Origin of the sequence: Pseudomonas sp. PDM27 (assembly GCF_019219205.1) — a bacterium.
Classification (GTDB): domain Bacteria; phylum Pseudomonadota; class Gammaproteobacteria; order Pseudomonadales; family Pseudomonadaceae; genus Aquipseudomonas; species Aquipseudomonas laurylsulfatiphila.
This window is the reverse complement of record NZ_JAHUWF010000002.1, coordinates 1-57,671: the sequence shown is the minus strand read 5'-3', so window position 1 is coordinate 57,671 and position 57,671 is coordinate 1. Positions and strand designations below refer to the sequence as shown.

The window sequence follows — 57,671 nt, the reverse complement described above, 5'->3', positions numbered from 1 at the left end:
CTGACCAGTTTCTACGTGCAGCGCGATCTGGTGGGTTCGCCGTGGTCGGAACTCAACTCCCGTGGCCGCTTGCTGTTCGTGGCCAGCCATCCGGAGCGTTTTGCCGATTCAGTGGTGACCGAGATCGTCGGTTACAGCGATGAAAACGGCGACTCGCCATTCTGGGATGCCATCGGGCGCAACTTTTTCGACCTCAACTACGCTGAAGCCGAGCGTCTGTGCGGCCTGAAGAGCCGTACGTTCCTCGCCGAACTGATGCCGCATTACCCGATCTACGTGCCCCTGCTGCCGGACTCCGCGCAAGAAGCGATGGGCCAGGTGCACCCGCGGGCGCAGATCACCTTCGACATCCTGATGCGCGAAGGCTTCGAGACCGATCACTACATCGACATTTTCGACGGCGGCCCGACCCTGCATGCCCGCGTCTCGGGGATCCGTTCGATCGCCCAGAGCCGCGTAGTGCCGGTGAAGATCGGCGAGCCGGTCAAAGGTGTCGGTCGCCAGTACCTGGTGGCCAACGCTCAGTTGCAGGACTACCGCGCAGTCATGCTCGAGCTTGACTACGCGCCGGGTAAACCGGTGACCCTGGATCTGGAAGCGGCCGAAGCCCTGGGTGTCGGTGAAGGTGCCAGCGTGCGCCTGGTGGCGGTTTAACACCTGCTGCTATGCCTATAAAGAGTGAATGCTTAGTAAAGCAGCGAGTTTCACGGGTGGCGCAAGCGGCCCGTTTGAGGAGATAGCATGATCGTTCGTCCCGTACGCAGCAGCGATTTACCCGCTCTGATCGACCTGGCCCGCAGCACCGGCACCGGCCTGACCACCTTGCCGGCCAATGAAGAACGTCTGGCCCATCGGGTCGGCTGGGCCGAGAAGACCTTTCGCGGCGAAGCCGGGCGGGGCGACGCGGACTACCTGTTCGTGCTCGAAGACGATGACGGTCGCGTGGTGGGCATTTCCGCCATTGCCGGCGCCGTCGGCCTGCGTGAGCCCTGGTACAACTTCCGGGTCGGCCTGACGGTCAGCGCTTCCCAGGAGCTGAACATCTATCGCGAAATCCCGACGCTGTTCCTGGCCAACGACCTGACCGGCAACTCCGAGCTGTGCTCGCTGTTCCTGCACGCCGATTACCGCAGCGGCCTCAATGGCCGCATGCTGTCCAAGGCGCGGATGCTGTTCATCGCCGAATTCCCGCAACTGTTCGGCAACAAGATCATCGCCGAAATGCGCGGTGTTTCCGACGAAGCCGGGCGTTCGCCGTTCTGGGAAAGCCTGGGGCGTCACTTCTTCAAGATGGAATTCAGCCAGGCCGATTACCTGACCGGCGTGGGCAACAAGGCGTTCATCGCCGAACTGATGCCGAAATTCCCGCTGTACACCTGCTTCCTGTCGCCGGATGCGCGCAACGTGATCGGTCAGGTGCACCCGGACACCGAGCCGGCGCTGGCCATGCTCAAGAGCGAAGGTTTCAGCTACCAGGGCTACGTCGACATTTTCGACGCAGGCCCGGCCATCGAATGCGAAACCGGCAAGATCCGTGCGGTACGCGACAGCCAGGCGCTGGTGCTGGCCGTCGGCACGCCGGGTGACGACGCCACGCCATTCATCATTCACAACCGCAAGCGCGAAGACTGCCGCATCACTGCTGCGCCGGCACGTCTGGCCGCCGGCACCCTGGTGGTCGATCCGCAGACCGCCAAACGTCTTCAACTCAACGCTGGCGATCAAGTGCGCGCCGTGGCGTTGTCCGCAGCTCGGGAGTCGAAATAATGAAGTCGCTTTACATTGCAGGTGAATGGCTGACCGGTCAGGGTGAAGCCTTCGAGTCGTTGAACCCGGTGACCCAGCAGGTGCTGTGGTCCGGCGTCGGTGCCACCGCCGCTCAGGTCGAGTCGGCTGTGCAGGCGGCGCGTCAGGCGTTCCCGGGCTGGGCGCGGCGTACCCTGGAAGAGCGTATCTCGGTGCTGGAAGCCTTTGCTGCCGCGCTGAAGAATCATGCGGACGAACTGGCCCGCACCATCGGCGAAGAAACCGGCAAACCCCTGTGGGAAGCGGCGACCGAAGTCACCAGCATGGTCAACAAGATCGCCATCTCGGTGCAGAGCTACCGCGAGCGTACCGGCGAGAAGAGCGGCCCGCTGGGCGACGCCACTGCTGTGCTGCGCCACAAGCCTCACGGTGTAGTCGCGGTATTCGGTCCTTACAACTTCCCGGGCCACTTGCCGAACGGCCACATCGTGCCGGCATTGCTGGCGGGTAACAGCGTGCTGTTCAAGCCCAGCGAGCTGACACCGAAAGTGGCCGAACTGACGGTCAAGTGCTGGATCGAGGCCGGTCTGCCAGCGGGCGTGTTGAACCTGCTGCAAGGCGCTCGCGAAACCGGTATCGCCCTGGCGGCGAACCCGGGCATCGACGGCCTGTTCTTCACCGGCTCCAGCCGTACCGGCAACCACCTGCACCAGCAATTCGCCGGTCGTCCGGACAAGATCCTCGCGCTGGAAATGGGCGGTAACAACCCGCTGGTGGTCGATCAGGTCGCCGACCTCGATGCCGCGGTGTACACCATCATTCAGTCGGCGTTCATCTCCGCCGGCCAGCGTTGCACCTGTGCCCGCCGCTTGCTGGTGCCGCAGGGCGCCTGGGGCGACTCGCTGCTGGCGCGCCTTGTTGCCGTCAGCGCGACTATTGAAGTCGGTGCCTTCGATCAACAACCGGCACCGTTCATGGGCTCGGTGGTTTCCCTCGGTGCGGCAAAAGCGCTGATGGATGCCCAGCAACACCTGCTGGCCAATGGCGCCGTGGCGCTGCTTGAAATGACCCAGCCTCAGGCTCAGTCGGCCTTGCTGACCCCCGGCATTCTGGATGTGACCGCCGTCGCCGATCGTCCTGACGAAGAGCTGTTCGGCCCGTTGCTGCAAGTGATCCGCTACGCTGATTTTGAAGCGGCGATCGCTGAAGCCAACGACACCGCCTACGGTCTGGCCGCCGGTCTGCTGTCGGACTCCGAAGCGCGTTACCAGCAGTTCTGGCTGGAAAGCCGTGCCGGTATCGTCAACTGGAACAAGCAACTGACCGGTGCCGCGAGCAGCGCGCCATTCGGTGGCGTCGGCGCCTCGGGCAACCATCGCGCCAGCGCCTACTACGCAGCGGATTACTGCGCGTACCCGGTGGCCTCGCTGGAAACGCCGAGCCTGGTGATGCCTGCGGCCCTGACGCCAGGCGTGAAGATGGCGTGATGCCCATTCGCGAGCAGGCTCGCTCCCACATTGGAATGCATTTCCCTGTGGGAGCGAGCCTGCTCGCGAAGGCCGCGCCTCGGTCTCAAATCTAGTTACTGAAGCCTATAACAACAGATTCTCGTGGAGCCTCGCTGATGAAATCCTATGAAGTCAATTTTGACGGTCTAGTGGGGCCGACCCATAACTACGGCGGCCTGTCCTACGGCAACGTCGCGTCCCAGAGCAACAGCCAGCAGTCTTCCAACCCCAAGGAAGCGGCGCTGCAGGGCCTGGCGAAGATGAAAGCGCTGATGGAAATGGGTTTCCAGCAAGGCGTGCTGGCACCGCAAGAGCGCCCGGATGTGGCCGCACTGCGTCGCCTGGGCTTTGGCGGCACCGACGCTCAAGTGATCGAGCGCGCTGCCAAGGACGCGATGCCGCTGCTGGTGGCCAGTTGCTCGGCCTCGAGCATGTGGGTGGCCAACGCCGCCACCGTCAGCCCGAGCGCTGACACCGCTGACGGCCGCGTGCATTTCACCGCTGCCAACCTCAACTGCAAATATCACCGCAGCATCGAACACCCGACCACCAGCCGCGTGCTGGGTGCGATGTTCGCTGACCAGAAACACTTCGCCCACCATGCCGCCTTGCCGGCCGTGGCGCAGTTCGGTGACGAAGGGGCGGCCAACCACACGCGTTTCTGCCGTGAATACGGCGAAGCCGGTGTCGAGTTTTTCGTGTTCGGCCGCAGCGCGTTCGACACCCGCTATCCGGCTCCGCAGAAGTACCCGGCGCGCCAGACCCTCGAAGCGTCCCAGGCCGTTGCCCGTCTGCACGGCTTGAGTGATGACGGCGTGGTCTACGCCCAGCAGAATCCTTCGGTGATCGACCAGGGCGTGTTCCACAACGACGTGATCGCCGTAGGCAACGGCGAAGTGCTGTTCTATCACGAGGACGCGTTCCTCGAGACCGAGAAGATGCTCGCTGAATTGCAGAGCAAACTCGCCAAGGCCGGTGGGAAATTTCAGTCAGTCTGCGTACCGCGTTCCGCAGTCAGTGTGGAAGATGCCGTTCGTTCCTACCTGTTCAATAGCCAGCTGCTGTCGCGTCCTGACGGCTCCATGCTGTTGATCGTGCCGGAAGAATGCCGTGGCAACGAGCGTGTCTGGCAATACTTGCAGGGTTTGACCAGCTCCGGCGGGCTGATCCGCGAAGTGAAAGTCTTCGATCTCAAGCAGAGCATGCAGAACGGCGGTGGCCCGGCTTGCCTGCGGTTGCGCGTCGCACTCAACGAAACTGAACTGGCGGCCGTCAACCCAGGGGTTATCATGACGGCACCGTTGTACGGCACACTGACCGAATGGGTCGAGAAGCACTACCGCGACCGCATGACCGAAAACGATCTGGCGGACCCGCAATTGTTGCTTGAGTGCCGGACGGCACTGGATGAACTGACGCAAATCCTTAAACTGGGCGCGGTTTATCCATTCCAGATCAATTGATCGACGACGCGCTGCCCCGGATGGCAGCGCGTCGCTTCATCTCAAACGAGAGCGTAAACACATGAGCGATACCCTGCAGCTGATCCTTGAAGACACCGACGGCACGCAACTGGAGACGTCCTGCACCCGCGTCGCGGTCCTGTGGCAAGGCAAAGAGCTGTGGATCCAGCAGGACGGCCGTGGCCAGTTGCTGATCGGCGTGGACGTCGAAGAAGGCGATGCCGAATACGCCAACCTGCTGCTGCGCCCATTGGCGACTAATCTGGTAAGTCTGCAACTGGAGATGGAACCGGCTGACCTCACCGACGATGAGGACCACGTTCACGGCCCGGATTGCAACCACGATCACTAAGGAAACCGCTCTATGCTCGCCCTCGGCAAACTGCTTGAACTGACCCTCGCCGGCCGCGAACCGGCGGAGAAGACTCAACTGACTGTCGAAGGCGTGCGCATGCGCTGGTTGAGCGAAGGTGCGCTGGAAGTCCGGCCACCTGAAGCGCGTGACAATGGCCTGGACCTGCTGCTGTCGGCTGGGATCCACGGCAACGAAACAGCGCCGATCGAGTTGCTCGATCGCCTGTTGCACGACATTGCCCGCGGCGACCTGAAGCCGCGCGCACGTATTCTGTTCCTGTTTGGCAACCCCGAAGCGATTCGCAAAGGCGAGCGCTTCGTCGAGCAGGACGTCAATCGGCTGTTCAACGGCCGTCACGAACAAAGCAGCGGCTCCGAAGCCCTGCGCGCCTGTGAGCTGGAGCGTTTGGCGGCCAGCTTCTTCAGCCTGCCGGACCGTCAGCGGTTGCATTACGACCTGCACACGGCGATTCGAGGCTCGAAAATCGAGCAGTTCGCCTTGTACCCGTGGAAAGAAGATCGCCAGCATTCCCGCCAGGAACTGGCGCGCCTGCGTGCCGCCGGCATGGAAGCGGTGTTGCTGCAGAACAAGCCGTCCATCGTGTTCAGCGCCTACACCTACGACAAGCTCGGTGCCGAGGCCTTTACCCTGGAATTGGGCAAGGCGCGGCCGTTCGGGCAGAACGCCGGGGTCAACGTCTCGCTGCTGGAGGCGCGCCTCAAGCAGATCATCGAAGGCACCGAGCCGGAACTGACTGAAGCGGCACTGGACGGTTTGCAGCTGTACAGCGTGGCGCGGGAAATCATCAAGCACAGCGATAGCTTTCGCCTGAACCTGCCGGCGGACGTCGAGAACTTCTCGGAGCTGGAAGTGGGTTACCTGCTGGCGGAAGACATCGCCAACACCCGCTGGATCATCGAGGAAGAGGGCGCCCGGATCATCTTCCCGAACCCCAGGGTGAAGAATGGCTTGCGTGCCGGCATCCTGGTCGTGCCGACCACCGACGAAAACCTGGCCTGACCCGACCTGGATCCCTGTAGGAGCGAGCTTGCTCGCGATGGACTTGAGAACGCCGCGGGGTATCAGATACCCAGCGTTATCGTTGACGACCATCGCGAGCAAGCTCGCTCCTACAGGGGATAGCGGTGTTAGACCGCTACCGCACGCGGTTCAGTGCGGCGCAGCGCGCGGATTTTCATCAGCGTATCCGCACAGGTCTTCGCCGCTTCCTGGCCTTTATGCACGAAATGCTCGAAGAAGAACTTCTGGTGCTCTTCGCCGGCATGGAAGTGGTGCGGGGTCAGGGACACCGAGAGCACTGGCACTTCGGTTTCCAGTTGAACCTGCATCAGGCCGCTGACCACCGACTGGGCGACGAACTCGTGACGGTAGATCCCGCCGTCCACCACCAGGGCGGCCGCGACGATGCCGGCATAACGACCGGTCTTGGCCAGCAACTTGGCGTGCAGGGGCATTTCGAAGGCGCCGCCGACTTCGAAGAAGTCGATGTCGGATTCCTGATAACCCTGGGCAATCATTTCGGCGAGGAAACCTTTACGGCTCTGATCGACGATTTCCTTGTGCCAGCAGGCCTGGATGAACGCAACGCGCTCGCCGTGATGGTGTTTGCTTTTGCTGTCAATTGCGGTGGGTTGCATGTTCTGACTCCTGTTTGTGTGAAAAACAGGGCGTTATGAATCGAAGGGGATCTGAGGGTACGCACGCTCGCACGAATGCCGGCGGTCGGCCCTCTAGTGTCAATCCCGTTCTCTCTTCATCCGGACTATGACCGTCGGCCCCGGGATCACACCGGGTCTGCTGACCTTGCTTTCAGGCACCGCCGAAGCCGTGCTGTCATCAAGCGCTCGCGGGCTATGCGCATTGCGCGCAATTACCGCCGGTGGGGAGTTGCACCCCGCCCTGAGAACGTTTTTTGCCGCCGGAATGTTTGGCGGCGCAGCGTTTTTATCACATATTTCCGATATGCGCATGGCCAATACCGGTCAGTTAAGGTGTGGAACCTGTGGGAGCGGGCTTGCTCGCGAAGACGGTTTAACATCCAGCGCAAATGTCGACTGTCAGTCCGCCTTCGCGAGCAAGCCCGCTCCCACATGGGCGCATTTCGTCTTTTACTCGTTCAAGGGTTGATTAATCGTCGCCATGCCCGCAGTAATTCTTTCCTGAAAGGGATTTCCCCTGCTTACCGAGGCCAGATTCATGAGCGTTATCGATCTTCGCAGCGACACCGTCACCCAACCCTGCGCCGGCATGCTGGACGCGATGGCCAAAGCCGCCACCGGCGACGACGTGTATGGCGAAGATCCGACGGTCAATCAGCTGGAGGCCGAACTGGCCAAGCGCCTGGGGTTTGCCGCGGCGCTGTTCGTGCCGACCGGGACCATGAGCAATCTGCTGGGGTTGATGGCCCACTGCGAGCGCGGTGACGAGTACATCGTCGGCCAGCAGGCCCACACCTATAAGTACGAAGGTGGCGGCGCAGCGGTGCTCGGTTCGATCCAGCCACAGCCGCTGGAAGTGCAGGCCGATGGTTCGCTGGACCTGGCACAGGTCGCGGCGGCGATCAAACCGGACGACTTCCACTTCGCCCGCACCCGCTTGCTGGCGCTGGAAAACACCATGCAGGGCAAGGTCCTGCCGCTGGAGTACCTGGCTCGGGCGCGCAGTTTTACCCGCGAACAGGGTTTGCAGCTGCATCTGGACGGCGCACGCTTGTACAACGCGGCAGTGAAGCTGGGTGTGGATGCCCGGGAAATCACCCGGTATTTCGATTCGGTCTCGGTGTGCCTGTCCAAAGGCCTGGGTGCCCCGGTCGGTTCGGTGCTGTGCGGCTCGGTCGAGCTGATCGGCAAGGCCCGGCGGCTGCGCAAGATGGTCGGTGGCGGCATGCGTCAGGCCGGTATTCTCGCGGCGGCCGGCCTGTATGCGCTGGATCACAACGTTCAGCGCCTGGCCGATGACCATGCCAACGCGTTAGTGCTGGCCGAAGGCCTGCGTGCGGCGGGCTTCGAGGTCGAGCCGGTGCAGACCAATATGGTATATGTGCAGATGGGCGACCAGGCCGAAGCGCTCAAGGCCTTTGCCGCCGAGCGCGGGATCAAGCTCAGTGCGGCCGCGCGTCTGCGCATGGTCACGCACATGGATGTCAGCCGTGCGCAAATCGAGCAAGTCGTCGCGACATTCGTCGACTTTTCGCGCAAGTGATAGCGTTAGCGCTCCAATTGACTGTTTCTATCGTATAAACACGCTGCACCCCGCGCGCAGGGCCGATATAATGCGGCCCTTTGCCGTCGCTTCGTCTGTTGACGTTTCGAACAGGCCTTTGGCCGCAGCCTCCGTGGAAGAACCTAATGAAAAGCGCAGAAATCCGTGAAGCCTTCCTTCGCTTCTTCGAAGAGCAAGGCCACACCCGTGTAGCCTCCAGCTCTTTGATTCCGGGCAACGACCCAACCCTGCTGTTCACCAACGCGGGGATGAACCAGTTCAAGGACTGCTTCCTGGGCCAGGAAAAACGTGCGTACACCCGCGCGGTCAGCAGCCAGAAATGCGTGCGCGCCGGCGGCAAGCACAACGACCTGGAAAACGTCGGTTATACCGCTCGTCACCACACCTTCTTCGAAATGCTGGGTAACTTCAGCTTTGGCGATTATTTCAAGCGTGATGCCATCAGCTACGCCTGGAACTTCCTGACTTCCGACAAGTGGCTGAACCTGCCGAAGGAAAAGCTCTGGGTCACCGTCTACGCCAGCGATGACGAGGCGTACGACATCTGGACCAAGGAAATCGGCGTTCCGGCCGAGCGCATGGTGCGCATCGGCGACAACAAGGGCGCGCCGTACGCTTCCGACAACTTCTGGACCATGGGCGATACCGGTCCGTGCGGTCCTTGCACCGAGATTTTCTACGATCACGGCGCCGACATCTGGGGCGGCCCACCGGGCTCGCCGGAAGAAGACGGTGACCGTTACATCGAGATCTGGAACAACGTGTTCATGCAGTTCAACCGCACCGCCGACGGCGTGTTGCACCCGCTGCCAGCGCCGTCGGTGGACACCGGCATGGGCCTGGAGCGGATCAGTGCCGTGCTGCAGCACGTTCACTCGAACTATGAAATCGACCTGTTCCAGAGCCTGCTGAGCGCTTCGGCCAAGGCCATCGGCTGCACCAACGACGCCCAGGCTTCGCTGAAAGTCGTGGCTGACCACATCCGTTCCTGCGGTTTCCTGATCGCCGACGGCGTGCTGCCGTCCAACGAAGGCCGTGGCTACGTGCTGCGCCGGATCATCCGTCGCGCCTGCCGTCACGGCAACAAGCTGGGCGCCAAGGGCAGCTTCTTCTACCAGATCGTCGCGGCCCTGGTTGCCGAGATGGGCGAGGCCTTCCCTGAACTGAAAGCCCAGCAGGCGCACATCGAGCGCGTGCTGAAGGCCGAAGAAGAGCAATTCGCCAAGACCCTGGAGCAGGGCCTGAAGATCCTCGAGCAGGACCTGGCTGAACTCAAAGGCGACGTGGTGCCGGGCGACGTGGTGTTCAAACTCTACGACACCTACGGTTTCCCGATGGACCTGACCGGCGACATCGCTCGCGAGCGCAGCCTGACCATCGACGAAGCAGGTTTCGAGCGTGAAATGGAAGCCCAGCGCGTCCGTGCCCGTTCCGCCAGTTCCTTCGGCATGGACTACAACAGCCTGGTCAAGGTCGATGTGGACACCGAGTTCACCGGTTACACCGCTCACAGCGGTTCCGCCAAAATCGTTGCTCTCTATAAGGACGGGCAATCGGTTGACGTGCTGAGCGAAGGCGAAGAGGGCGTGATCGTCCTCGATCAGACGCCGTTCTATGCGGAGTCCGGTGGTCAGATCGGTGATTGCGGTTTCCTGCAGGCCGGTGCTGCGCGCTTCGACGTGCGCGACACCACCAAGACCGGTGGCGCGTTCCTGCACCACGGCGTGCTGGATTCGGGCAGTCTGATCGTAGGTACGCCGGTGGAGACTCATGTCGACGCCGAAGTGCGTCACGCGACTTCGCTGAATCACTCGGCGACTCACTTGCTGCACGCCGCGTTGCGCCAGGTACTGGGCGACCACGTCCAGCAGAAAGGTTCGTTGGTCGACAGTCAGCGCCTGCGCTTTGACTTCAGCCACTTCGAAGCGATCAAGCCTGAGCAACTGAAAGCGCTGGAAGACATCGTCAACGCCGAGATTCGCAAGAATTCCGAGGTTGAAACCGAAGAAACCGATATCGAAACCGCCAAGCAGAAAGGCGCCATGGCGCTGTTCGGCGAGAAATACGGCGACAACGTGCGCGTACTGAGCATGGGGGACTTCTCCGTCGAGCTGTGCGGCGGTATCCACGCCAACCGTACCGGCGACATCGGCCTGCTGAAAATCATCAGCGAAGGCGGTGTGGCATCGGGTGTGCGTCGTATTGAAGCCCTCACCGGTGCAGCAGCACTGGCCTACTTGAATGCGGCGGAAGAACAACTCAAGGAAGCGGCGAGCCTGGTCAAGGGCAGCCGCGACAACCTGATCGACAAGCTGTCGGCTGTGCTGGAGCGCAACCGTCTGCTGGAGAAGCAACTCGAGCAGTTGCAAGCCAAGGCTGCCAGTGCCGCGGGCGACGATCTGTCGGCCCAGGCGCAGGACGTCAAGGGTGTGAAAGTGCTGGCCGTGCGTCTGGACGGTCAGGATGGCAAGGCGCTGCTGGCGCTGGTCGATCAACTGAAAAACAAACTCGGCCGCGCAGTGATCCTGCTCGGCAGTGTCCATGAGGAAAAGGTCGTTCTGGTTGCAGGCGTAACCAAAGACCTGACTGGCCAACTCAAAGCCGGTGATTTGATGAAGCAAGCCGCTGCGGCAGTGGGCGGGAAGGGCGGTGGTCGTCCAGACATGGCGCAAGGCGGCGGTACCGACGCTGGCGCACTGGATGCGGCACTGGCACTGACCGTTCCGTTTGTAGAGCAGGGTCTATAAGGCAGTGCTTGCGGCTCGTAGTCTAGTGGCGGGCCGCAACGCTGTTTGAGTGATTATTTGGGCGCCCTTCATGGGCAGAGGCGGCTTTGAAATGGCTTTGATCGTACAGAAATTTGGAGGCACCTCGGTCGGCACTGTCGAGAGAATCGAGCAGGTCGCCGACAAGGTTAAGAAATTCCGCGATGCCGGCGATGACCTGGTGGTTGTGCTGTCTGCAATGAGCGGCGAAACCAACCGTCTGATCGATCTGGCCAAGCAAATCAGTGGCGACGGCCAACCGGTTCCGCGCGAGCTGGACGTGATCGTCTCCACCGGTGAGCAGGTGACGATTGCCCTGTTGGCCATGGCGCTGATCAAGCGCGGCGTACCGGCGGTGTCGTACACCGGTAACCAGGTGCGGATTCTGACGGATAGCGCGCACAATAAAGCGCGTATCTTGCAGATTGATGACCAGAAGATTCGCGGTGACCTGAAGGCAGGTCGTGTGGTGGTTGTCGCCGGTTTCCAGGGCGTCGACGAGCACGGCAACATCACCACCCTCGGTCGTGGCGGTTCCGACACCACGGGCGTGGCGCTGGCGGCGGCCCTGAAGGCTGACGAATGCCAGATCTACACCGACGTCGACGGCGTCTACACCACCGACCCGCGCGTGGTGTCCGTGGCCCAGCGCCTGGACAAGATCACCTTCGAAGAGATGCTGGAAATGGCCAGCCTCGGTTCCAAGGTGTTGCAGATCCGCGCGGTCGAGTTCGCCGGCAAGTACAACGTTCCGCTGCGCGTACTGCACAGCTTCAAGGAGGGTCCGGGCACCCTCATTACTATTGATGAAGAGGAAACCATGGAACAGCCGATCATTTCCGGTATCGCTTTCAACCGCGATGAAGCCAAGCTGACCATCCGTGGCGTGCCAGACATCCCGGGCGTTGCCTTCAAGATTCTCGGCCCGATCAGTGCCGCGAACATCGAAGTCGACATGATCGTGCAGAACGTCGCGCACGATAACACCACCGACTTCACCTTCACCGTGCACCGTAACGACTACCAGGCGGCGCAAGCCGTGCTGGAAAAAACCGCTGGCGAGCTGGGTGCCCGTGAAGTCGTGGGCGACACCAAGATCGCCAAGGTCTCGATCGTCGGCGTCGGCATGCGCTCTCACGCAGGCGTGGCCAGCCGCATGTTCGAATCCCTGGCCAAGGAAAGCATCAACATCCAGATGATCTCGACCTCGGAAATCAAAGTCTCCGTAGTGATCGAAGAGAAGTACCTGGAACTGGCTGTGCGCGCTCTGCACACGGCTTTCGAACTGGACGCACCGGCCCGCCAGGGCGAGTGATGCGTTTGCCAGAAGGCGCGGTCTGACCGCGCCTTTTGTTTTTTTGAATGGCGTGACCCCCGAGACTGTTCTTTTGCTCGCGCTAGTCAATACTCAGGCATGTAGGGCTGCGACCGCTCCGGTTGTGGGTCGAGTGCCTTTTTTTTGCAGACTGTTGTCCCTGAAATGAAATGCGTGAGGAGAAAGGTATGCTGATTCTGACTCGTCGGTGTGCAGAAAGCCTGATTATCGGTGATGGCGAAATCACCGTGACCGTACTCGGCGTCAAAGGAAATCAAGTGCGCATCGGTGTTAATGCCCCTAAAGAGGTAGCGGTTCACCGGGAAGAAATTTACCTGCGTATCAAGAAAGAGAAGGACGAAGAACCAAGCCATTAATTTTTATCGTTTTTTATGTTTGCAAACGGGGAAGAAGCTGGTTAATATACGCCCCGTGTTGCGGAGAGCTGGCCGAGTGGCCGAAGGCGCTCCCCTGCTAAGGGAGTACACCTCAAAAGGGTGTCGGGGGTTCGAATCCCCCGTTCTCCGCCATTATTTGCTTAGTACGTTGTAATCTGGCTTTTTCGGTAAGTTGTTGAAATTACTAGAAAAAGTGTTTGACATAGAGATTAGACGGCCTATAATGCGCGGCAACAAATGCACTCGTAGCTCAGCTGGATAGAGTACTCGGCTACGAACCGAGCGGTCACAGGTTCGAATCCTGTCGAGTGCACCATTTAAGAGTCATCTGCAGTAATGTGAATGACTTGGCTTCAACCAGTTGTGATCTGGTCTAAAAACACAAATTGCACTCGTAGCTCAGCTGGATAGAGTACTCGGCTACGAACCGAGCGGTCACAGGTTCGAATCCTGTCGAGTGCACCATACAACAGAAAGCCCGCATTTAATGCGGGCTTTTTGCCGTCCGGGATTTGGCTTTTCCTTTCGTGCATCCCTTCTCATCGAACTCTACGTTTGCGCTACGACCTCGCAGGGTGTCGTAGCGGTAGCTCGTGGCTGAATTGCGAATACTGATCCTGTCCGGCTTGCCGAGGGCGCTTTCGACGTCTTGCTGGGTCATGCCGGCGATCACTCGCTGATGCATGATCGCCTCCCGGCGCTGCTTGGCAGTGATCAGGTTTCCGCACTTGTCCTGCGCCTGACCGACCACGGTCGGCTCTTTCCTTTGGATTTTCATTCCTGATGTTTCACGAGGTTCGGCTGGCGGCATAAGCGCCATCGTGCTGCCGGGTGTAAACGCGCGGACATCCTGAAGTGAAACGCTTTCTCCTGCGGCACAACTCAGTGTGGTGAAGGTGATGCGCCCATTGGCCGCCTCACAGCGGTGAACGCTGGTGGCGAGTGCCAGGGGCAGGGGGCTGAGCAGGCTGAGCAGTAAGAAGAATTGTGAAGATGATGGCATCAGGCGTCCTCCATGACGTTCCTTTTCAAGGGTAGCGGCTACAATTTTCGAAGCGGCGTGTGTTTTCTTTTCAGAATACGTCGTCGCACTTTCACGGATCAGGACGATGCTCAGGTTTGTTATGCAAGCGCTTGTTTCAGCCAAGATTTTTTAACGTTTAAAACCGTCAGGCGGTGTATCATTGCGCCCGTCAGCCCCGCCGGGGCTTGTGGAATACCTCCATGGACTTACCCAGTAGTTACTCAGTACCCCGTTTTACCAATCATGAATTGACTGATTGATCCTTCCGGCGTGCCCCGCTGCTGGGAGTGGAGTTCGCCTATGTCCGAAGTTGAAGTAAAGAAAACGCAGGAAAGCTTGCAGGATCGCCTGGCTCAGGTGGTTGAGTTGCTGCAGCGCCAGCGAGTGGTAGAAGACCTGACTCACCGCCAGGAAGGCCCGCATCATGACCGGGTCGAGAACCTGGTCCACCGGCAGAACCTCGTCGAGTTGCAACGCAAGCTCGATGACCTGCACTCCGCCGACGTCGCCTACATCCTTGAAGCCTTGCCGCTGGACGATCGTCTGACGCTCTGGCAATTGGTCAAGGCCGATCGCGACGGCGACATCCTCCTTGAAGTATCCGATTCGGTCCGTGAATCGCTGATCGCCGACATGGATGATCACGAGCTCCTGGCAGCCGCCAAGGACATGGATGCCGACGAACTCGCTGACCTGGCCTCCGAGCTGCCGCGAGACGTCGTCCATGAGCTCATGGAGACCCTCGACCAGCAACAACGCGAACGTGTGCGTTCGGCACTGTCCTACGACGAGGAGCAGGTCGGTGCGCTGATGGACTTCGAGATGGTGACCATCCGCGAGGATGTCAGTCTTGAAGTGGTCCTGCGTTATCTGCGTCGTCTGAAAGAGCTGCCGGGCCACACCGACAAGCTGTTCGTGGTTGATTACGACGGCGTCCTCAAGGGTGTGTTGCCGATCAAGCGTTTGCTGGTCAACGATCCGGACAAACAGGTTTCCGAGGTGATGGCCAGCGATCCGGTGAGCTTTCACCCGGACGAAGACGCCTATGATGCCGCCCAGGCGTTCGAGCGTTACGACTTGATCTCCGCGCCCGTGGTCGACAAGAACGGCAAGCTGATCGGCCGTCTGACCATCGATGAAATGGTTGACCTGATCCGTGAAGAGAGCGAAAGCGAAGTTCTCAACATGGCGGGTCTGCGTGAAGAAGAAGACATTTTTGCGTCGGTCTGGAAATCCCTGCGTAACCGCTGGGCCTGGCTGGCGATCAACCTGATTACCGCGTTCGTGGCTTCCCGGGTCATCGGTTTGTTCGAGGGTTCGATCGAGAAGCTCGTGGCGCTGGCGGCGTTGATGCCGATCGTGGCGGGGATCGGTGGTAACTCGGGCAACCAGACCATCACCATGATTGTTCGGGCCATGGCGCTGGACCAGGTGAGCACCGGCAATACCTCGCGCCTGATGCGCAAGGAGTTGGCAGTCGCCTTGATCAACGGTGTGATATGGGGCGGGGTGATCGGTGTGGTCGCCTATCTGCTGTATGGCAGCTGGTCGCTCGGCGTGGTGATGACCGCCGCGATGACGCTCAACCTGTTGCTGGCGGCATTGATGGGGGTCTTGATTCCGATGACCCTGGCGAAGATGGGCCGTGATCCTGCGATGGGAGCCAGTGTGATGATTACGGCCATGACCGACAGCGGAGGCTTTTTCATCTTCCTCGGGTTGGCGACAATTTTCCTGCTTTGACGTCCTGTTCACTGAAAACCCGCCTTCTGGCGGGTTTTTTGTGCCCGGGTTTCAGGCAAAAAAATTCTTCACACAGCCTGGGAAACTGTAGGAGCCAGCTTGCTGGCGATGGACTCAAGGGCGCTGCGTTTATCCAGTTTGCCCGCGTCATCGTTAACGATCATCGCAGGCAAGCCAGCTCCCACAGGGGGCCATGCCCACGCTGAAACTGTAGGAGCCAGCCTGCTGGCGATGGACTCAAGGGCGCTGCGTTTATCCAGTTTGCCCGCGTCATCGTTAGCGACCATCGCTGGCAAGCCAGCTCCCACAGGGGCTCCTGCACGGGGTGGTGCCCACGCTCAAGCCTGTGAAAAAACCAAAAAAAAGCCAGCGATCAGGCTGGCTTGAGCTTTCTGGCTGAATCAGGACGCGTCGGCGGCCATTTCAGCGTCATGAGCGATCAGTGACACCAGGGCGTTCTGCTGTCGATGGGACAGTTGGCGGAAGCGTTGCAGCAGCTCCCGTTCGTGCAAGGAAAGCTCCGGGCTGTCCAGGCGCATGCTCAACTCTTCTCCCAGTGCGCCTTCCTGAATAAGACTCTGCTCAAGGCGCGCAATGATTTCGGAGTTCATGCTGCGATGATGATTGCGAGCCACCTCGGCAATGCGTTCACGCATTCCGTCTGGCAGACGTACGACGAACTTGTCAGCCGTACGGCTGGAATAAATTGCCTGTTTCAATGGGCGCATATATTTAACCGGTTAGTTCAGGGGAGCGGTTTTCGGGATTGGCCGCAGGATGTCTGGTAGGACAAGCTCTCTGACCAAATGTTCAACCTGAATTGATAGAGGCGCGCATCATGCCTCAAACCAGCCAGATCCTTGGCGTCAATTCTGTGACAAATATTGAACTGGATAAAGGCGTTCTGCCAGCACCAATTATCAGAAATGCGCACTGGTTTGAAAAGTTTGACCGGGTCGTTTCGCTTGGTGCTTTCTCCGACCGACGAAAGGTCTCTGGCGGGAGGAAAAAAGCGGACTCGATCCCTGTTCCTTACCCTTACAGAATAGTGGCAAATGGCCGATTTACTAGGGGAGGTCGTATTGAGGGGCTGAATTCAGGATGGATGGCAGGCACTGAATCTGCCAAGCCAGGGTCAACGCAGTACCGGATCAAACTTGATCTTGCGTCCGACAATCAATGCGAGCACGAACAGAGCGGTGAATACACCACAGGCGATCAGGGGGAGGGTGACGACCATGTCCTGGGTCAATGACAGATGAAAAATGCCGCTCAACAAGGCGAGGATGAAGAAACTCGCGGCTGATCTGGACATGCGGTGCTCCTGATGGGGGATTCAAAATACCAAACGTTCGGCAGGCGGGTTCGGCACCGGGATGTTTTCCTGGCTGACAAAACCGTGCTGGTCGCTTATCGCTGCCAGCTGCGGAGCCTTCTGCAACTGAAGGTAATGCGGGATGCGTTGGGCAACCTGCGTCGCGCTGCTCTCGGGAAAAAAATGAAATCCCAGTAAAACTGCCAGTGCGATTGCATTCGAGAGTAAAAGGGCGCATTTCATGGCGCGGACCTCGGTTGTTCTGTGAGAACAGCAGAAGCAGCTCGCATGCCAGAGTTTATCGACAATTAAATTCTTTAAAAACAATGAATTAAGTTATTTTTGGTAAAGCTCCATATTGCATTTTGCAATGATGGCTTTTTGCATTGATGCAATTTGCACGGTCAACAAGTCCGCGCTCGGCCGAGGCGTCTGCCTACACTTAAAAAGCCTACGGACGACATGACAAAAGCCAGCCCGGCCGTTAACATGCACGCCGTCCATCGCACCGCGTTTCTTCGCGGCCGACTTGTGTCTCAGTAGCTCAATTGGATAGAGCATCCCCCTCCTAAGGGGAAGGTTGGCAGTTCGAACCTGCCCTGGGACACCATATTCTGCAGCTCCCCGCCTGTTCCAACGCCTCCTTATCACGACGTGTAGATCACGTTCGACAAACTCAGATGCCCGGGGTTTATCGAAGCCATCAACCCTGCCTTCGCGACTATCCGTCTCCTCTCCCACGTAGTCTGAATCTCCCATTCCGTCTGGGAGTATCCGCCGATGTGCGGCCTGTAGTGCTTGTTCATAGTTGAGACCTGTAGATCAGAAAATGGTCCAAGGTCGATCTCCGATGACTGGACCCCCGCTCAGGAGAAAGTCATGGCTATGCGCAAGAGAACCTCATCGCTAACGAATGACCTGGCCAGTAACGCCGGTGAGCATCCTTCACCCGTCAGCCACGACTGGACTTTTACCTACATTCCGACCGTTACCACTAACCTTAAAGACTACGCACCGGGCAGCACTGCCATCATCACGGCCAGCGGTTTCGCCGCTGGCAGCACAGTGACGCTCGAAGTGGACCACGCCGTCGGTGCTGGCGCGGATGGCGTGTGGGGCACGTCCGACGATGTGCTCAATACCAACACCGGCGCGGGTCACGAGCCCTGGTCCGTGACCGACGGCGGTGCCGGCGATCTCGACGGCCAGGTCAACGGCAGCGTTACCACGTCCTGGTACGTGAATCCCGACGACTCGGCGGGCGCAACGTTTCTGCTCACCGCGGCCTCTGCGGGCGTCGATGGCGTCGTCGGCAGCGGTGACGACGCCGTGGCGACAACTTCGTTTACGGACAGCGTTTTGGGCGTCGTGGCGACTGGCGAGGACGTGACTCTGGACGAAACGGCCGGGTTACAGAACGCCACTGCCACGCCAACCCCGGCGGGGGACGTTGACGACAACGACATTCTGGTGGCGTCCCTGCCTTCGACCTTCACTACCCGTTTAGCCGCACTGGGGGCAGGTACTGCCACGGGCGCGGCCTTGAGTGGCTATACCGGTGCCGCGGGCAACACGGGCAGCAATGCATTCACCATCACCGCTGACCCCGGCGCAAGCATTACCGATATCAGCTTCGTCGGCAGCTCCGGCGCACCGCTCAATGGCGTGGACAGCGGACTGGATACCCTCGATGGCACCAGCATCCTTCTCTATACGGATACGAACAACAACATCGTCGTGGGCCGAGCCGGTAGCGCAACCGGCGCGATCGTGTTCGCCGCCTATATAGAAGAAACCGGATCGCCGGTCACGGGCGGCAAGATCTGGACCGTGGAGTACCAACCGCTCAAACATCCTGACATGACGAATGCCGATGATTCGCTCAATCTGGCGGATAAGGTTTTCATCGGGGCCAGCCAGGACCTGGAATTCAGCCTGGCCAACGCGCCCTCCGGTCAGAACCTCTTCCTGATGTTCACGAAGGCGAACCCGAACGTTGTCGATGTCGCAGGTGTGTTGCGGATCACGGATCCCACCATCATCGCCACCGGCAAGGACCCCGCAGACCAGTCAAGCGGCTTCAATATAACGACTGGCGACACGATCAATACCAGCCAGGCGGGGGGGCCGACCACATTCGGTACCAACAATCAGATGATTGTGGAGCAAGAGGGCATCCGCTTTTCGTTCGTCACGGGTGCCAGGCAGAATGTGACCATTCCCAACCTGGACCAGAACGAAGCCGATGTTGAATCCAACGTCGACTTTACCGGCGTCTTCAATGCGAAGTCGGCCAGTTTCGACGTTGTGCAGTTGCAAAGCGGCAAGAGTGCCGTGGTAAGGGTCAGCGCATTCAGCACCGCGGCTGAACCCGGCACGAATTTCATCAATGGGTACGGGAATGATGCGTCGGTGGCCATCACCAATGTTCGCGTCTTCAACAGTACCGGGCAGGTGATCGAGAACTCAAACGGCTTGGTGAATGATCCGGCCATCACCATCAGCTTTGCAACAGGGGTTGCAACCATCACCGGCGTTAAAGCCGGCTACCAGATTGAATACACCACGACGTCGGACCACAACCGCGTGCTCGTCGAGAACGGTGCGGCCGTCAATGCCAAGGGCAATGAGCACGCCGATTTTGATATCGGTGGTTTCACGCTGGTCCAGGCCTCTATTTCGAAAGCCGAAATCGGCTCCAAGATCATCTTCGACGACGATGGGCCGAGCCTCAGCACCACTGGCACGGAACCGACGCTGACGGTGGACGAGACGGTGCTGGCGACCAACGATACCCAGAGCTTCGCCGCCAACTTCAACTCGGCGTTTGGTGCTGATGGTGCCGGGACGCTGACCTATGCGCTGGGCATGGTGGCCGGGGCTTCCGGGCTGACGGACACGGCCTCGGGCGAGGCGGTCAACCTGTCACTCAACGGCACCGTAGTGGAAGGCCGCACCGCCACGGGCAACCTGCTGGTGTTCACCGTCAGTGTGGCCGCCGATGGCAGCGTCACGCTCGACCAGCTCCGCGCCGTGGTGCATTCCAACACAACCAATCCCGATGATTCGACGAGCCTGGCCTCGGACAACCTGGTGACGCTGACCGCGACCAAGACCGACAGGGACGGCGACAGCGCCCAAGCGACCCTGAACATCGGGCAGAACCTGGTGTTCAAGGACGACGGGCCGAGCATCAGCACCACCGGCACGGAACCGACGCTGACGGTGGACGAAACGCTACTGGCGACCGACGCCACCCAGAGCTTTGCCGCCAACTTCAACTCGGCGTTTGGCGCCGATGGGGCAGGCACCATGACCTATGCGCTGGGCATGGTGGCCGGAGCCTCCGGGTTGACGGACACGGCCTCGGGCCAGGCGGTCAACCTGTCGCTCAATGGTGCAGTGGTCGAAGGGCGTACAGCCCTCAGCAACCTGCTGGTGTTCACCGTCAGTGTGGCCGCCGATGGCAGCGTCACGCTCGACCAGCTCCGCGCCGTGGTGCATTCCAACACAACCAATCCCGATGATTCGACGAGCCTAGCCTCGGACAACCTGGTGACGCTGACCGCGACCAAGACCGACAGGGACGGCGACAGCGCCCAGGCGACCCTGAACATCGGGCAGAGCCTGTTGTTCAAGGACGACGGTCCGACCATCAGCACCACCGGCGCGGAGCCAACGCTGACAGTGGACGAGACGCTACTGGCGACCAACGCCACCCAGAGCTTTGCCGCCAACTTCAACTCGGCGTTTGGCGCTGATGGTGCCGGGACGCTGACTTATGCGCTGGGCATGGTGGCTGGAGCCTCCGGGTTGACAGACACAGCCTCGGGCCAGGCGGTGAACCTGTCGCTCAATGGCGCCGTGGTCGAAGGGCGTACAGCCCTCAGCAACCTGCTGGTATTCACGGTCAGTGTGGCCGCCGATGGCAGCGTCACGCTCGACCAGCTCCGCGCCGTGGTGCATACCGACCCAACCAATCCCGATGATTCGACGAGCCTGGCCTCGGACAACCTGGTGACGCTGACGGCGACCAAGACCGACGGAGATGGCGATAGCGCCCAGGCGACCCTCAACATCGGGCAGAACCTGGTGTTCAAGGACGATGGGCCGAGCATCAGCACCACCGGCACGGAGCCGACGCTGACGGTGGACGAAACGCTGCTGGCGACCAACGATACCCAGAGTTTTGCCGCCAACTTCGACTCGGCGTTTGGCGCGGATGGGGCAGGCACCCTGACCTATGCGCTGGGCGTTGTGGCCGGGGCTTCCGGACTGACGGATACGGCCTCGGGCCAAACGGTGAACCTGTCGCTCAATGGCGCCGTGGTCGAAGGGCGTACGGCCCTCGGCAATCTGCTGGTATTCACGGTCAGCGTCGCCGCCGACGGCAGCGTCACGCTCGACCAACTCCGGGCCGTGGTCCATCCCGACCCAACCAATCCGGATGATTCGACGAGCCTGACCTCGGATAACCTGGTGACGCTGACGGCGACCAAGACCGACGGGGATGGCGATAGCGCCCAGGCGACCCTCAACATCGGGCAGAACCTGGTGTTCAAGGACGACGGGCCGAGCATCAGCACCGCTGGCACGGAGCCGACGCTGACGGTGGACGAAACGCTGCTGGCGAACAACGATACCCAGAGCTTCGCCGCCAATTTCAACTCGGCGTTTGGCGCGGATGGGGCAGGCACCATGACCTATGCGCTGGGCATGGTGGCCGGAGCTTCCGGACTGACGGATACGGCCTCGGGCGAGGCGGTGAACCTGTCGCTCAATGGCGCCGTGGTCGAAGGGCGTACAGCCCTCAGCAACCTGCTGGTATTCACGGTCAGTGTCGCCGCCGATGGCAGCGTCACGCTCGACCAGCTTCGCGCCGTGGTCCATCCCGACCCAACCAATCCGGATGATTCGACGAGCCTGACCGCGGACAACCTGGTGACGCTGACCGCGACCAAGACCGACGGGGACGGCGACAGCGCCCAGGCGACCCTGAACATCGGGCAGAACCTGGTGTTCAAGGACGACGGGCCGAGCATCAGCACCACTGGCACGGAGCCGACGCTGACGGTGGACGAAACGCTGCTGGCGAACAACGATACCCAGAGCTTCGCCGCCAATTTCAACTCGGCGTTTGGCGCCGATGGGGCCGGGACGCTGACCTATGCGCTGGGCATGGTGGCGGGAGCCTCCGGGCTGACGGACACAGCCTCGGGCCAGGCGGTGAACCTGTCGCTCAATGGCACCGTGGTGGAAGGGCGTACAGCCCTCAGCAACCAACTGGTGTTCACCGTCAGTGTCGCCGCCGATGGCAGCGTCACCCTTGACCAGCTCCGCGCCGTGGTCCATCCCAACACAACCAATCCTGATGATTCGAAGACGCTGACCTCGGACAACCTGGTGACGCTGACGGCGACCATTACCGACAAGGAGGGCGACAGCGCCCAGGCGACCCTGAACATCGGGCAGAACCTGGTGTTCAAGGATGACGGGCCGAGCATCAGCACCACCGGCACGGAGCCAACGCTGACGGTGGACGAGACACTGCTGGCGACCAACGACACCCAGAGCTTCGCCGCCAACTTCAACTCGGCATTTGGCGCCGATGGGGCGGGCACGCTGAGCTATGCGCTGGGCGTGGTGGCCGGGGCCTCCGGGCTGACGGACACGGCCTCGGGCCAGGCGGTGAACCTGTCGCTCAATGGCGCCGTGGTCGAAGGGCGTACGGCCACGAGCAACCTGCTGGTGTTCACGGTCGGTGTCGCCGCCAATGGCAGCGTCACGCTTGACCAACTCCGCGCCGTGGTGCATTCCGATCCAAACAATCCGGATGATTCGAGGACGTTGACCGCGGACAACCTGGTGACGCTGACGGCGATCAAGACCGACGGGGACGGCGACAGCGCCCAGGCGACCCTCAACATCGGGCAGAACCTGGTGTTCAAGGACGACGGGCCGGCACTCAGTTTCGGCAACCTGATCGGGACCGGTAGCGTTCTGGCGCAATCCGGGTTCTGGAATATGGCGACCGGAGCCGACGGGCTGGGTGCGGCCGGTCTGGATATCTCGCTGGTCAACAACCTGTTCACCCTCGTCAGGCCAGACAACACGACCACGACCGGGACCGGCACGCTCACCGAGCTGGCGCAGTCACCGGATGTCAATGGCGCGTACCAGTTCGCGGGAACCTTGACCGGTGATTTCGACAACAACAGTGCAACGACGAATACCACCGTCGACTACACGTTGACCGCCTATGCCGATGGTCGCTATGCACTGGATCTGGTGCAGGGCTTCAGTTCGACGATCGTGCTCAGCAGTGCCGACGGCTCGCTCGCTGCCGGTGGCCCGGATTCGGTACGCACGTTGTTGATTCCGCAGACCAGTAACCCGGCTATTCCTTCGACATCCGAGGAGATCGTGTTCTTTTCCGCGAAGGCGCTTGCTTCGACGGCGGACATCCTGACCGGCATCGGGCTCGGAGCATCCGACCCCACCGAAGCCACGCTGCAGACCAACCCCCTGCCGTCGTACATCGACCCGGCGGCGATGAACGTCAGCACGTCCGGCATCGGCGTCGCCAACAACGTTTTCCAGGGCGATAACCTGGCGGCAATCAGCGCTGCCGATGAAAGTTTCGTCATCAATCCAGAGAGCCTGCTGACGGGCATGAAGGTCTTCATCGACAACTCCGTGGCGGGCTACAACACGGCGACCGAGGACCTGTACTACAGGATCTACTACGCCGATGGCTCGAATTCCAGCCTCGTCGAGGTGAACACCCTGACGCCGGAGGCTGGCGGGCAGGTGTCCTTCCTCGTCCAGAAGGAGGGCGCGACACTGATCGACGCTGTCCAGCTGACGATGGGCCGGGGCGATGTCAAGATCCCGGTGATCCAGTTCATTCAGCAGAGCGAGAGTCTGGCCAGCGATGTCCAGCTGGCGTTCAGTGCGACGCTGACGGACAAGGATGGGGACTCGGCGACGAGTACGTTTGCCGCCAACCTGTTCGCCAACGACCCGGTCAACGCAGCCTTCGACTTCTCGCTGGTTGGCACCATCGGTCTGCAGGATGCGTTCAACATCGATCTGTCAGTCAATGAGAACCTGTACCAGGTCAGCGGCTTCGATGTGGGCTCAGGCACGCAAGACAAGCTGGTGCTCAACGGAGACCCGAGCGCTGTTGTTCAATCGATCAACAACGTCGGCGCAGACAGCGTCGTGACGGTTGCCGAGACGGGCGGACAAACAACGACCATCACCTTGGTCGGGGCCCATGTTCAGAGTACCGACATCTTTTTTGGCAGCGCCTGAGGCTTTGCGCGCGTGACGGATGCGAGGGTGGCGCAGGAAACCACCCTCGCATTCTTTTTGCAGCTCTGATGCGAGATCCCCATGTGCCCATGCGCTGTGGACTGGCGAGCAGCACAAGGCTTGAAGAGCGCAGAGGGTAGGTGCAAGTGGGCGAGGCAGGATTTACCGAGAACGACATCAATCTTGCGGGGGCACTCTGTCCCGGGCCAGCGACAAGGAGGGGGGAACAGTGACGGCCTGGCTCCTGAAAGTGAGGGGCAGACCGCCTTCTATCGACTTGAAACTCAATCCAGTTCCACCCAGACGGACTCGGTCGGAGCTTCGTTGGTGAGCCCGTGTTTCAGCGCATACATCAGCAAGTCGATGCGGTTGATCAGATTAAGCTTTTGATAGATGTTGCTGAGGTGGTTGTGCACAGTGTGCTCGCTGATCCCCAGGCGCCCGGCGATGCTTACATATTTGGCGGACGGCTCACCCACGATGGCGCGAATCAGCTCTCTCTCGCGCAGCGTCAACCGCGCCTGTTTTGCCTGCTCCAGATTGCACTTCATGGGGATATGCCCGTTCGCGGCATAGCCGGAAAGGCCGCCGGCCCAGGCTCTATCCATTGCGCAGTCGCTATGGTGGACCTTGAGGATGGCCTGGATAATCGATTCCGTCGGGTCTTCCGCCAACACGATGCCGCGAGCGCCGGCCTCTATCGCTTGGGCAGCGGGGACAACTTCGTACAGGCCCTTGAGCAGCAGCACTTTCATTGCGGCGCTACGGGTGAGTCCGGCGACGACATCCAGGGGATTCAGCGCATCCGGAAAGAAACTGAAAAAAATGACATCGGGCTGCAACTGATCGGCAAGATCCAGCGCCTGGGTATAGGTGGTGGCCTGTCCTGTCACTTCCATCCGGGGCTTTCTGGCATTGATCAAGTCGTGAAGGCCCATGAGTACGAGGGGGCGACAATCGATCAGCATCACGCCAATGGGCTCTTTTGGGTCAGTCATGATCTTCCTGACCTCCTTGAAAAACCAATGATGGCCTCCACCGGCAGGCGGCGCGAACGTTTCCAGAAGGCAGCCAAAGCCCGGGAGAACAGATAAATACGAATAATTATCAGTGGTTTGCGCATGATGATCTGCTCCCTCCCGCCTCTCAACTGATTCTAGGTCAACCCGGAGCGCTACCTGCCTGCCCGCCCATCAGTCCTCGATCCAGATCCGGCGCGGACAGGCCAGTCCGATGCTCTCGAGAAGGGAGAGTAACCCTAGAAAATCAAGGTATTAGGTCTGCCATAGATGGCCAATGGCCAAGGTCGGATCCACATCATGGTCGTCAATTAATCGACGAGTGGCGTTAACTTAGGAGCGCTAATATCAGTCCAGTCAATTTATCGGCGAAATCTGCCTGGCCAGCCTCTGGCAATTGCGGGTGCTCATGTATTGCCGGTGTTCATGAATCAGCACTTTTTTGTGCGCGATGTCTCGTTTCCAGAAACGCCGTCACCTATTCCGAGTGAGCGTTGGGGCAGGTTCTCAAGGGAATGCCATGGCTGGCCGATAACCCGGACAGTTACGAGCGTCTTCACCTCTGGCGGTCAGCGCATGTGCTGATTGGCGATGGGAAGCTGTTTGATGGCTAAGGGCTACCAGCTATCATCTGCGCGCCAAAACAGGGGCTGCGAAGCTGAGTCCGTCCGTGTATTTGCCTTTGGGTTCTTCTTCTTAAATTGCCTGGAAATCTTCGATGCTGTCGTATCACCAAAAGCGTTTTCTGATCGTCGATGATTTCTCGGACTTCCGCAGTTCGGTTCGCTCGATGCTGCGCGAACTGGGCGTCAAGGACGTGGACACTGCCGATACCGGCGAACAGGCGCTGAAAATGTGTTCGCAGAAGGCCTACGATTTCATCCTGCAGGACTTTCACCTGGGCGACGGCAAGAAGAACGGCCAGCAGGTGCTCGAAGACCTGATGGAAGAAAAGTTGATCAGCCATGAAGCGGTGTTCGTGATGGTCACCGCCGAAACCAGCCAGGCCATGGTGCTCAGTGCGTTGGAGCATGAGCCCGATGCCTACCTGACCAAACCGTTCAACCGTTCCAGCCTGGCCCAGCGCCTGGAGCGCCTGGAGCAGCGCAAGACGTTGCTCAAGCCGATCCTGCAGGCCCTCGACCGAGGCAAGCCGATGGAGGTGCTCAACGCCTGCATCGCCCTGTGCAAGCAAGACATCCGTTACTCGCCGTTGTGCCTGCGCTATCGCGCCGATGCCTTGCGCGACCTCAATCAGAACGAAGCGCTGGAGCGGCTGTACGACGGCATCATCGCCGACCGTCCGTTGCCCTGGGCATTTGCCGGGCTGGGCAAGTTGCTATTCAAGCGCGGTCAGGTCGGACAGGCCAAAGGTATCTACGAAAAAGCCCTGAAAGTGTTCCCGATGATGCCGTCGCTGTACGACGGCATGGCTGACGTGCTGGTCGCCGAAGGGGACACCAAGGGGGCACAGCGCGTTCTCGAAGAAGCGATTCGCCTGTCGCCGCTGGCGGTGCGCCGACAAGCGTTGCTGGGCAAGCTGGCGATGACCAACGAGGACTTCGATACCGCTTCCAAAGCCTATCGTCAGGCTGTGGCCCAAGGCGCGCAGTCACGTTTCAAGGACCCTGAAAGTAACCTCGGCCTGGCTCACGCCTTGATCAGCAAGGGCAGCGACAGGGGGCTGGATACCCGCACCCGGCTGGAAATCAACACCACGTTGAGCGCCGTGGCCAAGGACAACCCTGGCGACCCTGGCCTGCAAATTCGTGCACGCTTGATGAAGGCCACCAGTCTGCTGATCAACGATGCGGAAACGGCCGACAAGCTCACCGAGCAGGCCCTGTTGCGCCTCGATGGCATGGAGCAGTTCATGAGCGCGGAAGCTGCGTTGCTGGTGGCCAAGCAACTGAAAATGCTCGGGCAGTCCGAGGCCGGCACCGCGATGCTGAAAAACTGCGTGGAAATCTACGGCGACGATCCGGCGGTGATGAAGGACATCGCCAAGCAGACCGACGACCCGAGCATCCTCAATGCCGGCAACGCCGCCGCTGAACTCAACCGTCAGGGCGTGCGCGTCTACAAGACCGGCAATCTGGTGGAGGCCCGGCAGGTCTTTCGCAAAGCCCTGGCCATGCAACCGAAGAACATCAGTATCGCCCTGAACATGGCGCAGTCGTTGTTGCACGGCACCGATACCAGCATTGCTTCGGCGGAGCTGGAGGAATGCCGGACCTGTCTGAAAATGGTCGGCTTGATGCCCGATACCGACGCGCGTTTTCCACGTTACCAAAAGCTCAAAAGCAAGGCGTTTGGCCAATGAACGACAACGAACAGGCACTGGACTTCTCCACGGTGATCGCCTCCACCGTGCACGACATGAAGAACTCGCTGGCCATGCTGATGCAGGCCCACAGCCAGTGGCTGGCGCGATTGCCGGAATCGGCGCAGCAGACACCGGAGCAGGGCGTGATCGACTTCGAGTTCGCCCACCTCAACGGCATGCTGGTGCAGTTGCTGGGGCTGTATAAGCTCGGCGTCAACCAGATGCCGTTGCAACCGGCCTACCATGAGCTGGACGACTTCATCGAAGCGCAACTGGCGTGTCATCAAGAGGTGTTCGCCAGCCGCGGCATCATGGCCACCTATGAAGTGGACCCGCTGAGCCCGCTGGGTTTCTTCGACCGCGAGTTGATCGCGTCGGTATTGGCCAACTGCATCAACAACGCCATTCGTTTTGCACGGCATGCCGTTCTGATCAGTGTCAGTGACGAAGCCGGGCAACTGGTGTTGACCATCAATGACGATGGCGAGGGGTATCCGGCGCAGATGATCGAGCGTCAGGCCGATTACGCGCAGGGCATCAATCAAAGCACCGGCAGCACCGGCCTGGGCCTGTACTTTGCCGGACGAATTGCCGCACTGCATCAACGCAATGGCGTGGGCGGGCACACCGAAATCAGCAATGGCGGTCCGTTGGGCGGTGGGGTGTTCCGTCTTTACCTGCCCTGACAGACAGCATATTTATCGACGCTGCTTGAAATTCCGAACACGCGGAGCCTATTTTGTACGGTCGCCGTTCGCGGCCCGCACAATAACAAGGATAGCGTCATGACGACCGTTGGCCTGAGTTCACTCGCGCAGCGATTGACGGGCATTGATGAAGTTGAATGTGTCACGCCGGATTTGAATGGCGTACCACGGGGCAAAGTGATGACCTCCGAGGGTTTTCTCGACGGTCGACGTTTGCAGCTGGCGCGGGGTGTGCTGCTGCAATGCATCATGGGCGGGTATCCGCCGGCGCGGTTTTACGGCAGCGATGATGGCGACCTGGCGCTGATTCCGGACCCTGCACAAATCCACCGCTTGCCCTGGAGCAACCCGCCGCGTGCTTTCGCCATTTGCGACGCGGATGAACTGGGCACTACCACCAGCTCCAACCTGTCGACCCGTGGCCAGCTCAAGGCGGTGATTGCCCGTTACGCGGCCCTCGGCCTGGCGCCCGTGGTGGCGACCGAGCTGGAGTTCTTCGTTTTTGCGCCTAACACCGACCCGACTCAGCCGTTCCAGCCACCGGTGGGGCAGGACGGTCGTCGCGAGGACGGTCAGTCGGCGTTCAGCGTCAGTTCCAACAACGGCTTGCGGCCGTTCTTCAATGAAGTCTACGCGTGCATGGCGGCGCTGGGATTGCCCCGCGATACCTTCATGCACGAGATGGGCGTCAGCCAGTTCGAGATCAACCTGCTGCATGGCGATCCATTGCTGCTGGCCGACCAGACGTTCCTGTTCAAGCACTTGCTCAAGGAAGTGGCTCTCAAGCACGGCCTGAGCGTGGTCTGCATGGCCAAGCCGTTGGCGCATACGCCGGGCAGTTCGATGCATATTCACCAGAGCGTGGTCGAGATCGACTCGGGGCGTAACGTGTTCAGTGACGAGGCGGGGCAGGAGACGGCCACCTTCCGCCATTTCATTGCCGGTCAGCAAGTGTGCATGGCCGACTTCACCGCGTTGTTTGCGCCGAACGTGAACTCCTATCAGCGCTTGTGCCACCCTTACGCCTCACCGAACAATGCCTGCTGGTCCCACGACAACCGGGCGGCCGGCCTGCGTATCCCGGCCAGTTTGCCGGTGGCCCGTCGGGTCGAGAACCGTTTGCCCGGGGCCGATGCCAACCCGTATCTGGCGATTGCCGCAAGCCTGGCGGCAGGGTTGCATGGCATCGAGAACGCATTGGAGCCGAGCGCACCGATCCAGGGTGAATTCGAAGTGCCGGACAATCTTTCATTGCCGTGTACCTTGCATGCAGCACTTGAGCGTCTGAAACGTAGCCGGTTGGCCAAGGAACTGTTCGGCACGGAATTCATCGAAGGCTACATCGCTTCGAAGACCCTGGAGCTGAGCAGTTTCCATGATGAAATTACGCCCTGGGAACGACGTGTTTTAGCCGCCCAGGCCTGACGATCTGTCGACATCCGGCTATCGTTTAGCGATAGCCGATTCTCACTGCAAGGAGCCGCTCGGAACGCCGATGCGCCAAATCTGGAAATCCTTTCGAGCACTGTATTTCGCCTCGCTGATGATGTTGATCGGCTCGGGCCTGTTGAGTACTTACCTGGGCTTGCGCCTGGCGGCCGACCATGTCGACAGCCTGTGGGTCGGTGCGTTGATGGCCGCCAACTATTTCGGCCTGGTGCTGGGGGGCAAGATCGGTCACCGCTTGATTGCCCGGGTCGGGCATATCCGGGCCTACTCGGCTTGTGCGGGGATCGTCGGTGCGGCGGTGCTCGGCCATGGCCTGGTCGATTGGCTGCCGGCCTGGCTGTTCCTGCGGGTCATCGTGGGTCTGGGCATGATGTGTCAGTACATGGTGATCGAGAGCTGGCTCAATGAGCAGGCCGATGCCAATCAGCGCGGCATGGTATTCAGCGGTTACATGATCGCTTCGTACCTGGGCCTGGTGCTGGGGCAGCTGATTCTGGTCATGCACCCGGCGCTGGGGCTGGAGCTGCTGATGCTGGTCGCCCTGTGTTTTGCCCTGTGCCTGGTGCCTGTGGCCCTGACCCGGCGGATTCACCCTGCACCCTTGCATCCTGCACCGATGGAGCCACGGTTCTTTATCAAGCGTGTCCCGCAATCATTGAGTACGGTGCTCGGGGCGGGCCTGATTGTCGGTTCGTTCTACGGTCTGGCGCCGCTGTATGCCTCGCAGCAAGGGTTGTCCACGGAGCAGGTCGGTCTGTTCATGGGTAGCTGCATTTTTGCCGGGCTGCTGGTGCAGTGGCCGTTGGGCTGGCTGTCCGACCGCTACGACCGGGCCGTGCTGATCCGCAGTTTCGCGTTCAGCCTGGCACTGGCCGCACTGCCGCTGGCGATCATGCCGCAGGTGCCGCTGGAGGTATTGTTCATCGCCGGCTTCCTCTGCTCGCTGGTGCAGTTCTGCCTGTATCCGTTGGCGGTGGCGTTCTCCAATGACCACGTCGAAGGTGATCGCCGGGTGTCCCTGACGGCGATGTTGCTGGTGACCTACGGTGTGGGTGCGAGTATCGGGCCGCTGGTGGCAGGTGTGCTGATGAAGCTGTTCGGCAGCCAGATGCTTTATGCCTTCTTCAGTTTCTTCGCCTTGGTGCTGGTGTGGCGGATTCGCCCGAAAGCGGTAACCAACCTGCATCAGGTCGACGACGCACCGCTGCATCACGTGGCCATGCCGGACAATATGACGAGTTCGCCACTGGTGGCCTGCCTCGACCCTCGTGTTGATGAACAGGTGGTGCAGGATCAGATGCACACTCCGGTGAGTACCGGGCCAGAGCCTGAGCCAGAACCAGAAGCCGTCACCGGAACTGAAACCGATCAGCCGCCGCAAGACCCTGATACAGGGCGGGACCCTAACTTCAGCGAGGCCAGGCCTTAAAGACGGGGCACAAAAAACGGGCAGTCACCGCAAGGGACTGCCCGTTTTTTGTGGAGGCTCTATCAGATGTCGTCTTTGTCGAAGCGGCGCGCTTCACGTTGCAACTGGTAGACGAAGCGTTCGACCTGGCGCTGCACCAGTCCGCTCATGTTGTGGAAGCGAACGCCGGCGAAGGTGGTGGAGATCTTTTCTTCGAAGTGCAGATAACGCAACTCGACTGGAGCGGTCATCTTGCCAAAGGGCAGGTCGGCGTTGAAGCGGTCGTACACCTGGCCCAGTTGCAGGCTGCCCGTGATGTCGCCGTCGAAACGCAGTTTGCAGCCGGTAGCGGAAATATCCAGCAGCTTGCCGCTGATGGGGGCCTTGAGCTTTTCGCCGTCGAGATTGACGTTGACCAGTTGTGCCAGCTTCAGTGCCGCGCGGAACGCATTGCGGCGCTGGTGGTACACCACTTCATCGGGCAGGGCGCCGCGATAGCAGCGGCTGCCACCGGATTCGTCGATCTTCAATTGGCCGTTGCTTTCCCAGGCAATGCGCACACCTTCGTGGAAGCCTTCGACCCTGAAAGGTTCGCCCGCCATCAGGTAGCGCTCGCCATCACGAGGGATCATTTCGTCCAGGGCAATCATGTTGCTGTCACGGTCCAGATCCACCAGATAGCTCTGGAAGCGCTGGCTGCGCTCGTGGAACGTGATGATCAGCGGGTCATGGCTTTCGAGCAGCTGGCGCAGGTTGCTGGAGATTTCCAAGGGCGTGGAGAGCACCTTGGGTGGCTGCGGAGCATCATCCACGGATAAGGCATTGGACACGGTTAATCAATCTCCAGGCAAAATTTGACTACGGCTGGCCAGCATTCTGCCAGCATCTTTCGCGTCTTGGATAGAGCGGGCTCATTGAGCGGCCTAAGCCTGACTGAGGGGGCGCGGCTTAGCAAGCTTGGAGAATGTTCCGCTGGCGTCGTAAAGCGCCGGAGTTTCACCACCGGTGAGGATTTTCAGCTGGGTGGCCGTAGCGGCCTGCTGAGTGAGGATCGACTGGCCGTTGTTGGCATTGATGGCCTGGCACTGGGCCAGGAGATCGGTCAGCACGTCACTTTGCGCCAGCAACTGGTCGCCAATGCTCGACTGGCTGGCCAGTTGCTCCAGCCCGCCGCGGTTGGTCGGCAGGTTGAGGCTGGCGAGGATTTCACTGCGCTTGCGGCCATGCTGTTCGAGCAGGACGACCAATGCCTGTTTCTGCGCCAGGATGCCCTCGAGCAATGGCATGTCACGGCCATGCAAGGCGAGGGATTCGGTCTGCAGTAATTCCAGCAGGTGTTGCGCTGGAGCAAAGTCGTCGGTGATCAGTTGCAGTAAATGAGTGTCGTGCATGGCTGGCCTTGGGTTTTAAGCGTCCAAAAGCCTGGCGCCGGCGGTGGCCTAGCGCTGGGCTTCGAAGTTGAGCAGTTTGCTGGCTACACGGTTGCTGTCGACTTTATAGCTGCCATCGGCAATCGCTGCTTTCAACTCGGCCACGCGGGCTTTGTCGACGGCAGGCTGATCGCGCAGCTTGTCAGTGACCTTCTGCAACTGTTGAGCCTCATTGCTGAGATGTACCGATTCCCCGCTGTTGACGGTACCGGCCTGTTCGGCCGCGGATTCCAGCGGCGCGGTTTTGCCGGCTTCGGCGCTTTCCTTGCTGGCGCTGGTACGTGTACTGCCCGTAAGGGGCGAGGAGCTGTTCAAACGGCTGAAATCGATGACCATGATAAAAAACCTCTGGGAATTTGGACGCTTGCCATGGTTTCGGCCATTCCCTGGAAAACTTTAGGCTCATTTTCAATGAACCTCGCGCGCGTCAGCGCTTGCCCTGCATGGAGCACAGTCTAGGGAACAGCCGCGGCAAGCGCCACATTCCGATGAGCAGAGCGCCTTACATGGACACTTCCACCTGCCCCGGCGCCATGACCTGCGCCTTGATGACTCGCTGGGAGTTGAGGTTTTTCACCCGGATCTGTTCGCTCAGGCTGCCGTTCGACAGGGCTTCGCCGGGCATGCGCACGCTGAGCGTACCGCTGCGGGCGGTAATCACCACCTGATCACCCTTGCGGATCACCTCGGCCTGTTCGATATGCACCAGGGTAATCACCTGGTCGGTGACCATTGGTCGGGTCAATCGCTGCCCGATCGCCTGGTCGAGGGACGTCAGGTAGCCCTGGCTGATCAGGCTGATATCGCGCTCGCGCAGCACCACATCTCCGGGCTCGACAATGGCGGCGCGACGCAGTGGCCGGGCGGTGGTCACGACATCGCGAAACAGGCGGACTTGAGCGGGTACGAACACAGTCCAGGGGGAGGCGCCCTCGCAGCGGACCTTGACCGTGACCCGTCCCAGCGGCTTGGGACTCTCGAGGGTTGCTGTCAATTCCTTGTCGCACATGGGCATGTGCATGCGCGGGTCGAGCGGGTTGACCTGGATCTCGTAGCGACCTTCCGTTTGACTGGTTGCCAGATAGTCTTCTACGGTGAATTCAAGAAAGCCCTGAGTGACGCCGATAAGCATGTCAGGCAAGGTAACCGCGTCAGCAAGGGCAGGGCTGCCAGCGTTGAACAGGCAAACAGCCGCCAGCACGCCCAGCAATTTGCGATAGGGTGTGGTCAGGCGTCGAAAAAATGTCGGTTCTGTGTTCATAACGATTAAAAAAGCAAGCGCCGTGCCGTTTAGTGATGAAGGCGCGTCGCAACAACACTTGGCGTTGGTGTAGGAGTCTGGGCATGGCTGGTGTAATGGATTCGGTAAACCAGCGCACGCAACTGGTGGGGCAGAATCGCCTTGAGCTGTTGTTGTTCCGTCTCGACGGCCAGCAGCTGTACGGGATCAACGTATTCAAGGTTCGGGAGGTGCTGCAATGCCCTCAGCTGACGTTGATGCCCAAGTCCAGTCCTGTCGTGTGCGGCGTGGCGAACATCCGGGGGGCGACCATTCCGATCCTTGATCTGGCGATGGCGACCGGCTCCGGTGCGTTGAAGGACAAGAACAATCCGTTCGTGATCATCACGGAGTACAACACCAAGACCCAGGGTTTCCTGGTGCGCTCGGTGGAGCGCATCGTCAACATGAACTGGGAGGAGATCCATCCGCCACCCAAGGGCACCGGACGCGATCACTACCTCACGGCGGTGACTCGGGTCGACAATCAGTTGGTGGAAATCATCGATGTCGAGAAGGTGCTCGCGGAAGTGGCACCTACGCCGGAAGCGATTTCCGTCGGCGTGGTGGATGTCGAAACCCAGCACAAGGCGCTTTCGTTGCGCGTGCTGACGGTCGACGACTCATCGGTGGCGCGCAAGCAGGTCACGCGTTGCCTGCAAACGGTCGGCGTCGAAGTGGTGGCGTTGAACGATGGTCGGCAAGCGCTGGACTACCTGCGCAAACTGGTCGACGAGGGCAAGAAGCCGGAAGAAGAGTTCCTGATGATGATCTCCGACATCGAGATGCCGGAGATGGACGGGTACACCCTGACGGCGGAAATCCGCAACGACCCGCGCATGCAAAAGCTTCATATCATCCTGCATACTTCGTTGTCGGGGGTATTCAATCAGGCGATGGTCAAGAAGGTCGGTGCCGATGACTTCCTGGCCAAGTTCCGTCCTGATGACCTGGCATCCCGGGTAGTCGACCGGATCAAAGCAGCAGATATCAGCTAGGGGCCTGCGCCCCTGGCAGTCAACACGATTTAAGAGGCGGCATCATTGTCTACGGGTAATTTGGATTTCGAACAGTTCCGGGTATTCCTGGAAAAAGCCTGTGGCATTTTGCTCGGTGAAAACAAGCAGTACCTGGTCTCCAGCCGTCTCAACAAACTGATGGAACAGCAAGGCATCAAGTCTTTGGGTGAGCTGGTTCAGCGCATGCAGACCCAGCCGCGCAGCGGTTTGCGCGAACAGGTGGTGGATGCCATGACCACCAACGAAACCCTGTGGTTTCGTGACACCTACCCGTTTGAAGTCTTGAAGAACAAGGTCCTGCCCGAAGCGATCAAGGCCAGCCCCGGCCAGCGCCTGCGTATCTGGTCGGCGGCGTGCTCGTCGGGCCAGGAACCCTATTCGCTGTCGATGTCCATCGACGAGTTCGAACGGGTCAACATGGGCCAGTTGAGGATGGGCGTACAGATCGTTGCCACCGACCTGTCCGGCACCATGCTGAACAACTGCAAGACCGGCGAGTACGACAGCCTGGCCATCGGCCGCGGTCTGTCGCCCGAGCGCCTGCAGCGTTATTTCGACCCGAAAGGGCCGGGACGCTGGGCGATCAAGGCGCCGATCAAGAGCCGGGTGGAGTTCCGTTCGTTCAACCTGCTGGACAGTTACGCGGGCCTCGGCAAGTTCGACATCGTGTTCTGCCGCAACGTGCTGATCTACTTCTCCGCCGAGGTGAAGAAGGACATCCTGTTGCGCATCCACAGCACGTTGAAGCCGGGTGGATACCTGTTCCTCGGTGCTTCCGAAGCGTTGAACGGATTGCCGGATCATTACCAGATGGTCCAGTGCAGCCCGGGGATCATTTACCAGGCGAAATGATTTCGCTGCTGTTGTCAAAAAACGGGAGTCCTCAGGGACTCCCGTTTTTTATGCCTGCTGATTTCTCACGGGCACCACCTACTCCCTGTGGGAGCGGGCTTGCCCGCGAAGGCGTCGTGTCAGTCGATATCAACTTTGCCTGACACACCGCTTTCGCGGGCAAGCCCGCACACAGGGTCAGTTGGTGTCTTCGTAAGCGGTGCCAAGCGGCAGAAAAGCGGCAGGCGGCGGAAAACCGTTGCCGCTTTTCTGGCATTGCCGCGTTGCCATGTCCGGCAAAGCCCCGGTTTCCGGGCTTTTTTGAATTGGCATGGGGCTTGCTAAGTTGATCCTACGAAAAATCAGGTCACCCGAAGGTTTCCCGACATGAGCATCAGCTTCGATAAAGCGCTCGGTATCCACGAACAAGCCCTGGGCTTCCGCGCCCAGCGTGCCGAAGTCCTGGCCAACAACATCGCCAACGCCGATACCCCGAACTACAAGGCTCGGGACCTGGACTTCTCGAAAGTGCTCGCCGAGCAGAACGAGAAAACCAAAAACGGCACCTTCGCCTTGAACATGACCAACAACCGTCATATCGAAGCTGAAGGCCTGGGCAATGCCGACGAGTCGTTGCTCTATCGCACGCCGATGCAACCGTCGATCGACCAGAACACCGTGGACGCTCAGCTGGAACAGTCGAACTACGCGGAAAACGCGGTCAACTTCCAGGCCAGCTTCACCCTGCTCAACAGCAAATTCAAAGGGCTGGTGTCAGCCCTGCGCGGAGAGTAAGCCATGTCTCTATCCAGTGTTTTCAACATTGCCGGTAGCGGCATGAGTGCGCAGACCACGCGTTTGAACACCGTCGCTTCGAACATCGCCAACGCCGAGACCGTCTCGTCGAGCATCGACCAGACCTACCGCGCGCGTCACCCGGTGTTCGCCACCATGTTCCAGGGCGGCCAGAGCGGCGGCAGCGACTCGCTGTTCCAGAACCAGGACGCCGCCGGCCAAGGCGTGCAGGTGCTGGGTGTGGTTGAAGACCAGAGCAATCTCGAGGCGCGCTACGAGCCGAACCATCCGGCCGCCGATGCCAAGGGCTACGTCTACTACCCGAACGTCAACGTGGTTGAAGAAATGGCCGACATGATTTCCGCGAGCCGTTCGTTCCAGACCAACGCCGAAATGATGAACACCGCCAAAACCATGATGCAGAAAGTCCTGACCCTCGGTCAGTGATAAGGGGCGACTCAGATGAGTGTTACCGATTCCACCAGTGGTTTGAGCCTCAACGACATCCTGGCCAACTCTTCGATCAAGACCAACACCACGACTGACGGCCTCGCCTCGGCAGCCGGCAGTGCATCGGGCAACCAGGCCCTGGGCAAGGATGCGTTCCTGCAGTTGCTGGTGACCCAGTTGAAAAACCAGAACCCGCTGGAGCCTCAGGACAACGGTGCGTTCGTGGCCCAGCTGGCGCAGTTCAGCAGCCTGGAAGGCATCACCACGCTCAACGACACCGTGAGCGGCCTGGCCAGCAACTACAACTCGTCCCAGGCCTTGCAGGCGTCGTCGCTGGTCGGCCGTTCGGTCATCGCGCCGGGCGACAAGGCTGTGGTCGACACCACCAAGAGCCTCAGCGGCACGGTGGTGGTGCCGTCTTCGGTGGCGTCCGCCACCCTGAAGATCACCGATTCAACCGGCAAGACCGTGCGCACCATCGACCTCGGTTCGCAGAAGGCCGGCAACGCCAGCTTCATCTGGGACGGCAAGAACGATGCGGGTGAGACGGTACCTGCGGGCACCTACACCTTCGGCGCCACGACCACGATCGATGGCAAGTCCGTCGCGTTGATCACCAACCTGCCCGCGACCGTCAACAGCGTGACCATCAGCCAGACCGGCGGTGAGTTGATGCTCAATCTGGCCGGGCTGGGCAGCGTTGCCCTGTCCAAAGTACAAACCATTGGTATGTAAAGCCGACTAACCCGGCATAAAGGAGTGGATGATGTCTTTCAATATCGGCCTTAGCGGTCTCTTTGCAGCCAACAAACAACTGGACGTGACCGGCAACAACATCGCCAACGTCGCGACCACCGGTTTCAAGTCGTCCCGTGCAGAGTTCGAAGACGTGTACTCGGCGACCCGCCTGGGCACCGGCAGCAAGACCGTCGGCAACGGCGTGCGCCTGGCCAACGTTTCCCAGCAGTTCACCCAGGGTGACGTGAGCAACACCGGCAACGTGCTCGACATGGGTATCCAGGGCAACGGTTTCTTTGTCCTGAGCAACAACGGTTCGCTGACCTACACCCGTGCCGGTACGTTCAAGACCGACAAGGATGGCTACGTCACCAACAGCGACGGTACCGCCCGCCTGCAAGGCTACGGCGTGGATTCCAACGGCAAGATCGTCAACGGCGTGCTGACCGACCTGCGGATCGACACCTCCAACCTGGCGCCGAAGTCCACCAGCAACGTGTCGTCGACGATCAACCTGAACTCCACGTCGCCGGTGATCGACCAGACGGTTGCGGCCAACAAGTTCGACCCGTCCAAGACCGAGACCTTTACCAAGTCGTTCAGTACCCCGATTTTCGATACTCAGGGTAACCAGCACACCATGGATCAATACATGGTCAAGACGGGCGCAAACACCTGGGATACCTACACCCTGATCGATGGTCGCAACCCCGATGGCAGTGATCCAAAGGTTACCGCTCCGATTGCTTCGACCATGTCGTTCGATGCCACCGGCAAACTGACTTCGGTCAGCACACCCGTGACGCCGCCAACCACGCCACCGACTTCGGTGATCAGCAGTGACCTGAAGATCACCAACTGGACTCCGGGCAGTGTCACCAATGGTGTCTGGACTGCAAACGGCGCAGCAGCCGATCCGGCTGGCTTGACCATCGCGATGGCCAACACCACCCAGTTCAACGCTGACACCGCGCGTTCGATTCCATCGCAGAACGGTTATGCCACTGGCCAGATCACCAACCTGACCATCGACGGCAGCGGTGTGCTGCTGGCCAACTTCAGCAACAACCAGACCAAGCCGATCGGCCAGATTTCCCTGGCCAGCTTCACCAACGAGCAAGGCCTGCAACCGGTAGGCGGCTCCAGCTGGAAAGAAACCTACACCTCGGGCATCCCGGGCTACGATGCGCCGCAGACTGGCACCCTGGGTTCGATCGTTTCCAATTCCCTGGAAGAGTCCAACGTCAACCTGACCAATGAACTGGTCGACCTGATCAAGGGACAGAGCAACTACCAGGCGAACGCCAAGACCATTTCTACCGAGAGCACCATCATGCAGACCATCATTCAGATGGCTTGATGCTGGGCGGCGCTGCATAAAAAGCCCCTCGAGAGAGGGGCTTTTTTGTGCTCGAAAGAAGGACCTGTGGGAGCGAGCTTGCTCCGGGCGGCGTTCCGACGATGGTCGTTAACGATAACGCGTGTTGTCTGGATACACGCGGCGCCCTCAAGACCATCGCGAGCAAGCTCGCTCCTACAGACAGGCAAAAGAAAACCCCCGACCCGCCAGAGGCAGATCGGGGGTTTCGAGCAAGCGTCTTGCGGCGCTTGTCGGCTCAGCTTATTGGCAAGCTTCGCAATCCGGCTCGTCGATGGCGCAAGCCTTTGGCACTGGAGCAGGGCCGGCAGGCGCGGCCAGGACCGAATCTTCACCGTGGTTGCCGCCGCTGGAAACAGCGTTCAGCTTGCCGGTGTTGATGGTCGACTTCTCGGTGCTGGTCGCGGCCAGGGCACGGAGGTAGTAAGTGGTTTTCAGGCCACGGTACCAGGCCATGCGGTAGGTCACGTCCAGCTTCTTGCCCGAGGCGCCGGCGATGTACAGGTTCAGCGACTGAGCCTGGTCGATCCACTTCTGACGACGGCTGGCAGCGTCGACGATCCACTTGGTGTCCACTTCGAAGGCAGTCGCATAGAGCTCTTTGAGTTCTTGCGGAATGCGCTCGATCTGCTGCACCGAACCGTCGTAGTACTTCAGGTCGTTGATCATGACCGAGTCCCACAGGCCGCGAGCCTTGAGGTCGCGAACCAGGTACGGGTTGATCACGGTGAATTCGCCCGACAGGTTCGATTTCACATACAGGTTCTGGTAGGTCGGTTCGATCGACTGCGATACGCCGGTGATGTTGGCGATGGTCGCGGTCGGTGCGATGGCCATGATGTTGGAGTTACGAATGCCTTTCTGTACACGGGCGCGAACCGGTGCCCAGTCCAGGGTTTCGTTCAGGTCGACATCGATGTACTTCTGGCCACGGGCTTCGATCAGGATCTGTTGCGAATCCAGCGGCAGGATGCCTTTGGACCACAGCGAACCCTGGAACGTCTCGTACGAGCCGCGCTCGTCGGCCAGGTCGCAGGAAGCCTGGATCGCGTAGTAGCTGACCGCTTCCATCGACTTGTCGGCGAACTCGACGGCAGCGTCGGAACCGTAAGGGATGTGCTGCAGGTACAAGGCGTCCTGGAAGCCCATGATGCCCAGGCCCACTGGACGGTGCTTGAAGTTGGAGTTCTTCGCTTGCGGCACCGAGTAGTAGTTGATGTCGATCACGTTGTCGAGCATGCGCACGGCAGTGTTCACGGTGCGTTGCAGCTTGGCGGTGTCCAGCTTGCCGTCGACGATGTGGTTCGGCAGGTTGATCGAGCCCAGGTTGCAAACGGCGATCTCGTCCTTGTTGGTGTTCAAGGTGATCTCGGTGCACAGGTTCGAGCTGTGGACCACGCCGACGTGCTGCTGCGGGCTGCGCAGGTTGCACGGGTCCTTGAAGGTCAGCCACGGGTGGCCGGTTTCGAACAGCATGGACAGCATTTTGCGCCACAGGTCTTTGGCCTGGATGGTCTTGAACAGCTTGACCTTGCCCGGGTACTCGGTCAGGGCTTCGTAGTACTCGTAGCGCTCTTCGAAGGCCTTGCCGGTCAGGTCGTGCAGGTCCGGCACTTCGGATGGCGAGAACAGGGTCCACTTGCCGTCATCGAAGACACGCTTCATGAACAGGTCAGGGATCCAGTTGGCGGTGTTCATGTCGTGGGTACGACGACGGTCGTCACCGGTGTTCTTACGGAGTTCGATGAACTCTTCGATGTCCATGTGCCAGGTTTCCAGGTAGGCACAGACAGCGCCTTTGCGCTTGCCACCCTGGTTAACGGCAACGGCGGTGTCGTTGACGACTTTGAGGAACGGAACCACGCCCTGGGATTTGCCGTTGGTGCCCTTGATGTACGAACCCAGCGCACGAACCGGCGTCCAGTCGTTGCCCAGGCCGCCCGCGAATTTCGACAGCATGGCGTTGTCGTGGATCGCGTGATAGATGCCCGACAGGTCATCCGGCACGGTGGTCAGGTAGCAGCTCGACAGCTGTGGACGCAGGGTACCGGCGTTGAACAGGGTCGGGGTCGAAGCCATGTAGTCGAAGGACGACAACAGGTTGTAGAACTCGATGGCACGGGCTTCGCGGTCTTTCTCTTCGATCGCCAGGCCCATGGCCACGCGCATGAAGAAGATCTGCGGCAGTTCGAAACGCACGCCATCCTTGTGGATGAAGTAACGGTCGTACAGGGTTTGCAGGCCCAGGTAGGTGAATTGCTGGTCGCGCTCGTGGTTGATCGCCTTGCCCAGTTTTTCCAGGTCGAAGGAGGCCAGCTCAGGGTTCAGCAGCTCGTATTCGATACCCTTGGCGATGTAGGCCGGCAGCGCCTTGGCGTACAGGTCGACCATCTCGTGGTGGGTGGCGCTTTCGGCGACGCCGAGGAAGCCCAGGCCTTCGGCACGCAGGGTGTCCATCAGCAGGCGCGCGGTCACGAACGAGTAGTTCGGCTCGCGTTCAACCAGGGTACGGGCAGTCATCACCAGGGCGGTGTTGACGTCGGTCAGGGCCACGCCGTCGTACAGGTTCTTCAGGGTTTCGCGCTGGATCAGGTCGCCGTCGACTTCTTCCAGGCCTTCGCACGCTTCGGTGACGATGGTGTTCAGGCGGCCCATGTCCAGCGGCGCCAGGCTGCCGTCGGCACGGCTGATGCGGATCGACGGGTGCGCTTGTACCGGCTCTTCGGTGGTACGAACGGCACGTTCCTTGGAACGGGCATCACGGTAGATCACGTAGTCGCGAGCGACTTTCTGCTCGCCGGCACGCATCAGGGCCAGTTCGACCTGGTCCTGGATTTCTTCGATGTGGATGGTGCCGCCCGATGGCATGCGACGCTTGAAGGTCGCGGTGACCTGTTCGGTCAGGCGGGCAACGGTGTCGTGGATTCGCGACGAGGCAGCAGCGGTGCCGCCTTCAACTGCGAGAAACGCTTTGGTGATGGCGACGGTGATTTTGTCATCGGTGTAGGGAACGACAGTGCCGTTACGCTTGATCACGCGCAGTTGGCCAGGCGCGGTGGCGGACAGATCCGAATTCGAATCAGCGGCCTGCGGCAAGGTGCCCTGCGGGTTCTCGCGAGTTGTGTCGGTTTGCATGGGGGAGTGTCTCCACATTCTCTATGTTTGTTTGGGCACCATCACGGTGCCCACCGTTCCGTCCTGAAGCACTACAACCGGCGAGCGCCGGGCATAACAACTTCGGGACAGTAGGAAGGGGGCTTTATGGGGCGCCGCTTCCATGCCGAAGTCTTTGGTCTCACGCCTTGGGCCTGAAACCTTGGTCCTTTGCAGGTGACAGTTGGGACTGCAACACCCGTACCGTTTTCACCACTCGGGGCCGAAACACAGTAGCCATCCGCATGCGCGGTTTGGTCTTTCGAAAATACGTCTGGTTCAACCGGACAGAGGCAATAAAAGCGCTTGAAATTGGTGTCTGGTTTGTGTTTGGTTTTTTGCGCAAAACCCTATATCTAGGGTTTTTTTAGCGCCGGGGTACAAGATAATGCGTTTTAGGGGGGGATTGCAACGTACTACCTGTGGATAAACCTGTGCGTAAATTGTGTGTGAAAGAGGGAACCGGCGTGTAGGCCGCGACGCTGCTGGACCGGACCTTTTTTCAGCGATTTTCCACGATCGAAAACGCTCGGTCGGATTTTTAAGGGCGCGAACCCTATCACAAAAAAACGCATTGTCCGAACGCATTTACCCGCTTGTGTTCTCGACGGACGGCGTTTATACATTCGGCCCAGCGTGTATACATATTTATCCCCCCGAATCATTACAAAAAGACGGGCGGATCCTTCCTTATTAGTGTTTTTGGCAAGCAGAGGTCACCCGTGGAGCAAGAAGCCTGGCAGGTATTGATTGTGGAGGACGACCAGCGACTGGCCGAACTGACCCGCGATTACCTGGAAGCCAATGGCCTGCGTGTGTCGATCGAAGGGAATGGTGCCCTCGCTGCGAACCGCATTATCAAGGAACAACCGGACCTGGTGATTCTCGACCTGATGCTCCCCGGTGAAGATGGCCTGAGCATTTGCCGCAAGGTCCGCGCCCGTTACGACGGCCCGATCCTGATGCTCACCGCCCGCACCGATGATACCGACCAGATTCTCGGCCTGGATCTGGGGGCTGACGACTATGTCTGCAAACCGGTACGCCCGCGCTTGCTGCTGGCGCGCATCCAGGCCCTGCTGCGCCGTAGCGAAACACCCGAAGTCGCCCCGGAAAAACAGCGGCGTCTGCAGTTCGGCCCGCTGATCGTCGACAACGCCTTGCGCGAAGCCTGGTTGCAGGGCAACGGCATCGAACTGACCAGCGCCGAATTCGACTTGCTCTGGCTGTTGGTGGCCAATGCCGGGCGCATTCTGTCCCGGGAAGAGATCTTCACTGCGCTGCGAGGTATCGGTTATGACGGTCAGGACCGCTCCATCGACGTGCGCATCTCGCGCATCCGTCCCAAGATCGGCGATGACCCGGAGCATCCACGGTTGATCAAGACCGTGCGCAGCAAAGGCTATCTGTTCGTTCCCGAGGCTTGCGTAGACCAGACCCTGTGAACTCGATCTTCCTGCGTATCTATGGCGGCATGTGTGCCGCGCTGATTCTGGTGGCGGTGCTCGGTGTGCTGGCCTTGCACCTGCTCAATCAGGTGCGCAGCGAGCAATACCGCGAGCGCCTGGCCCATGGCACGTTTTCGCTGATGGCCGACAACCTGCAACCGATGAACCAGACCGAGCGCCATCGGGCCTTGCTGGTGTGGGAGCGCTTGCTGGGCATTCCGCTGGCACTGAAAACCTTTACCGAGACTGACCTGGACCTTACCCAGCGCACTCGTGTGTTGCGCGGCCAGGCATTGGTGGAACAGACCGGCCCGCACGCGGCGAAGGTCTACAAGCTGGTCAGCGACAAGGAACAGTTGATGCTGACCGGGGAAGTGCAGCAGATCAGCGAGCAACTGGCCCGGGCGACCATCTACCTGTTGACCGATGAGCTGGTGCGCACCCCCGTAGCCGATCAGCCCATGCGCCTGGCGCACTTGAAGCAAGACAAGGGCTTTGGCTTCGATCTGCGCCTGGTCACGGTTGATGAGGCGGACATGGACGAAGACCAGAGCCGCCGGGTGTCCGAGGGCGACACCGTGATGGCGCTGGGCAAGGAAGGCGACTCGATCCGGGTGTTTGCCGGCATGGTCGGCACGCCGTGGGTCCTGGAAATCGGCCCGTTGTATCAGATGAATCCTTATCCCCCGCAATGGCTGGTGCTGATCGCCGCACTGGGCCTGACGCTGATCGGTTTGATCGTTTATCTGTTGGTGCGCCAGCTCGAGCGCCGTTTGCGTGGCCTGGAGGCAGCCGCCACGCGCATTGCCCAGGGCAGCCTGGAAACCCGTGTGCCGGCGCGCGGCGCGGACTCGGTGGGACGGCTGGCTTCGGCGTTCAACGGCATGGCCGAGCACTTGCAGCAGTTGTTGGCGATCCAGCGCGAACTGGTGCGCGCGGTGTCCCACGAATTGCGCACGCCGGTGGCGCGCCTGCGCTTTGGCCTGGAGATGATCGGCACGGCCACCACGCCGCAAGCCCTGGAAAAATACTGCCAGGGCATGGACAACGACATCGAGGATCTCGACCGGCTGGTGGACGAGATGCTGACCTACGCGCGCCTTGAGCAGGGTTCTCCGGCACTGAACTTCCAGCGAATCGATCTGGATGCCTTGGTCAACCAGGTGATTGAGGAGCTGGCGCCGTTGCGTGCCGACGTCACGGTACAGCGGGGGTTGTGCCTGTCGGCCGCCGATAACGACGATGCCTGGGTCGAGGCCGAACCGCGTTATCTGCACCGGGCGATCCAGAACCTGGTGAGCAACGCCATGCGCCATGCGCAATCACGGGTGACCATCAGCTATCAGGTGGGGCAGCAACGCTGCCGGGTGGATATCGAGGATGACGGGCCGGGGGTGCCGGAGTCGGCGTGGGAGAAGATCTTCACGCCGTTCTTGCGTCTGGACGACAGCCGAACCCGTGCGTCTGGCGGGCATGGGTTGGGGTTGTCGATCGTGCGGCGCATCATCCATTGGCATGACGGGCGTGCGTTGATCGGCAAGAGCAAGAGTCTGGGGGGGGCGTGTTTCAGCCTGAGCTGGCCGCGTAATCAGGAGAAGCGTTGAGCCTTGTGTTGTCTGTTCGGTCCTCATCGCGAGCAGGCTCGCTCCCACAGGGATTTGTGGTGTGACCTAGATCCAATGTGGGAGCGAGCCTGCTCGCGATGAGGGCCTGACAGGCGCCGAAAAACCTCAGGCCTTGATACTGACCAGACTCAACAACTGCCCATCCTTGACCCCGAACTGCGCATCCAGCTCGGTGCCGTTGCGCCATTCGCGGGACAAATCCGTGAGCAGTCGCAACCGCACCTCACCCGACTCACGCCATTCCAGCACTTCGGCGTGTTCGAAATAAAACCGTTGCTGAACGATCGGATAGAGTGCCTTGAACAGGCTTTCCTTGACCGAGAACGTCAGGGTCACCAGCAACGCCCGTTGCTCGCGAGGGCCAAGCGCCATGCGCTGTAGCTCCGGCGGGTTGAGGATTTCCCTGGCCAGGCGTTCGGCGCGTTCGACATTGAGCAGGTTTTCCAGGTCCATGCCCAAGCCGCGCCAATGGCTTTTGTTCGCGACAATCGCCGCGGCCCGGCCCGTGCTATGGGTGATCGAACCCGTGATATGAGCAGGCCAGACCGGTGCCCGGTCTTCACCAATGGCCGGAATGACGCTCAAGCCTTCCAGACGCTGTAACGCGGCCCGGGCACACACCCGCCCGGCGAGAAACTCCGCCTGCCGTTTGGCAACAGAGCGCTGAATGCTCGCCGGCACTTCCACAGCACTGCGCTGAAAGTCATCGCTGGCCAGTCGGGCGCTATCGAAGTGAGTGCTCAACAGGACCGTATCGGGCAGCACGAACGGCAGCGGCCAGTGGTCATCGAGGGGGGTGCAGCAGGCGGGCAGTGCTGGATTCATGTCGGCATTTTGCCGGGTTGCATTGGGTCTGGGTAGTGCAAAGCTTCAGATTGGTGCTGCCGCCTTCGCGAGCAGGCTCGCTCCCACAGTGGATTTGTGTCGCTTGCAAAATTCCTGTGGGAGCGAGCCTGCTCGCGAAGCGGTCTACCGGTTCAGCCAAAAATCTTTTTGAAGAACGCTTGCATGTCCGCCCACGATTTTTCATCGGCGGCCTTGTTGTAGCCAATGTCCGGTCCGCCATGATCGCCATGGCTCAACCGATCGGCATCCGGATTGGTGAACCCATGCTTGGCGCCGTCGAGGCTGACAAATGTGTAGTCGGCGCCGGCCTTGTCCATCTCGCTCTTGAAGGCCGTGATGTTTTCCGGGGTGACGATGCTGTCCAGCGCTCCGTGTTCCACCAGAATCTTCGCCTTGACGCTGCCTGGCGTTGCCGGCGTCTGGGTCGCCAACGCGCCATGGAAACTCACCACGCCTGCCAATGGCACGCCCTGTCTGGCGGCATTGAGCACCACGGCACCGCCGAAGCAGTAGCCGATGGCGGCTATTTTATGCGGATCGGTCTGCGGTTGTTTTTTCAACAGGTCGAGCCCGGCCTGAAACCTCGCGCTCGACACGGCACTGTCTTTTGCCACGGCTTGCATGAAGGCCATGGCGTCTTTGGGGTGCTCGGTATTTTTGCCGTCACCGTACATGTCGATGGCCAGGGCGCTGTAGCCCAGGCCGGCGAGATCCCGGGCGCGGCGCTTGGCGTAGTCGTTCAGGCCCCAGAACTCATGCACCACCACGACCCCGGGGCGCGGGCCCTTGAGGGTGTCGTCGTAGGCGTAGTAGCCCATCATTTTCGTGCCGTCGGCACTTTGGTAGGGGATTTCCCGGGTCTGGATGGCAGCCTGGCTGAGCCCGCTCAAGGCCAGCAGGAAGACAGCGAAGAACATGCGCATGGTCGGATCTCCTGTTGAAACGTGTCAAAACATTCGGGAAAGGGCGGTTCAGCCCAGGTTCAGAGTGCGTTCAGGGGGAGTTCAGGGCGCGGTGCGTAACCTTGCCTCGTACCCCAAAAACAAACGGCACATAAGGAAATTCCCCAATGACTGCATTCAAAAAACTGCTTCTGGCATTCACGGTTCTGGGCGCAAGCACCGCAGCCTTCGCCTCCAACGACAACTTCGCCAGCCTTACTCTTGGACAGACCAGCGACAAGATCAAAAAATCCCACGCCCTGAACGACAACCTCAATCACCCGAACGCCGATGGTGTGATCGGCAAGGACACCACCTGGGGTGTTCGTCTGGGCCAGCAGAATAACCAGGGCCGTTACTACGCCACTTACGACAACGTGTCGGGCTCGCACAACGGCATTAAACTGCGTCAGGAAAACCTCCTGGGCAGCTACGATCTGTTCTACCCGGTGGGTGGTAGCACCAAATTGTTCGGCGGCGCCACGGCGGGCCTGACCAAAATGACCCAGGAGTCACCAGGCTTCAGCCGCGACAGCAATATCGGCTACGCCATCGGTGGCCAGGTGGGTGTGCTGCAACAGGTTTCGCAGAACACCTCGGTTGAACTGGGTTACCGTTACCTGCGCAGCAACGCCAGCACCGAGATGAGCGAGCGCGGTGGCAGCAAGCTGGGTTCGCTGGACCTGACCAGCAGCGCCCAGACCTACCTGTCCGCCAACTACGCTTTCTGACAAGCTTTTCGTGAGCGGCCTGCGCCGGATCAGTCCGAGTGACTGATCCGGCGTAGCCATGTTAGCCATTGAGGTGCGACGTTGCGCCTCTGGAGATGTTGATTTGCCCGGGAGAGCGTTATGAAACTGCTGGTCGTCGAAGATGAAGCGTTGCTGCGTCATCACCTGAAAACCCGCCTGACGGAGAGCGGCCATGTGGTCGAGTCCGTGGCCAACGCCGAGGAGGCGCTGTACCAGACCGCGCAATTCAACTTTGACCTGGCGGTGATCGACCTCGGTCTGCCGGGCATGAGCGGGCTCGACCTGATTCGCCAGTTGCGTTCAGGTGGCAAGACCTTCCCCATCCTGATCCTCACCGCGCGCGGCAACTGGCAGGACAAGGTCGAAGGCCTGGCCGCCGGTGCCGACGATTACGTGGTCAAGCCGTTCCAGTTCGAAGAGCTGGAAGCTCGCCTGAACGCCTTGCTGCGCCGCTCCAGCGGTTTCACCCAGTCGACCATCGTCGCCGGTCCCTTGCTGCTGGATCTCAATCGCAAGCAGGCGTCCCTCGACGAACAGCCGCTGGCACTGACCGCGTATGAGTACCGCATTCTCGAATACCTGATGCGCCACCATCAGCAAGTGGTGCCCAAGGACCGCTTGATGGAACAGCTCTACCCGGATGACGACGAGCGTGATCCGAATGTGATCGAGGTGCTGGTCGGCCGTCTGCGCCGCAAACTGGAGGGGCCGGGTGGCTTCAAGCCAATCGACACCGTGCGCGGCCTTGGCTACCTGTTCAATGAGCGTTGCACTTGATCCGTTCGCTGCGCATTCGCTTGATGCTCGCCGCCACGCTGTTGGCGGTGTTGTTCATGCTGGCGTTGCTGCCGGCGATGCAGGGTGCCTTCAGCCTGGCGTTGCAGGACTCCATCGAGCAGCGTCTGGCATCGGACGTGACCACGTTGATCTCCGCCGCTCGAGTCGAGAACAACAGCTTGCAGATGCCGGCGCAATTGCCCGACGAGCGCTTCAATCTCACCGATAGCCGACTGCTCGGCTATATCTATGACCGTGAAGGGCGCCTGGTCTGGCGCTCAAAGGCGACCCGGGAAGAACGCATCAATTACAAGCCACGCTATGACGGACGTGGTAGCGAGTTTGCGCGGATCCGCGAAGCCAACGGCCAGGAATTCTTCGTCTACGACGTCGAGGTCAAGTTGCTCGGCGGCAAAAGTGCAGCCTTCAGCATCGTGGCGTTGCAGCCGGTTCGCGAGTACGAACTGACCCTCGAAGGCTTGCGGGAAAATCTCTATCTGGGTTTTGGTGCGGCACTGCTGGTGCTGTTGGCGTTACTGTGGATCGGCCTGACCTGGGGCTTGCAGGCATTGCGACGCTTGAGTCAGGAGCTGGACCAGATCGAAGGTGGCACCCGCGAAAGCCTCAGCGAGGAACATCCCCGGGAATTGCTGCGCCTGACCGGTTCCCTCAACCGTTTGCTGCACAGTGAACGTGAGCAGCGCAGTCGCTACCGTGATTCCCTCGACGACCTGGCCCATAGCCTGAAAACGCCGCTGGCGGTGTTGCAGGGCGTCAGTGAAGACATGGCCCAGCGTCCCGAGGATCGCGATCAGGCCTGGGTGCTGCAAACCCAGATCGAGCGAATGAGCCAGCAGATCAGCTACCAGTTGCAGCGCGCCAGCTTGCGCAAGAGCGGTCTGGTACGTCATCAGGTGCACTTGCACCCGGTGCTGAAAAGTCTGTGCGACACGCTGGACAAGGTCTATCGCGACAAGCGCGTGCACGTCGCGTTCGACCTGCCCGACCCGTGCCATGTACCGATCGAGCAGGGCGCTTTACTGGAAATGATGGGTAACCTGCTGGAAAACGCCTATCGGCTGTGCCTCGGCGAAATACGCATCAGCGTGCGTGAAACCCTCAGCGGCACCGAGTTGTGTGTCGAGGACGACGGCCCCGGCGTACCGCTGGATCAGCGCGCACGGATTCTCGAGCGCGGCGAGCGGCTGGACCGTCAGCATCCGGGACAGGGCATCGGCCTGGCGGTGGTCAAGGACATCATCGAGAGCTACAGCGCCCAGCTGACCCTGGGTGATTCACCGATGGGCGGGGCGGCGTTCCGGATTCATTTTCCGGTGGTTTAGCGGTGTTTTATCGGACGCCATCGCGAGCAGGCTCGCTCCCACAGGGATTAGCGGTGAACACTTTTTTGTGAACGACACTGATTAATTGTGGGAGCGAGCCTGCTCGCGAAGAGGCCAGTGAAGACAGCAAAAAATCGGCCTTGAAACTCAGTGTTCCTGCGCCCGATAAGCCCCCGGTGTCAGCCCGGTCCACTTCTTGAACGCCCGGTGAAACGCCGACGGTTCGGAAAACCCCAATTGCTCGGCGATCTGTTGCAACGACAGGTCAGCGCGGCTCAGGTGGTAAATCGCGATGTCCCGGCGCAACTGGTCCTTCAATTCCTGAAAGCTCGTGCCCTCGTCACGCAAATGCCGGCGCAAGGTTTGCGGGCTGATGTGCAGGTGCGCGGCCACGGCTTCCAGGTCTGGCCAGCGTGAACTGTCGCGGCTGAGTAAGCGCCGCAAGCGGCTGCTCAGGCTGTCGCCGTCATCCGGACGCGAAAGCAGGTTGGCCGGGGAGTGCTCAAGAAAATGCTTGAGGGTGCGCTCATCCTGCAACAGCGGCATGGCCAGGTAGCGGTTGTGAAACAACAGGCTGCTCTGGGGGCGTGAAAACTCAAGCGGGCAGGAAAACAGCAGGTCGTACTCGGCGCCGTGTTCCGGTCGCGGGTAGCTGAACGTGGCCTGTTCCAGGCGAATGCGCTGGCCGATCAGCCAGCTGCCGAAACGGTGCCAGATCACCAGCAGAGCCTCGGTCAGAAAGTGGTCCGGGTCCCAAAGCTGCGAGTCGTCCAGGCTCAGGCGGACCCATTCGTCCTCGTGAGTCAGGGTCAAACGCGGAGCCCCGGGGAATAGGCTATAAAACAATAAGCCGCGATTGAGTGCCTTATCCAGATTGCGGCAGTGGATGACGGCATGACACATCATCGCGAAGCTACCCGGTTTGCTCGGGGCTTGCCCAAAACCCAGGTACTCGTCGTCCAGTGCCAGCCATAAGGCCTTGATCAACTGGGTGAACTGCTCCGGAGCGATGCGCGCCCGCGGTTCGTCCAGCAGCTCGGGGCTGATTCCCAGTTGTTGCAGCAGTCTCGAGTAGTCGTAGCCGTGTCGACGCGCCCCCCCGAGAACGGCGCGGGCGAAATGACTGGCGATGGTGCGTTCGCGCATGGCAGCAGATCTGACCGTTGAACGACGGATGGTAGCTGCGCGCTGCGGGCATGAACAGGGCGGATATCCGCCAAATTGCAGGACGACTTTTAGTGGAAGGGCGGAAATCCGCCACATGCATGTAACCGTCCGGTGACAGGGAATTTGCTGCGACCCCTGATATCAAAAGGCTTGCAGGTATTTTACGGAAGGTGGCACGGGCCTTGCGATACAACGTGCAGAGGCCTGCCGTTGCGCAGCTCGAAAAAACAAATCCCTCCAGTGCAGGAGGGTTCGCAATTGCGGTGTTGCGGGCAACAGATGGATGTTGTCACCGGGCACCCTTGAGGAACTTTGCAATGACGACTCGTCAGCCACTGTACAAATCCCTGTATTTCCAGGTGATCGTTGCAATTGTCATCGGTATCGCTCTCGGCCACTACTATCCACAGCTCGGTGTGGCCGTTAAGCCACTGGGCGACGGGTTCATCAAGTTGATCAAAATGATCATCGCCCCGATCATCTTCTGTACCGTTGTCAGCGGCATCGCCGGCATGCAGAACATGAAGTCGGTCGGCAAGACAGGTGGCTACGCGCTGCTGTACTTCGAGATCGTGTCGACCATTGCCTTGCTGGTCGGTCTGGTCGTGGTCAACATCGTGCAGCCGGGCAATGGCATGCACATCGACGTCGCCACCCTCGATGCCTCCAAGATTGCCACTTATGTTGCAGCCGGTGCTGACCAAAGCGTCGTCGGCTTCCTGCTGAACGTGATCCCGACCACCATCGTCGGCGCCTTCGCCACCGGCGACATCCTGCAAGTGCTGATGTTCTCGGTGATCTTCGGTTTCGCCCTGCATCGCCTGGGTGCCTACGGCAAGCCGCTGCTGGACTTCATCGATCGCTTCGCCCACGTGATGTTCAACATCATCAACATGATCATGAAGCTCGCGCCGATCGGTGCCTTCGGTGCCATGGCGTTCACCATCGGTGCCTACGGTGTCGGCTCGCTGGTGCAACTGGGTCAACTGATGGCGTGCTTCTACATCACATGCCTGCTGTTCATCCTGATCGTGTTGGGCTCCATCGCCCGCCTGCACGGTTTCAGCGTTCTGAAAATGATCCGCTACATCCGTGAGGAACTGCTGATCGTGCTCGGTACTTCCTCTTCGGAATCGGTGCTGCCACGCATGCTGATCAAGATGGAGCGTCTGGGTGCACAGAAATCCGTAGTAGGCCTGGTGATCCCGACCGGCTATTCGTTCAACCTCGACGGTACCGCCATCTACCTGACCATGGCCGCGGTGTTCATTGCCCAGGCCACCGATACGCCCATGGACATCACGCATCAGATCACCCTGCTGGTGGTGTTGCTGCTGTCCTCCAAAGGCGCTGCGGGTGTGACCGGTAGTGGTTTCATCGTACTGGCTGCAACGCTGTCCGCCGTCGGCCACCTGCCAGTTGCCGGCTTGGCGCTGATCCTCGGTATCGACCGTTTCATGTCCGAAGCCCGTGCCCTGACCAACCTGATCGGTAACGCCGTGGCGACCATCGTTGTGGCCAAATGGGTCAAGGAACTGGACACCGACGTGCTGCAAGCCGAACTGGCTTCGGGCGGTCGCGGCATTGCCGACGAGCCTAAAGACGATGTTTTGGGCCACGTCGAAGAGGTAGCCCCGGCTAACGCCAAGTAAGCCTTGTCCTGATGAAAAACCCGCTTCGGCGGGTTTTTTGTTGCCTGCGGATTGAGCGTAACGGTCACTGCACGTGGCGCATAAGGTGATTGCCGCAAAGCGATCGGCTGCCTAGGCTGTGGGCATTGTTAAGGGAGAACGTTCATGCTCGGTCCATTGGCATCACTCAAGGTTCTGGATTTCTCGACACTGCTGCCGGGGCCGTTCGCTTCGTTGCTGCTGGCGGACATGGGCGCCGAAGTGTTGCGCATCGAATCACCGACCCGCATGGATCTGCTGCGGGTATTGCCGCCCCACGATCAAGGGGTGTCGGCCAGTCATGCCTACCTCAACCGCAACAAGCGCAGCCTCGCCCTGGATCTCAAACAGCCTGAGGCGCTGGATGTCATCAAGCATCTGTTGCAGGACTACGACATCGTGCTGGAGCAATTCCGCCCCGGTGTCATGGATCGACTGGGGCTGGGGTATGAGGCTCTGAAGGCGATCAACCCAAAGCTGATTTATGTGTCGATCACCGGCTACGGCCAGACCGGTCCCTACAAGGACCGCGCCGGCCACGACATCAACTATCTGGCCTTGTCCGGGCTGGCGAGTTACACCGGCCGAACCGACAGTGGGCCACTGCCGTTGGGCATGCAGGTGGCGGATGTCGCCGGTGGCTCGCTGCACGGGGTGATTGGCCTGCTGGCGGCGGTCATCGCCCGGCAGCAAACCGGTCAGGGCCAGCACCTGGATGTCAGCATGACCGACTGCGCGTTCAGCCTGAATGCGCTGGCGGGTGCCGGATATCTGGCCTGTGGCGTCGAGCCGGGGCCGGAAAACCAGGTGCTCAACGGCGGCAGCTTTTACGATTACTACCGCTCTCGGGATGGGCGCTGGCTGTCGGTGGGCAGCCTGGAGCCGGTGTTCATGAAGCAGTTGTGCACGGCATTGGGGCTGGAAGAACTGGCTGGCCTGGGCCTGTCACCGCAACCGGCGCATCAGAAAAAGCTGAAAGACGCGTTGAAGGTCGAATTCGAAAAGCATGATTTTGCCGAGTTGCGTGCGCTGTTCGCGGAACTGGATGCGTGCGTCGAACCGATGTTGAGCCTGGGAGAAGCGCTGTGTCATCCGCAGTTGCAAGCGCGGGAGTTGGTGACCGACGTGCCGCGGGACGATGGTTCAACCCAGGCGCAGATGGCTTGTCCGCTGAAGTTTTCAGAGGGGTTGCCTGAGCCGAAGCATATCGGCGCGGCGCTGGGGCAGCATACCGATCAGGTGTTGGGGGAGTTGGGGTTTGGTGCTGAGCGGATTGCTGAATTACGGCGAGCCAAAGTGATTCTCTAGGGCCTGTCAGGCCGCCATCGCGAGCAGGCTCGCTCCCACAGGGGATCGGCGGCGTGACACAAACCCAGTGTGGGAGCGAGCCTGCTCGCGAAGGCGGCCGCACAAACACCGAAAATCCAACTACTCGACCCGCATCTCCCCACTGAACACCAAGGTGTTGCGACACCGCCGGCACAGGTACCGGCGCCCTTGCCGCACCAGGCTGTGGCGTTGGGCCGAGAACGGGAAGTCGCTGTCGGCGCACGGGCATTTGTAGATGTAGCGGGTCACGCTGCGGCGTTTGACGTCATAGGTGTGGCAGCGGTTGGGCGGCAGTTCGTATACGCCGCGCATGATCAATTGCCACTCTTCGCCATGGGGCTGGATGCGGTCGCCGAACAGCTGGTGGGCGATCAGGTGCGCGACTTCATGGGCCACGGTCTGCTTGAGGAAATCCTCGGTATTCTCCCGGTACAGCTGCGGATTGAAGCGCAGCAGGTTCTCGTGCAAATGCGCGACACCGGCTTTTTGCCCGCGCAGCTTGAGGCTCACCACAGGGCGCTTGAAAGGTCGTTTGAAAAAGGATTCGGCTAGTTGGAAACAGTCTTCGACGCGGGAATTGAGTTGCTCGGGCATGCTTGATGGATCTCCAGAGCGGTCGAGTATGCCGCAACCCTCGGGCCTTGCGAATCACCAGGTTGCCGAATGGTCGTGGGCTTTCTCGTTGCTGAAGAATGAAAAGGCCGCCTCGCGGCGGCCTTTATCGGCATTTCTGATTTTCGGTGATGAGCGGCTAGTTGGTGTAGACCGGCCCCACGCCGAGTCCCCAGACAATCACAGTGAACGCCATGATGGCGACCAGCACCACCAGGCCTACGGCAAGCACCGAACTTGAAAACAGGAAGCCCTCGTCAGATGGAATGTTCATGAAGGTCGGTAAGCCCACATACAGCAAGTACACCGTGTAGCAGATGGCTGCGGTGCCGACGATCATCCCCAGCCACAAGTGCGGGTACAGGGCCGCGAGGCCGCCGATGAACAAGGGGGTCGCGGTGTAGGTTGCAAACGCAATGCAGCGGGCGAGGCTTGGGTTGGCGTCATAGGTGCGGGCCATCCAGTGAATGAATGCGCCCATTACCGCTACACCCCCGAGCATCGCCAGGTACGACATGACCGTCATCCATATCGCGCTTTCTACGGTCAACATCACGGGAGGCCGATTGCCGATGACCCAGCCGACCTGTGTGGTGCCAATGAAGGCAGACACGGCGGGGATGGCCGCCAGGATCAGCGTATGGGTCAGGTACATGTGGCTGATGCTTTCCTCCTGGTCGCCACGGATTTCTTTCCATTCTTGGTCAGGGTGGGTGAAGAGCCCCACTACGTGATGGATCATGCCAGTCACTCCTCTTGTCTTTACCGTCGCCCCCCAGTGGAGCGCCTACGGGCCAATGCGGCCAAGCAAGTCACAGGTCTGAAATATGTAAGCGACCTTATGTCGCAGTATAGGGAGGAGTTTCCCCGGGTGGAGCAGGGGCTTTAGAGCAAATCGCGCTGTAAACACTAGGCCTAATCGCGGTTGCGTCTGTAGAAGCTATCGAAGGCTGCGATCTTTTGATCTTTGATGATTTCAGCGCCATCGAAGATCAAAATCAAAAGATCGCAGCCTTCGGCAGCTCCTACGGGTCGTTTTTTTGCGTAAAATGCCCGCCTTTCGTCACACCTCACGGATTTCGCGTCATGGGCACTCTCACGGTCAACCAGAACAAACTGCAAAAGCGCCTTCGCCGACAGGCCGGTGAGGCGGTTGCCGATTTCAACATGATTGAAGACGGCGACAAGGTCATGGTCTGCCTGTCCGGTGGCAAGGACAGCTACACCATGCTCGATGTGCTGATGCACTTGCAGAAGGTCGCGCCGATCAAGTTCGAGATCGTGGCCGTGAACATGGATCAGAAGCAGCCGGGCTTCCCGGAGCACGTGCTGCCGGCCTACCTGAAAGAACTGGGTATCGAGTACCACATCGTCGAGAAAGACACGTATTCGGTGGTCAAGGAGCTGATTCCGGAAGGCAAGACCACGTGCTCGCTGTGCTCGCGCCTGCGTCGCGGCACGCTCTACACCTTCGCCGATGAAATTGGCGCGACCAAGATGGCCCTGGGTCACCACCGCGACGACATCGTCGAAACGTTCTTCCTGAACATGTTCTTCAACGGTTCGCTCAAGGCCATGCCGCCGAAGCTGCGCGCCGACGATGGTCGAAACGTGGTGATTCGCCCGCTGGCCTACTGCAACGAAAAAGACATCCAGGCCTACTCGGACTTCAAGCAATTCCCGATCATTCCGTGCAACCTCTGTGGTTCCCAGGAAAACCTGCAGCGTCAGGTGGTCAAGGAAATGCTGCAGGACTGGGAACGCAAGACCCCGGGCCGTACCGAGAGCATTTTCCGCAGCCTGCAGAACGTGATCCCATCGCAACTGGCGGACCGCAACCTGTTTGACTTCACCAGCCTCAAGATCGACGAAAGCGCCGCATCGCGCTTCGTCAACGTGGTCAACCTCTAACCACAACTACTGTGGGAGCGAGCTTGCTCGCGATTGCGCCATGTCAGTCGACTTCAATGTTGAATGACACACTGCTATCGCGAGCAAGCTCGCTCCCACAGGTTTTTTCGTTTTATTTCAGATTACTGGAGAGGGCATGCGCGATTACAAGTGGCTCAATGAATACTGCCTGAACCGTTTCGGTTCGGCGGCTGAACTGGAAGCCCATCTGCCCGTTCCCAAAACCCCGGCGCAATTGCGCAAGATCAGCGACGATCGCTACCTTTCGATGATGGCGCTACGGGTATTCCGCGCCGGGCTCAAGCACAGCCTGGTGGACGCCAAGTGGCCAGCCTTCGAAGAAGTGTTCTTCAGGTTCGATCCGGAAAAAGTCGTGCTGATGAGTGCCGAGCACCTTGAGCGGCTGATGCAGGACACGCGGATCATCCGGCACCTGGGCAAGCTCAAGAGTGTGCCGCGCAACGCGCAGTTCATACTGGACGTGGCCCATGAAAAGGGCAGCTTCGGCGAACTGATCGCCGACTGGCCGGTGACCGATATCGTCGGGCTCTGGACCTTCCTGAAAAAACGCGGACATCAGTTGGGTGGCCTGTCAGCCCCGCGCTTCCTGCGGATGATCGGCAAGGACACCTTTGTGCCGAGCTACGACGTGGTCGCGGCGCTGAATGCGCAAGACATCATCGACAAGGTGCCGAGCAGTCTGCGCGACCTGGCGTTGGTGCAGGACGTGTTCAACCAGTGGCATGAGGAAAGTGGCGGGCGGCCGATGAGCCAGATTTCGATGATGCTGGCGTATACCGTCAATCATTGAGGGGGTGGGTGGCCAAAAAGATCGCAGCCTTCGGCAGCTCCTACAGGGGAATGTGTAAACCTGTAGGAGCTGCCGTGTAGTGGTCGAACATTTTTGGACCATGATGTAGGAGCATCGACTTAAGGACGCATCATGGGGTATCGGGTTGTTACATCTGAGGAAAAAGCGGAAGCCATCCGCTTGGTAGTGGAGATGAATTACTCCATACCTAAAGCCTGTGAGGCCACCGGGGTGGGCCCTACGGCTCTGCGCCGCTGGGTTCTGC

The 57,671-nt window shown here is 60.1% G+C and carries 50 protein-coding genes, 4 tRNA genes and 1 riboswitch (1 of these 55 running past the window's edge); of the genes, 36 read left to right on the top strand and 18 right to left on the bottom strand.

What is annotated here, in order from left to right:
* The 6 genes from aruF to astE all read left to right on the top strand — a co-directional run.
* Nucleotides 1-654, top strand: partial view of an arginine/ornithine succinyltransferase subunit alpha gene (gene aruF, locus KW838_RS05610; RefSeq protein WP_007971023.1) — the 3' portion only. It extends 366 nt beyond the left edge of the window; 654 of the gene's 1,020 nt are visible here — the last part of the coding sequence; its start codon lies beyond the left edge, outside the window; its stop codon occupies nt 652-654.
* Nucleotides 655-741: 87 nt separating this feature from the next.
* Nucleotides 742-1,767: an arginine N-succinyltransferase gene (gene astA, locus KW838_RS05605; RefSeq protein WP_008049558.1), complete on the top strand. Its 1,026-nt coding sequence runs from the start codon at nt 742-744 to the stop codon at nt 1,765-1,767.
* The gene (gene astD / locus KW838_RS05600) at nt 1,764-3,233 is read left to right on the top strand and encodes a succinylglutamate-semialdehyde dehydrogenase (RefSeq protein ID WP_218500834.1); all 1,470 of its coding nucleotides are present in this window, start codon (nt 1,764-1,766) and stop codon (nt 3,231-3,233) included. Before astA ends, astD begins: the two co-directional genes overlap by 4 nt.
* Nucleotides 3,234-3,370: 137 nt before the next feature.
* Complete coding sequence (gene astB, locus KW838_RS05595; protein WP_102699826.1) at nt 3,371-4,717, top strand: N-succinylarginine dihydrolase; 1,347 nt, start codon at nt 3,371-3,373, stop codon at nt 4,715-4,717.
* Between the two features lie 61 nt (nt 4,718-4,778).
* Nucleotides 4,779-5,069 carry a hypothetical protein gene (locus tag KW838_RS05590; RefSeq protein ID WP_007971029.1) on the top strand — a complete coding sequence of 97 codons (291 nt, stop codon included), beginning with the start codon at nt 4,779-4,781 and terminating at the stop codon, nt 5,067-5,069.
* A gap of 12 nt (nt 5,070-5,081) precedes the next feature.
* Nucleotides 5,082-6,092 (top strand): succinylglutamate desuccinylase, encoded by a 1,011-nt coding sequence (gene astE / locus KW838_RS05585; RefSeq protein WP_116579903.1) that lies wholly within the window; start codon nt 5,082-5,084, stop codon nt 6,090-6,092.
* 128 nt (nt 6,093-6,220) lie between these two features.
* Here the strand turns inward: astE and KW838_RS05580 are convergent, their stop codons facing one another.
* The gene (locus tag KW838_RS05580) at nt 6,221-6,730 is read right to left on the bottom strand and encodes a 6,7-dimethyl-8-ribityllumazine synthase (RefSeq protein ID WP_218500641.1); all 510 of its coding nucleotides are present in this window, start codon (nt 6,728-6,730) and stop codon (nt 6,221-6,223) included.
* Between the two features lie 103 nt (nt 6,731-6,833).
* Nucleotides 6,834-7,004, bottom strand: a riboswitch (FMN riboswitch).
* A 285-nt stretch (nt 7,005-7,289) separates the two neighbouring features.
* Between KW838_RS05580 and ltaE the strand changes: the two genes are divergently transcribed.
* From ltaE to KW838_RS05545, 7 genes are all read left to right on the top strand, one after another.
* On the top strand, nt 7,290-8,294 hold the full coding sequence (gene ltaE / locus KW838_RS05575; protein WP_218500640.1) for a low-specificity L-threonine aldolase: 1,005 nt from the start codon (nt 7,290-7,292) through the stop codon (nt 8,292-8,294).
* Between the two features lie 146 nt (nt 8,295-8,440).
* Nucleotides 8,441-11,062 carry an alanine--tRNA ligase gene (gene alaS / locus KW838_RS05570; RefSeq protein ID WP_218500639.1) on the top strand — a complete coding sequence of 874 codons (2,622 nt, stop codon included), beginning with the start codon at nt 8,441-8,443 and terminating at the stop codon, nt 11,060-11,062.
* A gap of 91 nt (nt 11,063-11,153) precedes the next feature.
* Nucleotides 11,154-12,395 (top strand): aspartate kinase, encoded by a 1,242-nt coding sequence (locus KW838_RS05565; RefSeq protein WP_007971040.1) that lies wholly within the window; start codon nt 11,154-11,156, stop codon nt 12,393-12,395.
* A gap of 188 nt (nt 12,396-12,583) precedes the next feature.
* A complete protein-coding gene (gene csrA / locus KW838_RS05560; RefSeq protein WP_002554426.1) occupies nt 12,584-12,772 on the top strand; it encodes a carbon storage regulator CsrA in 189 nt (62 codons plus the stop codon).
* A 62-nt stretch (nt 12,773-12,834) separates the two neighbouring features.
* Nucleotides 12,835-12,925, top strand: a tRNA-Ser gene (locus tag KW838_RS05555).
* A 107-nt stretch (nt 12,926-13,032) separates the two neighbouring features.
* Nucleotides 13,033-13,109, top strand: a tRNA-Arg gene (locus KW838_RS05550).
* 72 nt (nt 13,110-13,181) lie between these two features.
* Nucleotides 13,182-13,258: transfer RNA gene (locus tag KW838_RS05545), tRNA-Arg, on the top strand.
* 19 nt (nt 13,259-13,277) lie between these two features.
* On the opposite strand, the gene KW838_RS05540 is transcribed toward KW838_RS05545, so the two are convergent.
* Nucleotides 13,278-13,796 (bottom strand): cell envelope protein SmpA, encoded by a 519-nt coding sequence (locus tag KW838_RS05540; protein ID WP_218500833.1) that lies wholly within the window; start codon nt 13,794-13,796, stop codon nt 13,278-13,280.
* Between the two features lie 321 nt (nt 13,797-14,117).
* Between KW838_RS05540 and mgtE the strand changes: the two genes are divergently transcribed.
* Nucleotides 14,118-15,560, top strand: coding sequence for a magnesium transporter (gene mgtE, locus KW838_RS05535; RefSeq protein WP_007971042.1), 1,443 nt, complete (start codon nt 14,118-14,120; stop codon nt 15,558-15,560).
* 401 nt (nt 15,561-15,961) lie between these two features.
* Here the strand turns inward: mgtE and KW838_RS05530 are convergent, their stop codons facing one another.
* From KW838_RS05530 to KW838_RS05520, 3 genes are all read right to left on the bottom strand, one after another.
* Nucleotides 15,962-16,288, bottom strand: a complete 327-nt coding sequence (locus KW838_RS05530) for an Arc family DNA-binding protein (protein WP_003178899.1) — start codon at nt 16,286-16,288, stop codon at nt 15,962-15,964.
* Between the two features lie 407 nt (nt 16,289-16,695).
* Nucleotides 16,696-16,875, bottom strand: coding sequence for a PA3371 family protein (locus KW838_RS05525; protein WP_102699820.1), 180 nt, complete (start codon nt 16,873-16,875; stop codon nt 16,696-16,698).
* Nucleotides 16,876-16,896: 21 nt separating this feature from the next.
* On the bottom strand, nt 16,897-17,118 hold the full coding sequence (locus KW838_RS05520) for a hypothetical protein (protein WP_102699819.1): 222 nt from the start codon (nt 17,116-17,118) through the stop codon (nt 16,897-16,899).
* A 290-nt stretch (nt 17,119-17,408) separates the two neighbouring features.
* Here KW838_RS05520 and KW838_RS05515 point away from each other — a divergent pair.
* Both KW838_RS05515 and KW838_RS29465 read left to right on the top strand, forming a co-directional pair.
* Nucleotides 17,409-17,485, top strand: a tRNA-Arg gene (locus KW838_RS05515).
* Between the two features lie 269 nt (nt 17,486-17,754).
* On the top strand, nt 17,755-24,192 hold the full coding sequence (locus KW838_RS29465; protein WP_256358755.1) for a DUF5801 repeats-in-toxin domain-containing protein: 6,438 nt from the start codon (nt 17,755-17,757) through the stop codon (nt 24,190-24,192).
* Between the two features lie 284 nt (nt 24,193-24,476).
* Here KW838_RS29465 and KW838_RS05500 read toward each other — a convergent pair whose 3' ends face one another.
* Together KW838_RS05500 and KW838_RS29460 are read right to left on the bottom strand one after the other, a co-directional pair.
* The gene (locus KW838_RS05500; RefSeq protein ID WP_218500638.1) at nt 24,477-25,190 is read right to left on the bottom strand and encodes a response regulator transcription factor; all 714 of its coding nucleotides are present in this window, start codon (nt 25,188-25,190) and stop codon (nt 24,477-24,479) included.
* Nucleotides 25,187-25,315, bottom strand: coding sequence for a hypothetical protein (locus KW838_RS29460; RefSeq protein ID WP_256358754.1), 129 nt, complete (start codon nt 25,313-25,315; stop codon nt 25,187-25,189). The genes KW838_RS05500 and KW838_RS29460 overlap by 4 nt, the downstream gene beginning before the upstream one ends.
* Before the next feature lie 614 nt (nt 25,316-25,929).
* Between KW838_RS29460 and KW838_RS05495 the strand changes: the two genes are divergently transcribed.
* From KW838_RS05495 to KW838_RS05480, 4 genes are all read left to right on the top strand, one after another.
* Nucleotides 25,930-27,534, top strand: coding sequence for a tetratricopeptide repeat-containing response regulator (locus KW838_RS05495; protein WP_102699816.1), 1,605 nt, complete (start codon nt 25,930-25,932; stop codon nt 27,532-27,534).
* The gene (locus KW838_RS05490; protein ID WP_218479491.1) at nt 27,531-28,223 is read left to right on the top strand and encodes a sensor histidine kinase KdpD; all 693 of its coding nucleotides are present in this window, start codon (nt 27,531-27,533) and stop codon (nt 28,221-28,223) included. The genes KW838_RS05495 and KW838_RS05490 overlap by 4 nt, the downstream gene beginning before the upstream one ends.
* Nucleotides 28,224-28,424: 201 nt before the next feature.
* Entirely contained in the window at nt 28,425-29,669 is a 1,245-nt protein-coding gene (locus KW838_RS05485) for a glutamine synthetase family protein (RefSeq protein WP_218500831.1), read from the top strand.
* 70 nt (nt 29,670-29,739) lie between these two features.
* A complete protein-coding gene (locus KW838_RS05480; protein WP_218500637.1) occupies nt 29,740-31,122 on the top strand; it encodes an MFS transporter in 1,383 nt (460 codons plus the stop codon).
* A gap of 62 nt (nt 31,123-31,184) precedes the next feature.
* Here KW838_RS05480 and KW838_RS05475 read toward each other — a convergent pair whose 3' ends face one another.
* The 4 genes from KW838_RS05475 to flgA all read right to left on the bottom strand — a co-directional run bounded on the left by KW838_RS05475 (nt 31,185) and on the right by flgA (nt 33,792).
* Nucleotides 31,185-31,931, bottom strand: a complete 747-nt coding sequence (locus tag KW838_RS05475) for a flagellar brake protein (protein WP_218500636.1) — start codon at nt 31,929-31,931, stop codon at nt 31,185-31,187.
* Between the two features lie 93 nt (nt 31,932-32,024).
* Nucleotides 32,025-32,492, bottom strand: coding sequence for a flagella synthesis protein FlgN (locus KW838_RS05470; RefSeq protein ID WP_102699811.1), 468 nt, complete (start codon nt 32,490-32,492; stop codon nt 32,025-32,027).
* Between the two features lie 48 nt (nt 32,493-32,540).
* The gene (gene flgM / locus KW838_RS05465) at nt 32,541-32,867 is read right to left on the bottom strand and encodes a flagellar biosynthesis anti-sigma factor FlgM (RefSeq protein WP_102699810.1); all 327 of its coding nucleotides are present in this window, start codon (nt 32,865-32,867) and stop codon (nt 32,541-32,543) included.
* Between the two features lie 166 nt (nt 32,868-33,033).
* Entirely contained in the window at nt 33,034-33,792 is a 759-nt protein-coding gene (gene flgA, locus KW838_RS05460; RefSeq protein ID WP_218500635.1) for a flagellar basal body P-ring formation chaperone FlgA, read from the bottom strand.
* A gap of 83 nt (nt 33,793-33,875) precedes the next feature.
* Between flgA and KW838_RS05455 the strand changes: the two genes are divergently transcribed.
* Nucleotides 33,876-34,808 carry a chemotaxis protein CheV gene (locus tag KW838_RS05455; protein WP_015096472.1) on the top strand — a complete coding sequence of 311 codons (933 nt, stop codon included), beginning with the start codon at nt 33,876-33,878 and terminating at the stop codon, nt 34,806-34,808.
* Nucleotides 34,809-34,853: 45 nt separating this feature from the next.
* The gene (gene cheR / locus KW838_RS05450; RefSeq protein WP_102699808.1) at nt 34,854-35,681 is read left to right on the top strand and encodes a protein-glutamate O-methyltransferase CheR; all 828 of its coding nucleotides are present in this window, start codon (nt 34,854-34,856) and stop codon (nt 35,679-35,681) included.
* Nucleotides 35,682-35,858: 177 nt separating this feature from the next.
* Here the strand turns inward: cheR and KW838_RS29455 are convergent, their stop codons facing one another.
* Nucleotides 35,859-35,993, bottom strand: coding sequence for a hypothetical protein (locus tag KW838_RS29455; RefSeq protein WP_256358753.1), 135 nt, complete (start codon nt 35,991-35,993; stop codon nt 35,859-35,861).
* A gap of 54 nt (nt 35,994-36,047) precedes the next feature.
* Between KW838_RS29455 and flgB the strand changes: the two genes are divergently transcribed.
* Genes flgB through flgE form a run of 4 tightly spaced genes read left to right on the top strand, consistent with a single transcriptional unit; the run spans nt 36,048 to nt 39,003 of the window.
* Nucleotides 36,048-36,455, top strand: coding sequence for a flagellar basal body rod protein FlgB (gene flgB, locus KW838_RS05445; RefSeq protein WP_218500634.1), 408 nt, complete (start codon nt 36,048-36,050; stop codon nt 36,453-36,455).
* Nucleotides 36,456-36,458: 3 nt separating this feature from the next.
* Entirely contained in the window at nt 36,459-36,902 is a 444-nt protein-coding gene (gene flgC, locus KW838_RS05440; protein WP_007937507.1) for a flagellar basal body rod protein FlgC, read from the top strand.
* A 15-nt stretch (nt 36,903-36,917) separates the two neighbouring features.
* On the top strand, nt 36,918-37,640 hold the full coding sequence (flgD, locus tag KW838_RS05435) for a flagellar hook assembly protein FlgD (protein ID WP_102699806.1): 723 nt from the start codon (nt 36,918-36,920) through the stop codon (nt 37,638-37,640).
* 31 nt (nt 37,641-37,671) lie between these two features.
* Nucleotides 37,672-39,003, top strand: coding sequence for a flagellar hook protein FlgE (flgE, locus tag KW838_RS05430; protein WP_217836142.1), 1,332 nt, complete (start codon nt 37,672-37,674; stop codon nt 39,001-39,003).
* A gap of 261 nt (nt 39,004-39,264) precedes the next feature.
* Here the strand turns inward: flgE and KW838_RS05425 are convergent, their stop codons facing one another.
* Nucleotides 39,265-42,156, bottom strand: coding sequence for a ribonucleoside-diphosphate reductase subunit alpha (locus KW838_RS05425; RefSeq protein WP_102699804.1), 2,892 nt, complete (start codon nt 42,154-42,156; stop codon nt 39,265-39,267).
* Nucleotides 42,157-42,896: 740 nt separating this feature from the next.
* On the opposite strand from KW838_RS05425, the gene KW838_RS05420 reads away from it, so the two are divergent.
* Nucleotides 42,897-43,619 (top strand): response regulator, encoded by a 723-nt coding sequence (locus tag KW838_RS05420; protein ID WP_102699803.1) that lies wholly within the window; start codon nt 42,897-42,899, stop codon nt 43,617-43,619.
* Nucleotides 43,616-45,226, top strand: coding sequence for an ATP-binding protein (locus KW838_RS05415; RefSeq protein ID WP_102699802.1), 1,611 nt, complete (start codon nt 43,616-43,618; stop codon nt 45,224-45,226). Before KW838_RS05420 ends, KW838_RS05415 begins: the two co-directional genes overlap by 4 nt.
* Nucleotides 45,227-45,352: 126 nt before the next feature.
* Here KW838_RS05415 and KW838_RS05410 read toward each other — a convergent pair whose 3' ends face one another.
* Together KW838_RS05410 and KW838_RS05405 are read right to left on the bottom strand one after the other, a co-directional pair.
* Nucleotides 45,353-46,072 (bottom strand): 4'-phosphopantetheinyl transferase, encoded by a 720-nt coding sequence (locus KW838_RS05410; RefSeq protein ID WP_218500633.1) that lies wholly within the window; start codon nt 46,070-46,072, stop codon nt 45,353-45,355.
* A gap of 152 nt (nt 46,073-46,224) precedes the next feature.
* Nucleotides 46,225-47,016, bottom strand: a complete 792-nt coding sequence (locus KW838_RS05405) for a dienelactone hydrolase family protein (RefSeq protein ID WP_102699799.1) — start codon at nt 47,014-47,016, stop codon at nt 46,225-46,227.
* A gap of 146 nt (nt 47,017-47,162) precedes the next feature.
* Here KW838_RS05405 and KW838_RS05400 point away from each other — a divergent pair, with 146 nt between their 5' ends.
* The 3 genes from KW838_RS05400 (at nt 47,163) to KW838_RS05390 (ending at nt 49,906) form a co-directional block, all read left to right on the top strand.
* Nucleotides 47,163-47,765 (top strand): hypothetical protein, encoded by a 603-nt coding sequence (locus KW838_RS05400; protein WP_102699798.1) that lies wholly within the window; start codon nt 47,163-47,165, stop codon nt 47,763-47,765.
* A gap of 120 nt (nt 47,766-47,885) precedes the next feature.
* A complete protein-coding gene (locus KW838_RS05395) occupies nt 47,886-48,563 on the top strand; it encodes a response regulator transcription factor (protein WP_007980106.1) in 678 nt (225 codons plus the stop codon).
* The gene (locus KW838_RS05390) at nt 48,560-49,906 is read left to right on the top strand and encodes an ATP-binding protein (protein WP_102699797.1); all 1,347 of its coding nucleotides are present in this window, start codon (nt 48,560-48,562) and stop codon (nt 49,904-49,906) included. Before KW838_RS05395 ends, KW838_RS05390 begins: the two co-directional genes overlap by 4 nt.
* 147 nt (nt 49,907-50,053) lie before the next feature.
* Here KW838_RS05390 and KW838_RS05385 read toward each other — a convergent pair whose 3' ends face one another.
* Nucleotides 50,054-51,052, bottom strand: a complete 999-nt coding sequence (locus tag KW838_RS05385) for an AraC family transcriptional regulator (protein WP_218500632.1) — start codon at nt 51,050-51,052, stop codon at nt 50,054-50,056.
* A gap of 338 nt (nt 51,053-51,390) precedes the next feature.
* Between KW838_RS05385 and KW838_RS05380 the strand changes: the two genes are divergently transcribed.
* Nucleotides 51,391-52,725 carry a dicarboxylate/amino acid:cation symporter gene (locus KW838_RS05380; RefSeq protein ID WP_218500631.1) on the top strand — a complete coding sequence of 445 codons (1,335 nt, stop codon included), beginning with the start codon at nt 51,391-51,393 and terminating at the stop codon, nt 52,723-52,725.
* A gap of 144 nt (nt 52,726-52,869) precedes the next feature.
* On the top strand, nt 52,870-54,051 hold the full coding sequence (locus tag KW838_RS05375) for a CaiB/BaiF CoA-transferase family protein (protein ID WP_218500630.1): 1,182 nt from the start codon (nt 52,870-52,872) through the stop codon (nt 54,049-54,051).
* Between the two features lie 120 nt (nt 54,052-54,171).
* Here the strand turns inward: KW838_RS05375 and KW838_RS05370 are convergent, their stop codons facing one another.
* Together KW838_RS05370 and KW838_RS05365 are read right to left on the bottom strand one after the other, a co-directional pair.
* A complete protein-coding gene (locus KW838_RS05370; RefSeq protein WP_007980095.1) occupies nt 54,172-54,666 on the bottom strand; it encodes a SprT family zinc-dependent metalloprotease in 495 nt (164 codons plus the stop codon).
* Between the two features lie 157 nt (nt 54,667-54,823).
* Nucleotides 54,824-55,426: a Yip1 family protein gene (locus KW838_RS05365; RefSeq protein WP_015096459.1), complete on the bottom strand. Its 603-nt coding sequence runs from the start codon at nt 55,424-55,426 to the stop codon at nt 54,824-54,826.
* 344 nt (nt 55,427-55,770) lie between these two features.
* Here KW838_RS05365 and ttcA point away from each other — a divergent pair, with 344 nt between their 5' ends.
* The 3 genes from ttcA to KW838_RS05350 form a co-directional block, all read left to right on the top strand.
* Nucleotides 55,771-56,595, top strand: a complete 825-nt coding sequence (gene ttcA / locus KW838_RS05360) for a tRNA 2-thiocytidine(32) synthetase TtcA (protein WP_015096458.1) — start codon at nt 55,771-55,773, stop codon at nt 56,593-56,595.
* 136 nt (nt 56,596-56,731) lie between these two features.
* Nucleotides 56,732-57,406, top strand: coding sequence for a DNA-3-methyladenine glycosylase I (locus KW838_RS05355; protein ID WP_102699793.1), 675 nt, complete (start codon nt 56,732-56,734; stop codon nt 57,404-57,406).
* A gap of 132 nt (nt 57,407-57,538) precedes the next feature.
* Nucleotides 57,539-57,671, top strand: a 133-nt coding sequence (locus KW838_RS05350; protein ID WP_218500830.1) for a transposase, incomplete at its 3' end; no start/stop codon positions are given.

Bases quoted from the DNA above. Each gene is read 5' to 3' on its own strand.
- astA (WP_008049558.1), top strand. From the start codon at position 742: ATGATCGTTCGTCCCGTACGCAGCAGCGATTTACCCGCTCTGATCGAC.
- astB (WP_102699826.1), top strand. From the start codon at position 3,371: ATGAAATCCTATGAAGTCAATTTTGACGGTCTAGTGGGGCCGACCCAT.
- KW838_RS05590 (WP_007971029.1), top strand. From the start codon at position 4,779: ATGAGCGATACCCTGCAGCTGATCCTTGAAGACACCGACGGCACGCAA.
- astE (WP_116579903.1), top strand. From the start codon at position 5,082: ATGCTCGCCCTCGGCAAACTGCTTGAACTGACCCTCGCCGGCCGCGAA.
- KW838_RS05580 (WP_218500641.1), bottom strand. From the start codon at position 6,730: ATGCAACCCACCGCAATTGACAGCAAAAGCAAACACCATCACGGCGAG.
- ltaE (WP_218500640.1), top strand. From the start codon at position 7,290: ATGAGCGTTATCGATCTTCGCAGCGACACCGTCACCCAACCCTGCGCC.
- alaS (WP_218500639.1), top strand. From the start codon at position 8,441: ATGAAAAGCGCAGAAATCCGTGAAGCCTTCCTTCGCTTCTTCGAAGAG.
- KW838_RS05565 (WP_007971040.1), top strand. From the start codon at position 11,154: ATGGCTTTGATCGTACAGAAATTTGGAGGCACCTCGGTCGGCACTGTC.
- csrA (WP_002554426.1), top strand. From the start codon at position 12,584: ATGCTGATTCTGACTCGTCGGTGTGCAGAAAGCCTGATTATCGGTGAT.
- KW838_RS05540 (WP_218500833.1), bottom strand. From the start codon at position 13,796: ATGCCATCATCTTCACAATTCTTCTTACTGCTCAGCCTGCTCAGCCCC.
- mgtE (WP_007971042.1), top strand. From the start codon at position 14,118: ATGTCCGAAGTTGAAGTAAAGAAAACGCAGGAAAGCTTGCAGGATCGC.
- KW838_RS05530 (WP_003178899.1), bottom strand. From the start codon at position 16,288: ATGCGCCCATTGAAACAGGCAATTTATTCCAGCCGTACGGCTGACAAG.
- KW838_RS05525 (WP_102699820.1), bottom strand. From the start codon at position 16,875: ATGTCCAGATCAGCCGCGAGTTTCTTCATCCTCGCCTTGTTGAGCGGC.
- KW838_RS05520 (WP_102699819.1), bottom strand. From the start codon at position 17,118: ATGAAATGCGCCCTTTTACTCTCGAATGCAATCGCACTGGCAGTTTTA.
- KW838_RS29465 (WP_256358755.1), top strand. From the start codon at position 17,755: ATGGCTATGCGCAAGAGAACCTCATCGCTAACGAATGACCTGGCCAGT.
- KW838_RS05500 (WP_218500638.1), bottom strand. From the start codon at position 25,190: ATGACTGACCCAAAAGAGCCCATTGGCGTGATGCTGATCGATTGTCGC.
- KW838_RS29460 (WP_256358754.1), bottom strand. From the start codon at position 25,315: ATGCGCAAACCACTGATAATTATTCGTATTTATCTGTTCTCCCGGGCT.
- KW838_RS05495 (WP_102699816.1), top strand. From the start codon at position 25,930: ATGCTGTCGTATCACCAAAAGCGTTTTCTGATCGTCGATGATTTCTCG.
- KW838_RS05490 (WP_218479491.1), top strand. From the start codon at position 27,531: ATGAACGACAACGAACAGGCACTGGACTTCTCCACGGTGATCGCCTCC.
- KW838_RS05485 (WP_218500831.1), top strand. From the start codon at position 28,425: ATGACCTCCGAGGGTTTTCTCGACGGTCGACGTTTGCAGCTGGCGCGG.
- KW838_RS05480 (WP_218500637.1), top strand. From the start codon at position 29,740: ATGCGCCAAATCTGGAAATCCTTTCGAGCACTGTATTTCGCCTCGCTG.
- KW838_RS05470 (WP_102699811.1), bottom strand. From the start codon at position 32,492: ATGCACGACACTCATTTACTGCAACTGATCACCGACGACTTTGCTCCA.
- flgM (WP_102699810.1), bottom strand. From the start codon at position 32,867: ATGGTCATCGATTTCAGCCGTTTGAACAGCTCCTCGCCCCTTACGGGC.
- flgA (WP_218500635.1), bottom strand. From the start codon at position 33,792: ATGAACACAGAACCGACATTTTTTCGACGCCTGACCACACCCTATCGC.
- KW838_RS05455 (WP_015096472.1), top strand. From the start codon at position 33,876: ATGGCTGGTGTAATGGATTCGGTAAACCAGCGCACGCAACTGGTGGGG.
- KW838_RS29455 (WP_256358753.1), bottom strand. From the start codon at position 35,993: ATGCCAATTCAAAAAAGCCCGGAAACCGGGGCTTTGCCGGACATGGCA.
- flgB (WP_218500634.1), top strand. From the start codon at position 36,048: ATGAGCATCAGCTTCGATAAAGCGCTCGGTATCCACGAACAAGCCCTG.
- flgC (WP_007937507.1), top strand. From the start codon at position 36,459: ATGTCTCTATCCAGTGTTTTCAACATTGCCGGTAGCGGCATGAGTGCG.
- flgD (WP_102699806.1), top strand. From the start codon at position 36,918: ATGAGTGTTACCGATTCCACCAGTGGTTTGAGCCTCAACGACATCCTG.
- flgE (WP_217836142.1), top strand. From the start codon at position 37,672: ATGTCTTTCAATATCGGCCTTAGCGGTCTCTTTGCAGCCAACAAACAA.
- KW838_RS05425 (WP_102699804.1), bottom strand. From the start codon at position 42,156: ATGCAAACCGACACAACTCGCGAGAACCCGCAGGGCACCTTGCCGCAG.
- KW838_RS05410 (WP_218500633.1), bottom strand. From the start codon at position 46,072: ATGAATCCAGCACTGCCCGCCTGCTGCACCCCCCTCGATGACCACTGG.
- KW838_RS05405 (WP_102699799.1), bottom strand. From the start codon at position 47,016: ATGCGCATGTTCTTCGCTGTCTTCCTGCTGGCCTTGAGCGGGCTCAGC.
- KW838_RS05400 (WP_102699798.1), top strand. From the start codon at position 47,163: ATGACTGCATTCAAAAAACTGCTTCTGGCATTCACGGTTCTGGGCGCA.
- KW838_RS05395 (WP_007980106.1), top strand. From the start codon at position 47,886: ATGAAACTGCTGGTCGTCGAAGATGAAGCGTTGCTGCGTCATCACCTG.
- KW838_RS05385 (WP_218500632.1), bottom strand. From the start codon at position 51,052: ATGCGCGAACGCACCATCGCCAGTCATTTCGCCCGCGCCGTTCTCGGG.
- KW838_RS05380 (WP_218500631.1), top strand. From the start codon at position 51,391: ATGACGACTCGTCAGCCACTGTACAAATCCCTGTATTTCCAGGTGATC.
- KW838_RS05375 (WP_218500630.1), top strand. From the start codon at position 52,870: ATGCTCGGTCCATTGGCATCACTCAAGGTTCTGGATTTCTCGACACTG.
- KW838_RS05370 (WP_007980095.1), bottom strand. From the start codon at position 54,666: ATGCCCGAGCAACTCAATTCCCGCGTCGAAGACTGTTTCCAACTAGCC.
- KW838_RS05365 (WP_015096459.1), bottom strand. From the start codon at position 55,426: ATGATCCATCACGTAGTGGGGCTCTTCACCCACCCTGACCAAGAATGG.
- ttcA (WP_015096458.1), top strand. From the start codon at position 55,771: ATGGGCACTCTCACGGTCAACCAGAACAAACTGCAAAAGCGCCTTCGC.
- KW838_RS05355 (WP_102699793.1), top strand. From the start codon at position 56,732: ATGCGCGATTACAAGTGGCTCAATGAATACTGCCTGAACCGTTTCGGT.